This window comes from Nonomuraea sp. NPDC050202 (genome assembly GCF_040656115.1).
Lineage (GTDB): Bacteria > Actinomycetota > Actinomycetes > Streptosporangiales > Streptosporangiaceae > Nonomuraea.
On record NZ_JBFALF010000010.1, the window covers coordinates 1 to 55,292 of the forward strand.

Here is a 55,292-nt window from a genome sequence, read left to right on the forward strand (position 1 = left end):
GCAAATCCATCAAGAAACAATTCTTGACGAGGTGTTGCATGAAAATCATGCACTGGCTTTTAACACACTGTTGAGTTCTCAAGAAACGGACGCGTTCATCCGCACCCAGATCCTTCTGGACCCCGGTGCGCGAGGCGTACACTTCATTTCCTTTAGATTACCAGATCCGGACGATCCTTGTCAAACCGCCCGATCCGGGATCTTCCGGACTCGCCTCTCTTCGAGGCAACCCTGCTAACTTACTCCAACTTTCGGCTCTTGTCCAACCGCGCAGCTGGAGCCACCCGAAAGTCGGGGTTCGTTCACTGGGATGTCAGGGCCGATTGGCCCCGCGTTGAAAACTGTAGCAGCCTCAGAGCCGTGGAAGGTCCATCTTCGGTAACGAATGGACCTTCCCCTCGTGCGTATGGTTCAAACACCCAGGGCGGCGAGCTGGGCTTCCAGCCGCTCGATGTCGGCCGACGCCTGCTCGGCCCTGCTCCTGACCTTGGCCACCACGTCCTCCGGCGCCTTGGCCATGAACTGCTCGTTGCCCAGCTTGGCCGCCACCTGGGCGGCCTCCTTGCGCGCGGCGGCCAGGTCCTTCTCCAGCCGCTTGCGTTCGGCGGCGACGTCGATGGCGCCCGCGGTGTCGATCTCCACGGTCACCGCCCCCACCGTGAACCGCGCCGTGGCGCTGAACGACTCCGACGGATCCGTCAGCCGCAGCAGCGACCGGATCGCCGTCTCCTGGCCGGCCAGCGGCGTGCCGCTCAATCCGAGCCGCGCCGCCACCTTCTGGCCGGGCTTGAGCCCCTGGTCCGAGCGGAACCTGCGGACCTCCGTCACCAGCTCCTGAAGCCCCTCGATCTCCGCCTCCGCCGCCGGGTCGACGTAGCGCTCGTCACGCGCCGGCCACGGGGCCACCACGATCGACTCGCCGCCGGTGACGGCCCGCCACAGCTCCTCGGTCACGAACGGCACCAGCGGGTGCAGCAACCTCAGCAGCGCGTCGAGCACGTGCCCGAGCACCAGCCTGGTGTGCTCCAGGCCCTCGCCGAGCTGGATCTTGGCCAGCTCCAGGTACCAGTCGCAGACCTCGTCCCACGCGAAGTGGTAGAGCAGGTCGGACGCCTTGGCGAACTCGAACTCCTCCAGGGCGGCGTCGGCCGCCGCGATCACCGACTGCAGGCGTGAAAGGATCCACCGATCGGCGGCTGTCAGGTCGGCGCCGTCGAGCGAGCCCACGGCGGCGCCGTTCATCAGGGCGAACCGGGTGGCGTTCCAGATCTTGTTGCAGAAGTTGCGCGAGCCGGCCGCCCACTCCTCGCTCACCGCGACGTCGGCGCCGGGGTTGGCGCCGCGCAGCAGGGTGAAGCGGGTGGCGTCGGCGCCGAAGCGGTCGATCCAGTCGAGCGGGTCGACCACGTTGCCGAACGACTTCGACATCTTCTTGCCGTACTGGTCGCGGACCATGCCGTGCAGCGCGACCGTGCGGAACGGAGGCTCGCCGTCCATGGCGTACAGGCCGAACATCATCATCCGGGCGACCCAGAAGAACAGGATGTCGTAACCGGTGACCAGGACGGAGGTCGGGTAGAAGCGCTCCAGCTCGGCCGTCCGGTCGGGCCAGCCCATGGTCGAGAACGGCCACAGCCCGGAGGAGAACCACGTGTCGAGGACGTCGGAGTCCTGCGTGTAGCCGGCCGGTGGCTCCTCGTCGGGGCCCACGCACACGACCTCGCCGGCCGGGCCGTACCAGACCGGGATGCGGTGGCCCCACCAGAGCTGGCGGGAGATGCACCAGTCGTGCATGTCGTCGACCCAGTCGAAGTAGCGCTTGGCCAGCTCCGGCGGGTGGATGCGGGTGCGCCCGTCGCGGACGGCGTCGCCGGCGGCCTTGGCCAGCGGCGCGACGTTGACGAACCACTGCAGTGACAGCCTCGGCTCGACCACCGTCTTGCAGCGTGAGCAGTGACCGACGGAGTGCACGTACGGGCGCTTCTCCGCGACGATCCTGCCTTCGGCGCGCAGCGCGGCGACCACGGCGGGGCGCGCCTCGAAGCGGTCGAGCCCCTGGAACGGCCCGTGCGCCGTGATGACGCCGCGCTCGTCCATGACGGTCAGCGACGGCAGCGAATGACGCCGCCCGATCTCGAAGTCGTTGGGGTCGTGGGCGGGGGTCACCTTGACCGCGCCGGTGCCGAACGCCGGATCGACGTGCTCGTCGGCGACGACCGGGATCATGCGTCCGGTGAGCGGCACCTCCACCATCGTGCCGATCAGATGCGCGTAGCGCTCGTCGGAGGGGTGCACGGCCACTGCGGTGTCGCCGAGCATGGTCTCGGCGCGCGTGGTGGCCACCACGATGTCGTCGGAGTAGCGGATCGAGACGAGCTCGCCCTCGTCCTCGCTGTGCTCGACCTCGATGTCGGACAGTGCGGTCAGGCAGCGCGGGCACCAGTTGATGATGCGCTCGGCGCGGTAGATCAGCCCGTCGTCGAACAGCTTCTTGAAGATGGTCTGGACGGCACGCGAGAGCCCGGGGTCCATCGTGAACCGCTCGCGCGACCAGTCGACGCCGTCGCCGAGCTTGCGCATCTGGCCGAGGATCCGGCCGCCGGACTCCTCCTTCCACTCCCAGACCCGCTCGACGAACGCCTCGCGCCCCAGGTCGTGACGCGACTTGCCCTGCTTGGCCAGCTCACGCTCGACGACGTTCTGGGTGGCGATGCCGGCGTGGTCCATGCCGGGCAGCCAGAGCGTCTCGCGGCCCTGCATGCGGGCGCGGCGCGTGAGCGCGTCCTGGATGGAGTGGTCGAGCGCGTGCCCGATGTGCAGGACACCCGTCACGTTGGGCGGCGGGAGGACGATGCTGTACGGCTCGCGCGAGCTGCCCGGGTCGGCGCGGAAGTAGCCTTCGGACACCCAGCGCTCGTAGCTGCGGGTCTCGACGTCGGCCGGTGTGTATTGAGTAGGCAGCTCTGGCGTTGTCACAGCAACCAATTCTAGGGAGCCGGGCAAGCGAAACGCCCCATGGTTTCCACCACGGGGCGTTCGGGTGCTGCCAAGGCGCTGCTCAGGCGGACTTCTCCTGCGGCGTGTGCTGCTGCTTGGCGGCGAGCTGGTCGCGCGGGACGAGCGTCGGGATCGCGTGCTCCAGCACCGACTCGCGGGTGATGACCACGCGGGCGACATCCTGCCTGGAGGGCACCTCGTACATGACGGACTGCAGCACCTCCTCCAGGATGGCGCGCAGCCCGCGGGCGCCGGTGCCGCGCAGGATGGCCTGGTCGGCGATGGCCTCCAGGGCGCCGTCGGTGAACTCCAGCTCCACGCCGTCGAGCTCGAGCAGCTTGCGGTACTGCTTGACCAGCGCGTTGCGCGGCTCGGTGAGGATCTGGATGAGCGCCTCGCGGTCGAGGTTGTGCACCGAGGTGATGACCGGCAGGCGGCCCACGAACTCGGGGATCATGCCGAACTTCAGCAGGTCTTCCGGCATCACGTCCGAGAAGATGTCGGCCGTGTCGATCTCTTCCTTCGACCGGATGATGGCGTTGAAGCCGATGCCCTTCTTGCCGATGCGCGACTCGATGATCTTCTCCAGGCCGGCGAACGCACCACCGCAGATGAACAGCACGTTGGTCGTGTCGATCTGGATGAACTCCTGGTGCGGGTGCTTGCGGCCGCCCTGCGGAGGAACCGACGCGGTGGTGCCCTCCAGGATCTTCAGCAGCGCCTGCTGCACGCCCTCACCGGAGACGTCGCGCGTGATCGACGGGTTCTCGCTCTTGCGGGCGATCTTGTCGACCTCGTCGATGTAGATGATGCCGGTCTCGGCCTTCTTGACGTCGTAGTCGGCGGCCTGAATGAGCTTGAGCAGGATGTTCTCCACATCCTCGCCGACGTATCCCGCTTCGGTCAGTGCCGTGGCGTCGGCGATGGCGAAGGGCACGTTCAGCATCTTCGCCAGGGTCTGCGCCAGCAGTGTCTTACCCGAGCCGGTGGGCCCGAGCAGCAAGATGTTGCTCTTGGCCAGTTCCAGAACGTCGTCTCTGCCCCGGTCGCCCGACTGCACCCGCTTGTAGTGGTTGTACACCGCCACCGAGAGGGCCTTCTTCGCCTTGTCCTGACCGATGACGTAGGCGTCGAGGAACTCGTAGATCTCTCTTGGCTTGGGCAGGTTGTCCCACTTGAGCTCGGAGGACTCGGTGAGCTCCTCCTCGATGATCTCGTTGCAGAGATCGATGCACTCATCGCAGATGTAGACGCCTGGACCGGCAATGAGCTTCTTGACTTGCTTCTGACTCTTCCCGCAGAAAGAGCACTTCAGCAGGTCTCCCCCGTCGCCGATGCGTGCCACCCCAGATACTCCTTTGCGTGGGACCGCCCTGCTCCCGCGAGCAGTGTCTCCGGACATCCTCCGGACTAGGCCGAACCGCTCAGGTTTCGACGTTACCGTCTTCTGGGCCCTCAGTGAGCCCCCTAGCGGCGAGTCGCACCGGAACGTGCCCTATTGGGCAGCGCTCCGGTGCGTCACGTCTCGTCTAGGAAGCTACGGCCTGAGCTCGTTTCTTCCTGGACGGGATGATGTCATCGATCAGACCATACGCCTTTGCCTCGTCCGCGTTGAGAATTTTGTCGCGTTCGATGTCCTTGCGGACGTCGGCGGATGACTTGCCGGTGTGCCGGGCCACGATCTCCTCCAGCAGCGTGCGCATGCGCAGGATCTCGCGGGCCTGGATCTCGATGTCGCTGCCCTGGCCGCCGCCCTCGGTGGACGGCTGGTGGATCAGCACCCGGGCGTTCGGCAGCGCGAAGCGCTTGCCCGGGGTGCCGCCGGCCAGCAGCACGGCCGCGGCGGACGCGGCCTGGCCGAGGCAGACGGTCTGGATCTCCGGCCGGACGAACTGCATCGTGTCGTAGATCGCCGTCATGGCGGTGAAGGAGCCACCCGGCGAGTTGATGTAGATGCTGATGTCACGGTCGGGATCGAGCGACTCCAGCGTCAGCAGCTGGGCCATCACGTCGTTGGCCGACGCGTCGTCGATCTGCACTCCGAGGAAGATGATGCGGTCCTCGAAGAGCTTGTTGTACGGGTTCATCTCCTTCACGCCGTAGGACGTGCGCTCGACGAAGGAGGGGAGAACGTAACGGCTCTGGATGTTCATGTCAGCTCCCCCTAGGAAACCGGGCCCGCGGAGGGCACCTGACGCGCGCTGCGCACCACGTGATCGATGAAGCCGTAGTCCTTGGCCTCCTCGGCCGTGAACCAGCGGTCACGGTCGGAGTCCGACTCGATCTGGTCCAGCGGCTGCCCCGTGTGGAAGGCGATCCGCTCGGCCAGCGTCTTCTTCACGTAGAGCATCTGCTCAGCCTGGATGGCGATGTCGGCGGCGGTGCCGCCGATGCCGCCCGACGGCTGGTGCATCATCACCCGGGCGTGCGGCAGAGCGTAACGCTTGCCCCGCGCCCCCGCGGTGAGCAGGAACTGCCCCATCGAGGCAGCCATACCCATCACCACGGTGGAGACGTCGTTAGGCACGTATTCCATCATGTCGTAAATCGCCATGCCCGCACTCACCGAGCCCCCGGGCGAGTTGATGTAGAGCGTGATGTCGCGCTCGGGGTCATCGGCAGCGAGCAGGAGCAGCTCGGCGCAGATGCGGTTGGCGATCTCGTCGTTGACCTCCTGCCCGAGCACGATGATGCGCTCGCGGAGCAGGCGCTGGTAAAGCTGGTCCTCAAGCCGGAAGGCGGAGCCGTTCTCACGGCCTCGAGACTCAGGCTGATAGAAGGTCGGCGGGCTGGTCACAGCGTCACCTTCCGATGCGTCGTAATCGATTGGCTTTGCTTGTGACCTTAACGCGCGCCGCCCACAGGTCATGCCCGGTCCCCCGGACTGTTCGCTGACGGCGCAGGTTCGGATGGATCGGCTCCCGTTACCCTTCGCGGCTTCGTGCGGCTTTCGTCCCGGTTGCCGGTGGCGGCCCGTCCCTCAGGCCGCTCGCCGCACTCCCTCAGGGAGCCCTCAGACGGCGCTCGGGATGTCGCGTTCGGGCACGGTCGCGGAAGAGGGCGCCCCGTGGCTGCGCTCCCGGCAGCGTCCATCTGAGCGCCACGGGGCCACGGCCCTGGCGGGAAACGTCGCGGGCAGGCCACACCTCACTGGCGAAAACGGCACACTTCCCTGGACGGCGCGGCCCTGGCATACGAAGAGCCCCCGGACCGCGAGTCCGGGGGCTCCTGTTACGCCTGTAGCGTCAGGCCTCGGCCTTGTCCTCGGCGGGCTTGTCGCCGGCCTCGGCCTCGTCGGCCTCCTCCTCGGCGACCGGCTCACCGTTGATCTCGGTGTAGATGGCCTTGAGGTCGACCTCGTTGCCGTCGGTGTCGACGACCTTGGCGGCGTCGCCGAGCACGGCCTTGGCCTTGTCGCGCACGATCTCGACCATCGCCAGCGTGAGCTGGTCGTTGTCGGCGAGGTGCTTGGCCAGCTCGTTGGGCTGCACGCCCATCTCCATGGCGCGGCGGACCACGAAGTTGGTCAGCTCCTGCTCGGAGACGCCCAGCTCCTCGGCCTTGACGATCTTGTCGAGCACGAAGCCGACCTTGATGGCGCGGGCGGAGTTCTTCTCGAACTCCTCGAAGCGCTCCTCCTCCGACGTCTGGTAGAGGCGGAAGAAGGCGTCACGGCTGAGGCCGCTCTCGGCCACCTGGTGGTCGAGGTTGTGCTTGCGGGCGTCGACCTCGGCCTTGAGCGCGCTGTCCGGCAGCGGGATCTCGATCTTGTCGAGCAGCGCGTCGAGCGCCTTCTCGCGGGCCTGGACGACCTGGTCGATGAGCTTGTTGCGGCGGGCCTGCTCGCGGATGCTGTTCTTCAGCTCGTCGAGCGTGTCGAACTCGCTGGCGAGCTGGGCGAACTCGTCGTCCAGCTCGGGCAGGACCTTCTCCTTGACCGACTTGACGTTGATGATGACGTCGGCTTCCTCGCCGGCGTTCTCGCCGCCGACCAGCTCGGTCTTGAAGCTCTTCTCCTCGCCCGCGGACATGCCCTCGAGTGCGGTGTCGAGGCCCTGCAGCACGGAGCCGGCGCCGACCTCGTAGGAGACCTCGCTGGCCTGCTGCTCCTCGATGTTCTGGCCGTCGATCTCGGCGCGCAGGTCCATCACGACGAAGTCGCCGCTCGCGGCGGGGCGCTCCACGCCGGTCAGCGTGGCGAAGCGCTGGCGCAGCGCGTCGAGCTGCGCGTTCACGTCCTCGTCGGAGACCTCGGCGGAGTCGACCGTGACCTCGATGCCCTGGTAGTCGGGGACCTCGAAGTTGGGCCGGATGTCGACCTCGGCGGTGAACTCGATCTGCTCACCGTCGTCGATCTTCGTGACCTCGATGTCAGGCTGGCTGACGGGGAACACGTCGGCCTCGTCGACGGCCTGGCCGTACAGCTTGGGCACCGCGTCGTTGAGGGTCTCCTCCAGCACTACCGCCCGGCCGAAGCGCTGTTCGATGATGCGGGCCGGAACCTTGCCAGGCCGGAACCCGGGGACGCGCACCTGCTGCGCGACCTTCTTGTACGCCGCATCCATGCTCGGGCGCAGCTCGTCGAACGGCACCTCGACAGTGAGCTTGACCCGGGTCGGGCTGAGCTCCTCGACAGCGGTCTTCACGGAATGGTCTCCTTGATCAAGCTACGAGTGATCGCGGGCGCGTCCAATCGGTACGGCTCGCGCGCCGCGCCCACATGAGCGGTGTTGGGCATGCTCCGCAACGGCGGCATCCAACGCCGATGGCCAGTCTAGGGCAGATGCACACCCAACCACGACGCCACCGCGGTCAGAACTCCTCCGCGATCGTCCTCAAGAGCTCGATCGTCTCATCCGGGGTGGTGCTCACGGCGCACAGCCGCTCCATCACCTCGGTGTATCGGTCCACGTCCTCACGCTTGTCCAGGTAGAGCGCGCTGGCGAGCTGCTCCACGTACACCACGTCGGGCAGGTCGCTGTCGGGGAAGCGCAGGATGCTGAACGCCCCGCCCTCCGCGCTGTGCCCGCCGAAGCTGAAGGGCATGACCTGGATCGTGATGTTCGGCTGGCGCATCAGGTCGATGAGGTGCTCGATCTGCGCCCTCATCACCTCGGCCCCGCCGATGGGCCGCCTCAGCGCGGCCTCGTCGATCACGGCCCAGAAGACCGGCCCGTCGGGCCTGTCCAACATCCGCTGGCGCTCCAGCCGGAGATCCACCCTGCGGGCGATCTCCTCCGCCCCGATGCCCGCCGCACCGGCGGTCACCACGGCCCTTGCGTACTCCTTGGTCTGCAACAGTCCTGGCACGAACTGGACCTCGTAGGTCCTGATCCTGGCGGCGGCCTCTTCAAGGCCGACGTACGCCTGGAACCACGTGGGCAGGACATCGTTGAACCGGTGCCACCAGCCAGGCTCGTTGGCGGTGGCGACCAGATCGAGGACGGCGGCGCGTGCCTGCTGATCCACGACCCCGTACAGGGTCAGCAGGTCCGCCACGTCACGTTCTTTGAACCCCACCCGGCCGAGTTCCATTCGGCTGATCTTGGATTCCGACCCCCTGATGAGGTGGCCGGCCTCCTCTCGGGTGACGTTCTTTGCTTCCCTGAGCTTGCGCAGCTGGGAGCCCAGGAGGATGCGCAGCGCCGTCGGCCCGGAACCCGGCTGGTTCTGCGTCACTTTGCCTCCTATCAAGGTCCGCACACACAGTGACACCACATTGCCGGGTATGACAAGGTCTCAACCTCGTGTCCGGATTCGGAGATTTATCCCGAAAACGTCGCTTGCTCCTGCACATTGCAACTGCACGTGCATTTGGGTCTTGCAGGTGCCGCGTTCGTGACCCATGATGGCTTAGTGCATATTGGGCCAAACATGCACTAACCAAGGCTGAACGGGGAGGTATCGGCGGCATGGTGGAGGACCCTCTGGCCACTGCCGATTGCCTGCAGATCACCCGGGAGGTGGGCTTCGACCGCCTCCTCACGGGTGGCAAGCCGTACACGACCTCGTGCCCGTTGCCCTTTCAGGCCGACTCGGTGAAGACCGCCCGGGACGTCACGCGCAGGACACTGCGCGGCTGGGGGCTGCACGATCTCAGCGACGACGCCGCGCTCGTGGTCTCCGAGCTGGTGACGAACGCGGTCAGGTACGCGATGTACGCGGCGGGGCGCAGGGAGATCGAGCTGCTGCTGATGCGGGTGGCGCCCCACGTGCTGCTCGCCGTGGCCGACCCCAGCGACGAGGTGCCCACGCCCAAGGAGCCCGACTTCGTCTCCGAGAACGGGCGGGGCCTCTACATCGTCGAGACCTACAGCCAGTGCTGGGGCTGGGACCCGCTGGCCCGCGGCGGCAAGGCTGTCTGGGCGCTGTTCCGCGCCGACGACTGACAACCTTCCTGTTCCGACAGCCTTCCTGTTCCGACAGCCTTCCTACTCGCCGGTGACGCCGTCGACGCGCTCGCGCAGCAGATCCGCGTGGCCGTTGTGGCGGGCGTACTCCTCGATCATGTGCACGAGGATCCAGCGGTGCGTGCAGTCCTGCCCGTTACGGTCGCCCACCGCGTCCAGCGGCTTGGCGGCGGAGATCGCGCGGGCGAACCGGATCTCCTCCTGCCACGTGTCGAACGCCTCCTTCGCCGACGCGGTGTCCACCTCGTTGAAGTCGGCGTCGTTGTCGCGGTCCTTGTCCCACAGCTTGGGCAGGTCCTCGCCGTTGAGCACGCGGCGGAACCACGAGCGCTCGACGTGCGCCATGTGCCTGACCAGGCCCAGCAGGGACAGCGTCGAGGGCGGCGCGGAGCGCTCGCGCAGCTGCTCCTCCGACAGGCCGGCGCACTTGACGGCCAGGGTGCCGCGGTGCCATTCGAGCCAGTTGTTCAGCACGGTCCGCTCGTCGCCGGCGAAGGGTGGGGGGATTCGGTTGTCTGTCACGAGCCCCGACCCTATCCCCCGCCGACCAGGCGTCTCACCCGGCTTTCCCGCTGCAGCAACAGGTACGCCGCCTCGCGTACGGTGTCGTCCCTGACGCCGGCCACGAACTCCTGCGGTGTGTCCCCGCACAGGTGACGTAAGGCCGCGGAGCCGTCCAGGAGGGACTGGATGAGCGCCGGCTGAGAGGTCAGGCGCCGGGGCCGGCCGTCCCCGCGGGCGGCGACGCAACCGTGCCTGCCCTCGTACACGAAGGGCGGCGGGAGCCTCGTGCCGTCCTCCAGCGTGACCGGGCCGGCGAGCGGGCGCCTGCGGTAGTTGGGCTCGGTGAGGTCGAGGGCGGCGAGCTGGTGCTCGTCGAGCCAGAGCACGAACAGCCTGGACGTCTCGCCGGGCGTCGCGATGGGCGCGGCCGGCACGTACCCCCACCTGCTCACGTGCGCGGACACGCCGGGCGCGATCCCCGGCACCTCGGCGACCGTCATCGGGACGACCGGGCGTACCCCGTGGTCGCGGAACTTCCTGCGCAGCTGGCTCGGCGCGGCGTTGGAGCCGACGGCGACGACGCGGTGGCGGGACTCCAGCGGCGCCTGCCCCAGGGACGCCAGCAGCGCGGCGATCGCCGCGCCGCCCTCCCGCCACTCGTGCGGCACGTACGCGTCGTCCGCCAGGACGCCGGAGCCGGGCGGGATCCGGCCTGGGTAGGTGAGCGGAAAGGCCATCGGGTCGTCCGCGAAGAGATCCACGCCCTCAGGATGCCCGCCCGGCGACCGCCGACCACAGGCGTGCCGTGCTCTCCCGGCGCCCCCACGCGATCAGAAGGCAGAGCACGAGCAGGGCCAGCGGCAGCACGACCCATCCCCCGGACACGAACGCCTCGGTCAGCACCGCGCCCGCCATGAGCCCGGCCAGCGCCAGCCCGGCCGCCCCGGCCAGCCGCGGCACCAGCAGCGCCACCGCCCCCGCCACCTCCAGCACCCCGACCACGACCCGGAACCAGTCACCGAGCCCGATCGCCTCGAACGTGGAGGCGGACGGCTCGGCCCCGGCGAACTTGCCCAGGGCCGCCATCACGAAGAAGCCGGCCACGACGATCTGCAGGATCCACATGACGATGCGCACGAGCGTTCCCCTCCCTGAAGTCGACACCTCCGACGCTAGGGACCGCGAGCGGCCGGCGGGATCGCTCTACCTGCCCGATCGGGGTGCACCTACCTGCACCCCGCCCGCCTCCCGGCCCGCACCCGGTCGCGTGGACAGCGGACCGGTTCCCAGGGCAGGCTGTACGGCATGGCCACCCAAGCCGACCAGCGCCTACGCGAGCTCGTCCTGCTGCGCCGCGTGCGCGACAGGATCGACCGCGACTACGCGCAGCCGCTGGACGTGGAGGCGCTGGCGCGTGGCGTGCACCTCTCGGCCGGGCACCTGAGCCGGCTCTTCCGCGCCGCCTACGGAGAGTCGCCCTACAGCTACCTCATGACCCGGCGCATCGAGCGCGCCATGACCCTGCTGCGGCGCGGCGACATGTCGGTCACCGAGGTCTGCTTCGCGGTCGGCTGCTCCTCACTCGGCACCTTCAGCACCCGCTTCTCCGAGCTGGTCGGCATGTCGCCGAGCACCTACCGCCGTCTGGCGGCCGGTGACGCCGCCGGCCTGCCCAGCTGTGTCGCCAAGCAGGTCATGCGGCCGATCAGGAACCAGGAGACACCGCCCGCGGGCGCCCGCCTTCCGTGAGCGCCGCCCCGGCATGCCGGCCGAGCAGATAGACAAGCAGAAGGCCCCACCCGGATCGGGTGGGGCCCTTGACCTGGTCGGGGCGACAGGATTTGAACCTGCGACTTCTTGCTCCCAAACGAGGACGAGTGCATGTCGTACCTCTGAGAGCACCAGCTTGCAGAGCGGAGCGAGGTCCAGGAGCGTGCGTACGGGTTCGTAGTGGAGGGTAGGCACAGTCACTCACTTTGACACTCAGACTTGCTCAGTGGCCCTTCAGGCGGCCACGCAGGCGACCTTCCTCTGAAGCGCCGGTTCTGTGGTCATCTCCTCGTCGGGCAGGCGTAGCCATACCGGGCCGGACGTGCCAGGGCAAGCCGTCGTTCGCGTGTACATGTGTCCCGGTGAGCTTCCTCATGAGCTGGTTGCCCCGCCCGCACACGATGGCTTGCCCTGGCACGGCTGGTCTGGTGTCCCTTGGGGTGCTCGATGAGGAGATGACCGCTCAGGACCTCAGCCACTCCATGCGGTTGGAGCGGCCTCACTCATCTCCGAGGAGGGCCGGGGTTTGGGGCGGAGCCCCAAGGTCCTCAAAGTCTTCCAGGCACGAGAACCCCCCGAAGCACCTTCTGCAGCCTCTTGCCGCCATCTCCCCTTCGGGCGTCCGGGCTGCGGCTCCGTAGCTGTCCCTCGTCGTGCTCGTGCTGTTGGCGGGGAGTTGATGGCGTTGGAACTGCTGAGCGTTGAGCGTCTCTTGCCGTCTCTACCGGAGGTGCCGCTTGTCGGCACGCGCGCCGCCGCGGCGGGACCGGCCGGAGAGCCGCAGCCCGCCGCGAGCGGGCGCGCAAGGGCCAGGATTGTGATGCTGGTGTCGCGGCGGTGCGCTGCCCGGCTCCTGAGGTGAACGTCTTGGACGGTTGAGCGAGGCTCCCCCGAGTCGTCACTCCCGCAGCTGCTGAGCCGTTGTGGGGCTGCTGTGGCGCTGCTGACTTCGCCTCTGACGCCTACTCTCCTGGTTTCATCTCCGGCGGTGGTTTCCCGCCGCCCGCGGCGGGCTTGAAGACGTAAGCGAAGTTGTAACAGAGGCACGCGAGGGTGTAGCGCCTACAGATCACTCAGTCGGGAATTGGGAAGGTGTAAGACCAGACAAACCGTGATGCTGCATGAATGCCGCGAGCGTACTCGATCACTCGGCCGCTAGCTGTCCGTGTGATGCGGTGGAGTTCAACAACAGGTTCGCCCGAAGGCAGATCCAGGAGTAGAGCCTCCTCAGCTGTAGGCATTCGCGCACGTAGATCCTCGGTGATCTCCTCGGGAGGAAGCCCGCGTTCAGTCAAGATGCCGAAGCCGCCGCTGTTGCCGGCAATGCCTGGTCGGGGGTCCACCAGTGGAGTTCCCTCGACGTCTTCGACCCTGTAGTAAGAGGTCATCGTGTGTGTCGGTGATCCATCACGTGTCATGACGCGAGCACGCTCGTAAACCTCGGTGCCGACCTCAACCCCTAGAGCCTCGGCCGTGCGCTCATCGGCAGGCACTCGGGCGACTTCTTGGGTCTGGTGTCCCTGTTGCTGAGCAGCAGCACTTGTGGGCTGCTCGTCTGCGTAAGCCTCCACCGTGGTGATCTGCCAGCGATGCCGGGCGTATCGGTCGGGTCCGAGACGGCGGATGGGGTGTTCCTCACGAACGTACGCGCCTGACCCGTATCGAGTCGTGATCAAGCCTTCGGCTCGTAGGTTGGCGATTGCTTTGGCTGCTGTGTTGCGACTCACGCCGTAACGCTCGGCAAGATCGCGAATGGCTGGCAGCTTGATTCCGGGCCCAAGACGTCCAGCACTGATGTCTCCGCGGAGGTCGTCGGCAATGCGGCGGGCGGGGCCAGTGTCCTTCTCAGGTGACATGCTTCCATCCTAATCCAAGTGTCGTACGCCAATCATCATGGGATGCCTTGACACCCTTCCACCATCCTACGACAATCATCGTACGACACTTAACAGTGATGGAGATCACCAGGAAAAGAAGGAGCCCCAGCGGGGGGCAACCCGCTGAGGCCGGAGCATCGGAGAGTTTGGAGCCTCAAGCGATGCATGTTCAGATTACGCCGAATGCTGGTACGTCGGAGCCCGTGGCCCCGTCTGGCCCTAGGTACATGGAGGGATCGGGTTCGCTCGACTGGGACCCGGAGTGGGCCGAGTTCGTGGTGTGGCGCGAACAGAAGAGGGCGCAAGCGGCTAACGAGGCAGCGGCGTGAAGGCGGCGGCCAAAGCAGAGCAGCTGCGGGAGGAAGGGACGGTCTACGTCGCTCGCGAGTTGACGACGTGGGATGTCGAGTGGGCACGTCTCGCGCTGGCTGATGAGTGCATCGGGGAACGGACCTGCGAGCACTGCGGCGCACAGCCGGGTCAACCCTGTGTCCCGGACGCCAAATTGCATGGGCGCGGTGCCGCATGACTGTTGTCACGCTAGAGCGCCCTGCCTCGGCTGCTGGGCACCAGAAGGTCCTGGCACAGCCTGGTGGCGGGCTGACGCGGCCGTGCGCGGAGCGTCGGCGGAGGATCCGGGCAGCCCTGATCAATCGTGACGGGGCGTTCTGCTTCTACTGCGGCGTCGCGTTCGGAGAGCGGACGCGGGCGACGATCGATCACCTGGTGCCGCAGTCGCAGATTCCAGGCTGGAAACTGGCCAACCTGGTGCTGGCCTGCTACCCGTGTAACCAGGCCAAGGCCGACCAGCTTCCGCAAGTCTTCCTGCTACGCCAAGGCTGGCGACGGCCGAAGCCATGGCGGGAACGTGGAGCGCGGTTGCTGCGGGCGCTCCTACGAAGCCTGGGATTGGCGCCGGTTCGGGAGTGCCGATGAACGGCGAGAAGACGCGAATGGCGGTCCCGGCAGCGGCTGACCCGGCCGCGGGGCCGCTGGGCGATGGGCTGGTGCTCCCCGGCGGAGTCCGGGGCCGGTTCCGGGCGCTGGCTCGGCTGGGCGGCTGCTGCCAGCCTGTTCGCGTCCGTGGCGATGTTCGGCACGTGCTGGCGGATGGGCGGGTCCGCTTGGTGTACTCCACGCGGCAGGAGCTGGGCTCGGTGCTGCTGGTCCCGTGCGGGAACCGTCGTGCCTCACGCTGCCCGTCGTGCGCCGAGATCTACCGGGCTGACACCTTCCATCTGATCCGGGCGGGCTTGGTAGGAGGAGACAAGGGCGTGCCATCGTCGGTGCGGGAGCATCCGCGGGTGCTGGCCACGCTGACCGCGCCGAGTTTCGGGCCGGTGCATGCCCATCGTAAGCGGGCGGCCGGGCGTGGTAGCGGCGTGATGCCGTGCCGTCCGCGTCGTGACGCGCCAGTGTGCCCGCATGGCCGGACGCTGGCGTGCACCGATCGGCATGAGGCCGACGATCCCCTGGTGGGGCAGCCATTGTGCCCGGACTGCTACGACTATGCCGGTCACGTGCTGTGGAACGCCTGCGCGGGTGAGCTGTGGCGGCGCTTCACCATCTACCTGCGGCGCGAGCTGGCCCGAGTGGCGGGCATGACCGCATCGGCGTTCAACGAGCAAGTGCGGGTGTCGTTCGCCAAGGTCGCGGAGTATCAGGCGCGCGGCATCGTGCACTATCACGCGGTGGTGCGACTCGACGGCCGTGACTCCGATGGGGCGGTGCTGCCTCCTCCGGCGTGGGCGAGCGTGCAGCTGCTGGAGTTGGCCATCCGGGCGGCGGCGGCCGGCGCTTTCATCGCCTCGCCCGAGTGTGAGCACGAGAGCGGGCAACGGCGGCTCGTCTTCGGCAGGCAGGTGGACGTGGCGCCGATCGTCGCCCAGGAGCTGACCGATACGGAGCTTACCGAGGAGAAGGTGGCGGGCTACATCGCCAAGTACGCCACCAAGGGCGCCACGACCGAGGGCACGGTGGATCGTCGCATCAAGGAACGCGCCGACGTCGACGGCTTGGCGCTGACCGGGCATCAACGGCGGCTGATCGATATGTGCTGGCAACTCGGCGACGGTGAAGCGCATCCGGAGCTGATGGGCTTGCGGTTGCGCCAGTGGGCGCACATGCTCGGCTACCGGGGCCACTTCTCGACCAAGTCTCGTGCGTACTCGACCACGATGAGGGCGCTGCGCGAGGTGAGGTGTTCCTTTCGCCGCGAGCAAGCCCGCAAGAACGGAGGTGACCGGTGGGAAGCCGTGGACGCCTCCACTCTGGTGATCACCTCGTGGACCTTCGCCGGTCAGGGTTACCCACATCCGGCTGACGCCTACATCGCGGGACTCGTACGCGAAGAACGCGAACAACAGAGACAGCGCCGACGGATCCTGCGCGATGCGGCCAAGGGCAAGTCACTCAGTAAGTCACTCAGAGGGCCACTCCCCATGTGGGTGAGTGGCCCTGAGCTGGTCGGGGCGACAGGATTTGAACCTGCGACTTCTTGCTCCCAAAGCAAGCGCGCTGCCAAGCTGCGCCACGCCCCGTCTCGCCGAGTGCGCATGCGCTCCGGGACTCCGGTACGCTTACGCCCTGACGACCGGATGAAGTCTAGACCAGAGTTCGACCGGTTCGCGCGGACGTAGCTCAATGGTAGAGCCCTAGTCTTCCAAACTAGCTACGCGGGTTCGATTCCCGTCGTCCGCTCCAGCACGGCGAAGGGCCAGGTCAAGAGCCTGGCCCTAGCCTTTTCCAGGCCTCCTCGGTCGCCTCGGCCAGGGCGCGCATGCGCTCCCCGTACGCCGCGTGCCCGTCGAGGACGAAGCCGCCGTCGCCGTACGGCAGCTCGCAGAAGCTCGTGCGGAAGCGCGCGGGCGGCCCGCCCGCGGGGAGCGGCGCGTACGGCTCCAGCGGCGCCATGTCGTAGCCCGCCCTCGATCGGTGGTTGTTGCGCGCCACCTGGTGCTCCCGCAGCCGGAGCACCGCGTCGATGCCCCGGTCGAGGTAGAACTGCAGCCACCGGAACTGGCCGTCGAGGTGCCTCTCGTGCCCGCGCGACGGGTGCTGCAGGAGGTAGACGCAGACGACGACCGCGTGCCACCTGTACATCTCGGGGTCGAGCTGCTCCTCCGCCAGGATCGTGTTGTAGTAGTCGGCGCACACGCCGAGCGGTCCCGCCGTCGCGCCGCAGTCGCACTGAGCCATGGCGGGCACCCTAGCGAGGCGGCCCCGGGCCCGTCGACGGCATTTCGGGCGCTCGTAAGCTGTGATCGATGCGTGTGCGACCGATCTCCCGTGAGGCTCTCGTCGAGGAGCTGGCCGAGCTGATCTCCGCCCGGCCCCAGGGCGCGTGGGTGCGGGTGGCCGTGGACGGGGCGCCGCCCGCCCGGCCGGGGGCGCTGGCCGACGAGCTGGTGGCGCCGCTGCGGCTGCGCGGCCGGCCCGTGCTGCGCGTGTCGGCGGGCGACTTCCTGCGGCCCGCGTCGCTGCGGCTGGAGTACGGCAGGACCGACCCCGACGCCTTCTACGACGACTGGCTCGACGCCAAGGCGCTGCGCAGGGAGGTGCTGGAGCCGCTGGAACCGGGAGGGCCGGGGCAGGTGCTGCCGGCGTTGTGGGACAGCGGGATCGATCGGGCCTACCGGCTGCCGTACACCGCGCTGCCGCCGGGCGGGGTGGTGCTGGTGGACGGGGCGCTGCTGCTGGGGCGAGGGCTGGCGTTCGACGTGAGCGTGCACGTGTGGCTCTCGCCCGGCGCGCTGGAGCGGCGGACGCCGGAGGGCGAGCGCTGGACGCTGCCCGCCTACGAGCGGTACGAGCGGGAGGCGCGGCCCCAGGAGGCGGCCGACGTCGTGGTACGCGCCGATCATCCGGACCGGCCGGCGGTGCTGGTCCGGTGAACTGCGGCGGCGCAGACTGAGGCCATGATGCCCAGCGACTGGTACAACATCGTTCCCGATCTGCCCGCCCCGCCGCCTCCGCCGCTGCATCCCGCCACGCGGCGGCCCGTCGGCCCCGACGACCTGGCGCCCCTGTTCCCCATGGAGCTGATCGGGCAGGAGGTCAGCGGCGAGCGGTACGTCCCGATCCCCCAGGAGGTGCTGGACGTCTACCGGCTCTGGCGGCCGACGCCGCTGATCCGGGCGCACCGGCTGGAGCGGGCGCTGGGCACGCCGGCCAGGATCTACTACAAGTACGAGGGCGGCTCCCCCGCCGGGTCGCACAAGCCGAACACGGCGGTGCCGCAGGCGTACTACAACGCGCGCGAGGGCGTCCGGCTGCTCACCACCGAGACCGGCGCGGGTCAGTGGGGGTCGGCGCTGGCGTTCGCCTGCGCCCAGTTCGGCCTGGAGTGCCGGATCTGGATGGTGCGGGCCTCCTACGACCAGAAGCCCTACCGCCGCTCCCTCATGCAGGTGTACGGCGCCACCGTGCACGCCAGCCCCTCCGCCGTGACGGGGGTGGGCAGCAAGATCCTGGCGGACGATCCTGGCTCCCCTGGCAGCCTGGGGATCGCGATCAGCGAGGCGGTCGAGGTGGCGGGCGCGTCACCCGACGCCAGGTACGCCCTCGGCTCCGTGCTCAACCACGTCCTGCTGCACCAGACGGTGATCGGCGAGGAGGCGCTCGCCCAGCTCCCTGAGATGCCGGACCTGGTGATCGGCTGCACCGGCGGCGGCTCGAACTTCGCCGGCCTGGCCTTCCCCTTCCTGCGGGAGAAGCTGGCGGGCCGGATCCGGACGGTGTTCCGGGCCGTGGAGCCGGCGGCCTGCCCGTCGTTCACGCGCGGCGCGTACGCCTACGACTTCGGCGACACGGCCGGCTTCACGCCGCTGCTCAAGATGCACACGCTGGGGCACTCGTTCGTGCCGGACCCGATCCACGCCGGCGGGCTGCGCTATCACGGCATGTCGCCGCTGTTGTCGCACATGTACGAGCTGGGCCTGTTCGAGGCGGTGACCCGCGCCCAGAACGAGTGCTTCGAGGCCGGCGTCCGCTTCGCCAGGACCGAGGGGATCGTGCCCGCGCCCGAGCCCACGCACGCGCTGGCCGAGACGATCGCCGAGGCGCTGCGCTGCAAGGAGAGCGGCGAGGAGAAGGTGATCCTGACGGCGCTGTGCGGTCACGGTCACTTCGATCTGGGGGCCTATGACCGGTACCTGGCGGGCGAGCTGGAGGACTACACGCTGCCGCAGGACCGCATCGACCAGGCGCTGACCGAGCTGCCGTCGTGAGCCGCCCTGGCGGGTGAGCCGCGGGTGGCCGCCGGAAGCGGGCGGCCACCCGCCGGTCATCGCGCCGTGGGGCGCTTGCCGTGGTTCGCCTTCTTCTTCTTGCGTGCCCTGCCCTTGCGTGCTCGCCTGGCCATAAGCTCGCCTCCGATGATCGGTGAGCCCTCACCGTCTCCTGCCGCGCTGACCAGCGCAAGCGTTCCCGCGTTAACTAACATTCCCCAACAATCCCGTGTCATAATTTGGTGGAATCTGTTGGAAGGAGCGGGCGTGCTCGCACAGCAGCGACAGCAGGCGATTCTCGAACGCGTGCGCAGCAACGGCGGCGTCCGGGTGGCCGACCTCGTACGCGAGCTCGGCGTCTCCGACATGACCATCCGCCGCGACCTCGAGGTGCTGGCCGAACGCGGGCTGCTGGAGAAGGTACACGGCGGCGCGACCGCGCTCGGCCCCGGCTCGACCGAGGAGCCCGGCTTCACCGCCAAGTCCGCGCGCCAGCAGCAGGAGAAGGAGGCCATCGCGCGCCACGCCGCCACGCTCGTCCGCCCCGGCACGGCCGTGGCGCTGTCGGCGGGCACCACCACGTGGGCGCTGGCCCGCCACCTGATCGGCGTGCCCGAGCTGACCGTGATCACCAACTCGATCCCGGTCGCCGACGTCTTCCACCGCAACCCGCGCGCCGATCGCACGGTCGTGCTGACCGGAGGCGTACGCACGCCGTCCGACGCCCTGGTGGGCCCCGTGGCCGTGGCCGCGATCCGCCGCCTGCACGTGGACACGCTCTTCCTGGGCGTGCACGGGATGAGCGTGCGTGCCGGGTTCACCACGCCCAACCTGCTGGAGTCCGAGACCGACAGGGAGCTGGTGACGGCCGCGACCCGGCTGGTCGTCCCCGCCGACCACACGAAGTGGAACACCGTCGGCATCAGCACCATCGCCGAGCTGAGCGAGGCCGACGTGGTCATCAGCGACGCGGGGCTGCCGGAGGACGCACGCACCGAGCTGGCCGAACGGGCCGGAGAACTGATCATCGCGGAGGCCTCGTCTTGAAGCGCACCATCACCCATCTGGCCGACGGCCGGGAGCTGATCTACTTCGACCGGCGTGACGACGCCGACAGGAGCGCGATCGACCGCCGGACCCTGGAGCCCCGCCCGGTGGCCTCCGAGCTGCGGTACGACCCGCTGACGGAGGAGTGGATCGCGATCGCCGGGCACCGGCAGACGCGCACGTTCCTGCCGACCGGTGGCACGGCCGAGTGCCCGCTGTGCCCGTCGTCGGACACGCGGTCGTCGGAGATCCCGTCCTACGACTACGACGTGGTCGTGTTCGAGAACCGATTCCCCTCTTTCTCCACAAATATCGGGACTTATGGGGAGCCGGGTGGACTGAGCGAGGTCCGTCCGGCCGTGGGGCGGTGCGAGGTGGTGTGCTTCACCTCCGACCACTCCTCCTCCTTCTCCAGGCTCTCCGACTCCCAGGTGGAGCTGGTCATGGAGGCGTGGGCCGACCGTACGGCCGAGCTGTCCCAGATCGAGGGCGTGGAGCAGGTGTTCTGCTTCGAGAACCGGGGCGAGGAGATCGGCATCACGCTGGCCCACCCGCACGGCCAGATCTACGCCTACCCGTACGTGACGCCCAGGACCAAGCTGCAGCTCGCCACCGCCGGGCGTTACACCAAGGGCAACCTGTTCGCCGACGTGCTGGCCGCCGAGCGGGAGGCGGGGACCCGGGTGGTGGCCGCCAACGAGCTGTGGACGGCCTTCGTGCCGGCCGCCGCGCGCTGGCCGTTCGAGGTGCACCTCTACCCGCACCGGCAGGTGCCCGACCTGGCGGCGCTCACCGAGGAGGAGCGGGCGGCGTTCGCGCCGCTGTACACCTCGGTGCTGCGGGCGTTCGACGGGCTGTTCGACATGACGATGCCGTACATCGCGGCCTGGCACCAGGCGCCGGTGCGGGAGGGCAGGGAGCTGGCGTACCTGCATCTGGAGCTGTTCAGCATCAGGCGGGCACCGAACAAGCTCAAGTTCCTGGCAGGATCGGAGTCCGCGATGGGCGCCTTCGTGAACGACGTGCTGCCGGAAGAGGCGGCACGCATGATTCGATCACAGATAGATCACTAATGGATTTCTAGTTAAGGTCGCATTACTCGTGATCTACCACTAATATCCCCATATGCACCGGCCGTAACGGCCGCAGCATGCCTAATCCCGGGCGCCTCGCCCGGGAGCCGGGGACCCAAACCGCACCTGGGGTGAATCCGCTACGGCGGTAGGGAATCGCACCTCCCATGCCCGAACCCGTCAGCTAACCCGGCCGGCAGAGGGAGAGGAAACATCCACGTGGCGGCTTCGTCCCCCGCGATCCTTGCCATCGGCCTCATCACCGCCACCGCCGTCGCCCTGTCGGCGGCCCCCGCCTCAGCGGCGCCCAAACCGACGGAAGCCGAGCTCCGTACCCAGCTCAAGCAGCTCAACAGCAAGGTCGACAAGCTCATCGAGCAGTACAACCTCAAGCGCGTCGAGCTGGCCAAGGCCCAGGAGGCCGCCAAGACGGCCGCCGCCAAGCTGGCCGCCGCCGAGCAGACGCTGGCCGGCGCCGAGCAGCGGGTCGCCGACATCGCCCGCCTGCGCTACCAGAACGGCGACCCCTCCTCGCTGCCGGGCTTCATGCTCCCGACGGACGCCGACAGCGCCGCCCTGCTCGAACAGCTCACGGCCGAGCAGCAGGCGCTCGTCGCGATCGTGGCCAAGGCCCGCGACGACAAGAAGAAGGCCAGCGAGGAGGCCGCCGCGCTGACGGCCAGGATCAAGTCGGACGCGGCCGAGGTGGACGAGCAGCGCGACGAGGCCGAGGACGTCATCGAGGACATCAAGGACAAGCTCGAAGACCTCATCCCGTACGGCACGGGCCGCAACGCCAACGGCACCTGGGCGCCCGAGCTGCCCACGGGCACCGACAACATCACCTCCCGTACGCGGCTGATGAAGGCCCAGGTGGAGAAGAACTTCTCGCTGCCGTACGCGGTGGGCTGCTTCCGCTCGGGCTCCAGCGGCGAGCACCCGCTCGGCCGGGCCTGCGACTTCATGATGAGCGCGGGCGGCGCGATGCCCACGGCCGTGAACAGCGCGCTCGGCGACCGGATCGCAGCCTGGGCGATCAAGAACCAGGGCAGGCTGGGCATCAAGTACGTGATCTGGAAGCAGCGGATCAACCAGGGGTCCGGCTGGCGCGCCATGTCCGACCGCGGCAGCGTCACCGAGAACCACTTCGACCACGTGCACATCTCGATGAACTAGCGAGCCGAAGGGTCAGGGCCGCTCGGGCGCTCGCGGGACGAGCAGCCCCCGGTTGAACGCCTCGGTGACGGCGGCGGCGCGGTCGCCCACGCCGAGCTTGGCGTAGATGTTCAGCAGGTGGCTCTTGACCGTGGCCTCGGTGATGAACAGCCGGGCGGCCGCCTCACGGTTGGTGTTCCCCGCCGCCACGAGTTCGAGCACCTCCAGCTCACGCTGGCTGAGCAGTTGCGGCGCGGGTGTCCTGACCCGGTTCATCAGCCGTGCCGCCACCGAAGGGGACAGCACGCTGTCGCCCTTGGCGGCGGCCCGCGCGCCTCGCAGCAGGTCCTCCCGGGGAGAGTCCTTGAGCAGGTAGCCGGTGGCGCCCGCCTCGATCGCCGGAAGGACGTGGCTGTCGCTGTCGTAGGTGGTCAGCACCAGCACGCGCGCGGTGACGCCGAGCCTGGTCAGCTCCTTGATCGCGGTGAGCCCGTCCATGCCGGGCATGCGCAGGTCCATCAGGATCACGTCGGGCCCGGCCTCCTGGGCGAGCCGTACGGCCGCGGCGCCGTCCGCGGCCTCGCCCACCACCTCGAACCCGGGCGCGGAGGCGAACATGCTGCTCAGCCCGTCCCTGACAACGGGGTGGTCGTCCGCGATCAGCAGTCGGATCGGGGTCTCGGCCGTGTGGTCGATCATGCGTGGCTCCCGGTCGGCGGAGTGGGGACGCGGGCGGAGATCCCGGTACCCAGGCCCGGCTCGGACTCGATCTGCAAGGTACCGGACAGTCCTTCGACGCGCTGGCGCATGATGGTCAGGCCGAAGCCGCCGCCGGACGGCTGCCGTGACATGGCCGTGCCGGCTTCGAGGCCCGCTGGATCGAAGCCCCTGCCGTCGTCACGTACGTCCAGTGCGACCTCGTGCTCCAGGTAGGACAGGGTCACCCCGACCCTGGTCGCGTGCGCGTGCTTGGCCACGTTGGCCAGTGCCTCCTGTGCCGTGCGCAGCAGCGCGAACTCGGCCTCCGGTGTCATCGGCCGTACCGTGCCGGTCGTCGTGACGTGCGCGGGCAGCCCGTGCAGCTTCGACCACCGGCCGGCGACGTCGGCGAGCGCGTCGCTCAGGCGCGCGGTCCGCAGCGGCTCGGGCCGCAGCGCGTCGACCGAGCGCCGCGCCTCGGCCAGGCTCTCCCTCGCCAGGTTCTTGACGGCGTCGAAGGGCCGGCGCCACGGCGCCGGGACCTCGTGCATCTGCTCGGCCGCCTGGAGCTGCGCGATGATGCCGGTCAGGCCCTGCGCCAGGGTGTCATGGATCTCGCGGGCCATCCGCTGGCGCTCGTCGAGCACGCCCGCCTCCCTGGCCTGGGCGAGCAGCTGGGCGTGCAGGCCGGCGTTCTCGGCGAGCGACGCCTCCAGCAGCCGGTTCGTCCGGCTCAGCTCCTCGAGGGTCTGCTCGCGCCGCTCCTCCTCCCTCTCGGCGACCCGCAGGACCCAGGCGCAGGCGCACATCATGACGATGTTGAAGGCGACGATGGTCACCAGCATCGCCACGCCGAACGCGTCCGTCCTGGGGATGCCGGACGCCTGCGCCGTACCGGCCAGGACCGCTGCGCCGGACACGCCCAGCAGCCGCCACGGCCAGCGCAGGACCGTGAAGGAGTAGATGTAGGCGGCAGGGGTGAAGAGCCCGAAGGCGGGTTGGCGGGCCACGAGGACCGCGGTGAGCACGAGCAGCCCCGCGACGAACATCCCCATGATCCGTGGCCGGCCCCACCAGCCGGGACGCAGGGTGAACATGCCGAGCATCCACGCGGCCGCCAGCCCGCACAGGCCGAGGTCGACGAGCAAGGAGCCGTCCACCCCGTCCGCCATGATCACCAGGATCGCGACGAGGAGCACCAGCAGCGCGTACGGAACCACGTTGACCAGAAGGAACGGCGGCTGTTGCGGAATCTTCCTGCTCACGGCTCCCTCTCCCGGCAGGATTCTATTCCCAGCGGAACCAGCGGATCGCGGCGAACGCGCACACCACCGCGTACGCCGCCAAGGTCTGAGCCCTCGATGCACTCCACGGTCCTGCGTTGCGAACCTCGATCACTGGCGGCATGCGTGCGTCCTTCCGGGCTCGGCCCCCTCGGGGTTGACGCGTTCAGCCCGCTATGACCAAGGCGTGCGCCGGCACCGGCCAGGAGGCGGGACCTGGCCGGCGGACGTTCCCGTGGGATCACCCGCACGCCGAAGGGCAGAACCTCACCTCGGGGTAGCGCGATGACGGCTTGTCCAGGAGCGGCCGCCGCTGCCCCTTCAGGTGCTGGTCGAGGAAGGCCGCCACGTACGTGCGGGTGAGCTCGGCGGAGCGCTGCGCGGGCAGGGCGCCGTAGGCGGGCGTGATGCCGAGGGAGCCCTGCAGCAGCGGGCCGTCGGTGAAGGACTGGTGATCCGCGCCCGTCACCACGATCCAGCGTTTCCACCCGGTCAGCAGCTTCCAGTCACGCTCCCACGAGGGGTCCCGGCCGCCGGGGACGTGCTCCGGCGCGCCCACGAACAGGAACGGCCGGGAGAACCCGCTCTTCGGGATCCGGGCGTACGTGGTGCCGTCCAGGTTGATCCCCGCGCGGATCCGGGGGTCACGCACCATGGCCGCCAGGGCGCTGGCCCCGCCGATCGACTGCCCCGCCATCGCGATCCTGGAGCGGTCGAGCACCGCGGAGCCGTCCCACTTCGACGGGAGCTGGTCGAGCACGAACGAGACGTCCGCCGCCCGGCCCCCCACCACGCCCGTGCCGAAGCCCGTGTCCGCGTCGCTGTCGCACGCCAGGCAGCCCGCGACCGTCCCGTCGGCCAGGGTCGTGGCGTAGCTCTCGTAGGGGTGGTCGATGCCGGCCACCACGTACCCGCGGCTGGCCAGGTCCTCGGCCAGGGACGTGAGCGTGCTGACCGGCTTGGTGAAGCCGGGCGAGAGCACCACCAGCGGCAGCTCCCGCCCGGCGGGCTCGGCACCGGCGACGGCGTTCGTCCGCGTCCTGCTGAGCGTGTCCAACGGGACGGCCGCGCTCCTGACCCCCTTCAGCAGGAGCTGCGACTCCTCGGCCGACATGTACGGCGCCCGCTGCCCGTCCCGCCGCTTCGCCGGGTACCACAGCGTGACCTTCAGCTCCCTGGCGTCGGCGTCCAGGTTCCAGGGGTCGGGCCGGGAGGTGTCCTTCAGGTGCAGCACGGTGGTGCCGACCGGGTGATCGCCCGTGGGCGCGGGCAGGGTGGCGGGGCCGGACGGCGGGGGTGACACGGCGGCTGGTCTGGGCGGGGTGGGCGCGGTGCAGGCGGATGCCGCGAGGACGGCCAGCCCGGCGAGCGCCACCGCTATCGGTCTCATGTTCCCTCACTCGTGCAGCAGGGTCAGGGCGTGGGCCAGGGCGGGGTCGCGCCCCGCCGCCGCGTCACGCGGGGTCGGGGACACGTGGTGGTCGGGCGGCACGCCAATCCGGTCCACCACCTCGCGGTTCGGGCCGAGGTGGTGCTTGGCGGGGAAGCTCAGCACGGTGTTGTTGGCCAGCAGGTACGGCTGCGCGGGCCCGGAGATGACGCCGGCCGTCCTGGTGCCGACCAGGTGGCCGATCCGCAGGTCCTTCACCGCGGAGCTGACGTGCTCGCACGCCGAGGCGCAACTGCGGTCGATCAGCACGGTCAGCGGCAGCCCCAGCAGCTCGACGGTGTCGTCGGTGCGGAAGGCCTCGCACGTGCCGTCCACGGCGCACTGGTACCCGGTGACCTTGCCGTGGACGAACGCGCTCACCAGCCGCACCGCCTCCGCGGGGATGCCGCCGCCGTTGCCGCGCAGGTCCAGCACGACGCCGGTGAGCGTCCTGCCCTCGCGCATCCGGGCGATCGCGTTGAGCGCCCGCTTCGCGGAGTCGGGGGCGAACCCGGACAGCCGTACGTAGGCGGTGTCGTCGTCCAGCAGCTTCGACCGCACCACCTGCAGGGCGGCGAGGTCCCGCTGGTAGAGGCCCGGTTTGAGCGTCACGGTCCACCGGCGGCCGGTGCTCTCCCGCAGCAGCCCGAGCCGGACCGGGCGCGCTTCCGGGTAACGGGGGTAGAGGGCGGCGATCGCGGGCGTGGGCTCGCCGTCGATGAAGGGCGCCGAGCCGTTGATCGACTCGATGACGTCGCCCGGGCGCACCCCTGCGGCCTGCGCCGCGCCGCCCTGCACGGCGGTGACGAACAGCGGCGGGACAGCGGCGCCCGGGTTGACGTCCACCTGGGGGCCGTTGACGTTCGCCTCGAGGCCCAGGCCGTAGCCGTCGCCGTCGTAGTAGTCGGGGTGCCGCCTCGCGCCGTGCGCCCAGCGGGCGTGGTTGTCGCCGAGACTGGCCACGACGGCTTCGAGGGTGACGACCGCCAGCCTGTCGCGCAGGTCGGGGACCTGGTCGGCGATCTTCCTGTAGACGGCCTCGAAGGCGGCCCAGTCGGCCTTCCTGTCGCCGGTCAGCGCCGGCATGGTGGCCTCGGGCACGTCGCGGCCGTTGCGGTTGAGCTCCTGGGTCAGGGCGGCGAATCCCGAGGTGAGCAGCGTGCGGGCGTCGAGCGTGGCGCCGCTGTAGTAGTGGGTGAGCAGGCAGAGGTAGGCCTGCTCGATGACGTCGATCGTGGTGGCCGTCTCCGCCCCGGGAGCCCCCTGGGGGCTCGCGCAGACCGTGCCGGCGGCGGTGCTCGCCTGGGGGCGTGGCGGCGACGGGGCCGTGCAGGCCGCCGCCAGGAGGAGGGCGAGCCCGGCTGTCACCGTCCTGATGACGGTCATGACAGGCGCCTCCTGATCCACCAGAAGGACGACCAGGTGAGGCCGAGGGTGAGCAGGGCGTAGATGCCGGTCTCGATCCACTGCAGCGGCCAGAAGCGTTCGAGGGGCTGGTAGGTCGCCTGCTGGCGGTAGCCGAGCCCGTTGATCTCGACCATGCACGCGTTGCCGCCCTGCGGTCCGGCTCCCGACAGCGCGCAGGGCCCCGACGTGGTCGAGACCGGGACGACGCCCATCTCACCGCTGGCGGCGATCTTGCGCCCTGACGGGTCGACGAGATCGCTGGACAGGACCCAGGAGCCCGTACGCCCGGGGATCGCCGCTGTGAGGTTCACCGAGAAGACGCCCTCGCGGCTGATGCCCAGCCCGTCGATGTTCTCCCTGCCGAGCTCGAAGGTGGCCGTGACCGGCGGGATCAGATGGGGCCTGGCCAGGAGGGGCATGGTGATCTGGACGGCGGCGAAGACGACCAGGGTCAGGGCCATCGCGGGCAGGGTGCGGCGCACCAGCATGCCCACGGTCACGCCGAGGGCGAAGGCGAAGGCCGCGTACCCGAGGGGGGCGATCCCGCGCGCGCTGAACACCAGGGGGTCCATGAGCGCGAACCCCTCGGGGGCGGACTGGTCCAGCGGCCCTGCCCACCAGGTCACCGCCAGGCCGCTGACGCCGGCGGCGGCCGTGGCGACCAGGCCGGTGAACCCGAGCTTGATCATCAGCCATCGGGTCCTGGTGATGCTCTGGTTCCACACCAGCAGGTGCGTGCCCGCCTCCAGCTCGCGGGTGATCAGCGGCGCTCCCCAGAAGAGCCCGACCAGGGCGGGCAGGATCAGCACGACGAGGGTGCTCGCCAGGAACGGCATCTCGTAGTCGTCGAAGAACCGGTCGTAGAAGTTCTCGCAGTCGTCACCCGGTGTGCAGGAGGCGAGCCCGGCGGTGTAGTCGGCGGCCAGCCCCGAGCCGGTCACGAGCAGGACGGCGGCGAGCAGCACGAGCAGGACGGCCGTCATCGTGGCCGCGCCGCGGAACTGCCGCCAGGTCAGCCAGATCATCGCAGGGCCTCCAGGTCGGCGGCGGTGGAGTGGTCCATGTAGGCCAGGACGAGGTCCTCCATGCCGAGCCGGCTGACCGTCCAGGCCGGGTCGGCGACCGGGGCGTCGCCGTGCACGACGAAGGTGCTCTGCCGGTCGGTGTGCCGGGCGGAGACGACGTGCCCGCCGGCGGGCGGGTTGCCGTCGGCGCGGCGCGGGCCGGTGAGCCGGTGGTGGGCGGCCAGCAGGTCCTCGGCCCTCCCGGCGACCCGGACGCGCGAGTCGACGAGCACGATCAGGTAGTCGCAGGTGCGTTCCAGGTCGGAGACCAGGTGGGAGGAGAGCACCACGCTGAACCGGTGCTCGGCGGTGGCCTCCATCAGGCCCTGCAGGAAGTCGCGGCGGGCCAGCGGGTCGAGCGAGGCGACCGGCTCGTCCAGGATCAGCAGGTCCGGCCGCTTGGCCAGGCCGAGGGTGAGGGCGAGCTGGGCGCGCTGGCCGCCGGACAGCTTGCCCGCGCGGTGCGCGGGGTCGAGGCCGAGCCGCGCTATCCGCTCCCGCGCCAGCGCGGCGTCCCAGCCGGGGTTGAGCCTGGCGCCCAGCCGCAGGTGCTCGGCCACGGTCAGGGCGGCGTAGACGGGGGTGTCCTGGGCCACGAAGCCGACCCTGGCCAGTTGCGCGGGACCGGCGGCGGGGCGGCCGCCCAGCACGCCGATGCCGCCCGCGGTGGGCTCCAGAACGCCGGTGGCCAGCTTCAGCAGCGTGGTCTTGCCGGCGCCGTTGGGGCCCACCAGGCCGACGACGTGGCCCTGGGGGATGTCGATGGTGCAGTCGCGCAGCGCCCAGCGCCTGCCGTACCTCTTGCCCAGCCCCTGCGCCTCTAAGACAGAAGTCACGCCATGTCCTCCTGAGCAGCGTTTATCGCTTTATCTAGTGTCCTAGTACTTTAGGAAGGCGGATGTATGGGGCCGGTAAAGAGGCACGTGCGAGGCCGCTAGAACGGCAGCGGCGGGGCGGACGGCGCCTGCGGCAGGGCGGGCAGCCAGGAGCGGGCGGGCAGCAGCGACTCGCACGCCCGCAACGCCGCCCCGTACGTGCCGGACAGGACGTCCACACGCTCGCCCTTGATCTCGAGGTTGATCAGCCCTTCGGGCGAGAACGTGACCTCGGGGAAGCCGGGCAGTCCGTGCGAGCGCATGCAGGCCGTGAACGCCCTGCCGTCCTCGGTGGGCGCCGCCTCGGTGGGCGCCGCCTCGGTGGGCGCCGCCTCGGCGGCGGGGAGCCCGCTCAGCCCGGCGACGAGAACGACTCCCGCCAGGACCATCTTTCTGATCATCATGCCTCCGTTCGTCTCGGGTGACCCCAGGTAAGCCGGGCGGCGGTTACAGGGCGGTGACGCCGATGGTTACCCCGCTGTAACCCCCGTTGCGGGCATCCTGGGGATCATGAGGGTGTTGGTGGTCGAGGACCACGAGGAGCTGGCCCTGACGGTCGCCGCGGGGCTGCGCCGCGAGGGCATGGCCGTGGACGTGGTGCTCGACGGGCCGGACGCGCTCGAACGCGCCGGCGTCCACCACTACGACGTGGTCGTCCTCGACCGGGACCTGCCGGGCCTGCACGGTGACGAGGTGTGCCGGTCGCTGGCCGCCTCGGGGAACCCGGCGCGGATGCTGATGCTGACCGCCGCGGGGTCGATCGACGACAGGGTGAGCGGGCTCGGCATCGGCGCCGACGACTACCTGCCCAAGCCGTTCGCCTTCGCCGAGCTGGTCGCGCGGATCCGGGCGCTGGCCAGGCGGTCGCAGCAGGCCCTGCCCGCCGTGCTCGTCCACGGTGACCTGCGGCTGGACCCGGCCACCCGGATCGCCACCCGCGACGGGCGCCGGCTGCCGCTGAGCCCCAAGGAGTTCGCCGTCCTGGAGCTGCTGCTGGCCGCCCAGGGCGCGGTGGTCTCCGCCGAGCAGCTGCTGGAGCGCGGCTGGGACGAGTTCGCCGACCCGTTCACGCACACCGTGAAGGTGACGATCAGCCGCTTACGCCGCAAGCTCGGCGACCCGCCGCTGATCGAGACGGTCCCGCAGGCCGGATACCGGATATGAGGCGGACCGTACGCCTGCGCCTGACCGCGCTCTACGGCGGCCTGTTCCTGATGGCCGGAGTGGTGCTGGTCGCGCTCATCTACCTCCTGGTCAGGTACTCCCCCTTCCCCGCGCCACCGGCCGCCCCCGCGCCGTTCGGCGGGCTCGCCGTGCCCGTCCCCGCACCGCGCGCGGCCCAGGCCGACACCTTGAGCAGGCTGCTGGTCAACTCCCTGATCGCGCTGGCCGTCATGGCGTGCGCGGCGATGGTGCTGGGCTGGTTCATGGCCGGGCGCGTGCTGCGGCCGCTGGGTGAGATGACGGCGACCGTACGGCGCATCACCGCCGACCGGCTGGACCGGCGGCTGGCCGCGTCGGGGCCCGACGACGAGCTGAAGGGGCTGGCGGACACGTTCGACGAACTGCTGGACCGGCTGGAGGCGGCCTTCACCGCGCAGCGGCGGTTCGTCGCCAACGCCTCGCACGAGATGCGTACACCCCTGACGCTGCAGCGCGCCATGGCCGAGGTCGCGCTCGCCGATCCGGAGGCCGACGCGGCGGCGCTGCGCGGCGTGCTGGAGCGCGTCGTGGCCGCCGGCAAGCACCAGGAGCGCCTCATCGAGGCCCTGCTCGTGCTGGCCCGCAGCCAGCAGGGCCTGGCCCGGCGCGAACCCCTCGACCTGGCCGTGATCGCCGGGCAGGCCCTCGACGAGCATCCGGGGATCAGCCTCGGATCCGACCTCGGCCCGGCGCCCGCGTCCGGCGACCCCGCCCTGATCGAGCGCCTGGTCACGAACCTGCTGGACAACGCCGTGCGCTACAACGTGCCCGGCGGCCGGGTCGAGGTGGCGACGGCCACGCGCGCCGGCCGTTCCGTTCTCAGGATCGCCAACAGCGGCCCGGTGATCCCGCCCGACCAGGTGCACCTGCTCCTGCAGCCGTTCCAGCGCCTGGACAGCGGCAAGCGGGCGAGCGGCGACGGGCTGGGGCTCGGCCTGTCGATCGTGGCCGCCATCGTCGAGGCCCACCACGGCACGATGGACGCCCGGCCCCTCCCGGGCGGCGGGCTCGACGTCACCGTCACCCTGGAGCAGGGGTGAGGCGCCTGTCGCAGGAGCACGGCGCCCGCGCGGGCGCGGGCGCGGTGCTCAGTTCGTGAGCGTGAGCGGGTTGACGAGGTCGGCGTAGACGAGCAGGCCCGCCATGATCATCATCACGATCGCGATCGCGTACGTCAGCGGCAGCACCTTGGCGATGTCCACGTACTTCGGCTCCGGCCGCCGCATCACCCTGGCGTAGGCCCGCTTGACGCCCTCCCACAGGCCGCCGGCGATGTGCCCGCCGTCGAGCGGCAGCAGCGGGATGAGGTTGAACATGCCGATCGCCAGGTTGAAGCCGGCCAGCAGGTTCACGAAGATGGCGATCTTCTTCTCGGTGGACAGGTCGGAGGCCAGGATCTCGCCGCCCATGCGGCCCGCGCCGACCACGCCGACCGGGCCCTCGGGATCGCGCTCCTCGCCCGAGAAGGCGGCGTGCCAGACGCCGACCATCTTCTCCGGCAGGTTGAGCAGCGAGCTCGCCACCCTGCCCGTCAGCTCGCCCATGTAGCCGATGACCTGGCCGATGCTCTGCTGCTGCATGACCTCGGTGGGCAGCACGCCGAGGAAGCCGACGTTCTTGTCGATCTTCTCGGGGTTCTCGAGGTTGGGCCGGTCCTGGGCGATGAGCGTGACGGCGAGCGTCATCGGCTTTCCGTCGCGGACGATGCCGAGCTGTACCGGGCCCGCGCCGTGGGAGCGGATCAGCCGGGTGGCGTCCTCCCAGGAGCCGATCTGCTTGCCGTTGAAGCTGACCATGTGGTCGCCGGGCTTCATGCCCGCCTGCGCGGCCGGGGTGGGCTTGTCGGTCGCCTGGCACTGGGTGCGCTGCTCCGAGATCGGGATCACGCACGTGTTGGTGTCGGGCGAGACGATCGGCGCCCAGGTCGGCAGGCCGATGCCGACCAGCAGGATGGTGAAGAAGATGAAGGCGAGCACGAAGTTCATCGCCGGGCCGCCGGACATGATGATGACCTTCTGCCACCACTTCTTGCGGTAGAAGACGCGGTCCTCGTCGCCCGGCCGCACCTCTTCCTGGGCGGCGTCGCGGGCCGACTCGATCAGGCCCTGCCACGGGCCGGTCGCCGTGCTCCTGAGCCGGCCCGGCTCGTCGCCGGGGCGCGGCGGCAGCATGCCGATCATGCGGATGTAGCCGCCGAACGGGATCCACTTGATGCCGTACTCGGTCTCGCCCTTGCGCCGCGACCACGCCGTCGAGCCGAAGCCCACCATGTACTGGGTCACCCTGACGCCGAAGAGCTTGGCCGGCACCAGATGGCCGAGCTCGTGCAGCGCGATGGAGACCATCAGGCCGAGGAGGAAGAGGATGATCCCCACGACGTAGAGCCAGTTCATCTAGGCGCGCTCCCCGGCAGACGACAAGGACAGACGAAAGGACCGACAGCCCCAGAGTAGTCGAACTCCCCACGCGTCATGGCGTACCGCATTCCCTTGGCATTGACAGTCTGCGATCGCGCGATCACCCTGGGAGACGACGGAGGGGGACGTCTTGATCCGCATACTGATCGCCGAGCATCTGCCGTTGGTGCGCCGTGGCCTGCACGCCACCCTTGGAGCCGAGCCCGACCTGCGGGTGGTGGCCGAGGCCGTACGCGCGGAGGAGGTGGTGCGCGCGGCGCTGTCGTCCGAGGCCGACGTGGCCGTGGTCGATCTCGACCTGCCGGGGCCTGCCGTGACCGGCGACCTGGCCGAGCACGTGCCCCGGTGCGGGGTGCTGATCCTCTCGGCCGCGCCCAACCCGGGGCAGGTGCGCGAGGCGCTGGCCGGGCCCGCGCTGGGGTTCATGAGCCTGTGCGTGCCGCCGGAGCGGCTGGCCGAGGGGGTGCGCCAGGTCGCGGCGGGGCGGCAGGCCATCGAGGCGGAGCTGGCCGTGGCCGCGCTGCAGTGCGCGTCCAACCCGCTGACCAGGCGGGAGCTGGACGTGCTGCGGATCGCGGCGGGCGGGGCGCGTTCGACGGAGATCGCCGACGAGCTGTTCCTGTCGGTGGGCACGGTGCGTAACCATCTGTCGCGCATCATGTGCAAGACGGGCGCGCGCAACCGGCTGGACGCCGTACGCATCGCCAGCGACTGCGGGTGGTTGTGAGGAGGATCCGGCACTGGTGACGGGCCCGGTGGAGCCGCGCCGCTCCGCCGGGGCCCGAACACCTAGAGGATCTCAGCCGGGCCGGGCCGCTGCCAGTGACCGCCGTCACGACCGGCCCGTGTAAAACGTCACGGGTTCACGGGCGCCAGATGAGCACCAGCGCGCAGTCGTCGTTGTGGCCGGAGGACATGGCGTTGACCAGCGCCCTTGCGCCGTCGCGGAAGCCGGAGGGCAGCAGCCGCTCCGCCTCGCCGAGCAGCCGGTCGAGGCCGGCGTCGATGTCGCGCCCCGGCTGCTCGATCAGCCCGTCGGTGAACAGCAGCAGCGCGTCGCCCTTGCGCAGGGTGCCGCTGTCGGGCTCGCAGTGCAGGTCGGGCACCACGCCGAGCACCACGCCCTTGGCCGAGGCGACCTGCCAGTTGCCGGTGCCCGCGTCGAACTTGACCACCGGCGGATGCCCGGCCGAGGTGATCGTGTAGTCGCCCGTCGCCAGGTCGAGCCGTACGTGCACCGCGGTCACGAACCCCTCGTCGCCCCGCTGCCTGTGCAGGTAGGCGTTGCACGCGGGCAGGAAGTCGTCGACCGAGCCCAGCAGCCCGCCGAACGTGCCCGACAGCAGCAGCGCCCTGGTGCCCGCGTCGACGCCCTTGCCGGACACGTCGACCAGGGCGATCTCGACGGAGTCGCCGTCGCGCATGGACACCAGGAAGTCGCCGCCGAACGACGACCCGCCCGCCTGTTTGAGCACCACCTTGCCGCCCCAGTCCTTGGGCAGCGGGGGCAGCTCGCCCTGGCTCCTGAGCCGGTCGCGCAGCTCCAGCAGCATGGCGTCGCCGCGCAGGCCCTGCACGCCCAGCTTGCCCCTGGTACGGGCCATGAGCACGGCCAGCACGGCGGTGAACGCGATGGTCACGGTCAGCCCCAGCCCGACCCGGCCCGCGCCGAGGTTGGCGGCGACGTAGGCGAGCGCGACCCCGACCCCCACGAGCAGCTTGACCAGGCTGGCCAGCCTGAGCTGGAGCCCGCCGACGAGGGTGACCAGGATGAGCAGGGAGGGCGAGAACCACTCGTTGGAGACCTCGGCCGCGAGGAATCCGATGACGAGTGCCACCACGACCAGCGTGCTGAGCAGGTTGCGATCGCGGGCCAGCGCACGCCGGACGAACCGCACGACAGGCACCAGCCCAGGCACCCGCACCAGGGCCGCGCGGACCCGTGGCGGGATCAGCGGCGCCGGACGGGAACTCATGATGCGCCTGACTGTATCGGTCTGACCCGTGTTTGGGCAGCCCACTTGACCAACGCCTTGATCATTTAGGCCGTATATTGGGTGGCCGTCCCCCTTTGCCCGCTCATACCGTGGACGGATGACCTACCCCATCCGCCCGATTGACGAGTCCGAGTGGCCGGCCTTCGCCAGGGTGAACGAAGAGGCGTTCGGCTGGACACCCCATCCCAAGCAGGCCGAGCGGTACAAGGCGCAGACCGAGTTCGACCGGACCCTCGCCGCCTTCGACGGCGAGCAGATCGTGGGAGTCACCGGCGTCTTCAGCCTCACGATGACGGTGCCCGGCAGGCAGCTCCCCGTCGCGGGCGTGACCGCCGTCAGCGTGCTGGCCTCCCACCGCCGCCGCGGCGTGCTGTCGTCGCTGATGCGCAGGCAGCTCACCGACATCCGCGAGCGCGGCGAGTCCGTGGCCGCCCTCTACGCCTCCGAGTCGCTCATCTACGGCCGGTACGGCTACGGCCGAGCCGCCGGGGAGCTGGCCTTCAAGGTCGACACCCACCGCTCCGCGTTCGTCCCCGGCGCGCCGCAGGATCCCTCGCTCCGGCTCAGGGTCGCCAAGCCCGCGGACGTACGCCCGGAGCTGGAGAAGCTGTTCGCCTCCGTCGTCACGCGCCGGCCCGGCCGGTACGAGCGCAAGCCCGAGTTCTGGACCGCGGTGCTGGCCGACGAGGAGTACGACCAGCACGGCGCCGGGTCGCTGCGCTCGATCCTGGCCGAGGACGACGGCGGCGTGCGCGGCTACGCCCTGTTCCGCATCAAGCCGTCCTGGGACGAGGCGGGCATCCCCGACGGGACGCTGAAGCTGCAGGAGCTGGAGGCCGCCGACCCCGCGGCCTACGCCCTGCTCTGGCGCAGCGTGCTGGACCGCGACCTGGTCTCCACGGTCGAGGGCGGCAGGCCGGTGGACGACCCGCTGATCGCGCTGCTGGCCGACCAGCGCCGGCTGCGCGCGCGGTGGTCCGACGAGCTGTGGGTGCGCCTGGTCGAGGTCGACAGGGCGCTGGCCGAGCGGGCGTACGCGGCGCCGGTGGACGTGGTGATCGAGGTCGAGGACGACGTGTGCCCGTGGAACGCCCGCCGCTGGCGGCTCACCGCCGACCTGACGGGCGCCGAGTGCAAGCCGGTGGATGAGGAGCCGGACGTGACGCTGCCGGTGGCCGCGCTCGGGTCCGCGTACCTGGGTGACGGCACGCTGGGCGAGCAGCTCGACGCGGGCCTGCTGCGCGAGCACTCATCCGGCGCGGTGCGCAGGCTGGCCACCGCCATGTCGTGGGGCCCGAAGCCGTGGGCCGGGCTGACGTTCTGACGTAGGCTCGACGGTATGGCGCTGCAGAGTTTGCAGATCACGGCGGTCGTCGCCATGCGCGCCCGCGACGTGTCGAGACCGTCGAAGGATCAGCAGGAGGCCGCGGACCGGCGGCCCCTGCGCGACGAGATGCCCAGGCGCGACTCCAAGCGCAAGGGCTGAGAGCCGGAGGGGCCCCACCGCACGGGCGGCGGCCCCTCCGGGCGCTCAGGGTGCTCTAGGGAAGCGAGGGCAGCTGGCCGATCGTCTCGTACGTGGTCAGCTGCGCGATGCGCCTGCTGTGACGCTCGCTGCCGGAGAACGACGTGCCCAGGAAGACCTCCACGAACCGGGTGGCCTCCTCGAGGGAGTGCATGCGGGCACCGACGCTGATGACGTTGGCGTTGTTGTGCTCGCGGGCCAGGCTCGCCGTCTCCTCGCTCCACGCCAGGGCCGAGCGGATGCCGCGCACCTTGTTGGCGGCGATCTGCTCGCCGTTGCCCGACCCTCCGATGACCACCCCGAGGCTGCCGGGGTCGCCGGCGACGCCCTCCGCCGCCCGCAGGACGAACGCCGGATAGTCGTCCTCGGCGTCGTAGACGAAGGGACCGCAGTCGGTCACCTCGTGCCCGTGGTCCTTCAGCCAGGACACCAGGTGGTTCTTGAGCTCATAGCCGGCATGGTCGGCACCGATGTAGACACGCACCCGTCCAGTCTTCCACAGCCCCGCCGATCGGGCTCGCCCGCTAGAGTAAGGGCCTCCATCGCAGTCCAGTCCTTACATCGCGAAAGCAGAGAGCCATGCGAGAGATCCGCGTCATCGGCGATCCCGTCCTGCGCACGCCCGCCGAGCCCGTGACGGACTTCGACCGGGAGCTGCGCCGGCTGATCGACGAGATGTTCCAGGCCATGTACGCGGTCAACGGCGTCGGCCTGGCGGGCCCGCAGATCGGCGTGTCGCGGCGGCTGTTCGTCTACGACATCGCCGGGCGCAAGGGTCACGTGATCAACCCGCTGCTGACCGTGGACGACCCCGAGGACGTGCTCGACGAGGAGGGCTGCCTGTCCGTGCCCGACCGCCGGACCCGCCAACCGATCTACGCCACGGTCGCCCGCGCCGCCGGCGTGACCGTCGAGGGCCTGGACCGGCTGCAGCGTCCCGTACGCGTCAAGGCCCGCGGCTCGCTGGCCCGGTGCTTCCAGCACGAGACCGAGCACCTCGACGGCAAGCTGTACGTCGATCGCCTGCCGCGGAACGAAGCGCGGGAGATCATGCTCAAGGCATAGCTTGGCCCCATGAGCGTACTTTCTGGAAAGGGCGCAGTGGTCACCGGAGGCTCCCGGGGCATCGGCAAGGCCATCGTGGAGCGACTGACCAGCGACGGCGCGGAAGTCGTCTTCTGTTACCAGAGCTCCGCCGAGGCCGCCGAGCGGGTGGCCAAGGAGACGGGCGCGCACGCCGTGCGGGCCGACCTCGGCAGCAAGCAGGACCTGGAGCGGCTGTTCGCCGAGGCGGAGGCGCGGCTGCCCGGGCTGGACATCCTGGTCAACAACGCCGCCACCAACGAGTTCAAGAAGCTCATCACCGACCTCACCGACGAGGAGTACGAGCGGGTGTTCGCGGTGAACACCAAGGCCGTCTTCCTGGCCCTCCAGTGGGCCGGCCGGGTGATGCGCGACGGCGGGCGCATCGTCAACATCTCCTCGCTGAACACGCAGGTGCCCGCGCCGGCCCTGGCGCTCTACTGCGGCTCCAAGGGCGCGATGGAGCAGTTCGCGAAGGTGGCGGCGCGGGAACTGGGCCCGCGCGGGATCACCGTCAACACCGTCTCGTCGGGGGCCACCGACACCGACATGCTGCGGGAGGCCAACCCGCCCGAGGTGCTGGAGCAGACGCCTGCCATGACCGCGCTGCAGCGGCTGGGCAGGCCCGACGACCTCGCCGCGGTGGTCGCGTTCCTCGCCGGGCCCGACGGGCGGTGGGTCACCGGGCAGAACGTGCTGGCGACCGGCGGCCTGTTCCTATAGCTAGCCGTTGCTTCGGGGGGCCGCCCGCTCCCCGAAGGACCGGCTACAGCTGCAGCGACTTGACCTCGAGGTACTCCTCCAGCCCGTGCTCGCCCAACTCGCGGCCCACGCCCGACTGCTTGTAGCCGCCGAACGGCGCCAGCGGGTTGAACCGGCCGCCGTTGATCGACACCTGGCCGGTGCGCAGCCGGCGGGCGACCCCGACCGCGTGCTCCTCGGTGCCCGCCCACACGGCGCCCGCCAGGCCGTACTTGGTGTCGTTGGCGATCTCGACGGCGTTGTCCTCGGTCGTGTACGGGATCAGCGACAGCACCGGGCCGAAGATCTCCTCCTGCTCGATCGTCATCCCTGGCTCCACCGCCGCGAACACCGTGGGCTCGACGTAGTAGCCGCGCTCGTGCGGCCGCTCGGTGCCGCCCGCCACGAGCCGGGCGCCCTCCTCCTGCCCGCGGTTGACGTAGCGGACCACGCGGTCGCGCTGCGCCGCGGAGACCAGGGGGCCGATCTTGGTGGACTCGTCGAACGGGTCGCCGACCCGGTAGCCGCGCGCGGCCTCGACGGCCAGGTGCACGGCCTCGTCGTACTGGTCGCGCTGGACGATCATACGGCTCCACGCCGAGCAGGTCTGGCCGGCGTTGACGAAGCAGTTGGCCACGCCGACCTTGACGGCCAGCGGCAGGTCGGCATCGGGCAGGATGATGTTGGCGGACTTGCCGCCCAGCTCCAGCGCGACCCGCTTGACGGACTCGGCGGCCAGCGCGGCCACCCTGCGGCCCGCGGCGGTGGAGCCGGTGAAGGAGACCATGTCCACCTCGGGGTGGGTGGCCATGGCCTCGCCCACGACCGGGCCTCGCCCGCTGACCAGGTTGAACACGCCCGGCGGCAGGCCCACCTCGGCGAAGATCTCGGCCAGCGCGTACGCGGCCAGCGGCGCCACCTCGCTCGGCTTGAGCACCACGGTGCACCCGGCGGCGAGCGCGGGGGCGACCTTGCACACGATCTGGTGCAGCGGGTAGTTCCACGGCGTGATCGCGGCGACCACGCCGATGGGCTCCTTGACCACCAGGGAGTTGCCCACGCGGGACTCGCGCGGATGGCTCTCGGCGAGCTGGGCGAAGGAGGCCAGGACGGTCGCCGGCATGAGCGTCTGCACCTTGAGTGCGAAGCCGAGCGGCGCCCCCATGTCGGTGGCGATCGTCTTGGCGATCTCGTCGGAGCGCTGTTTCAGCAGGTCGGCCGCGTGGGCGAGGAGCTTGCCGCGCTCACCGGCGGCCGCCCGCGACCATTCGGGGAAGGCCCTTCTCGCGGCGGCCGCGGCCGCCTCCACGTCGTCGGGAGAGCCCGCGGGCACCCGGTCGATGATCTCTTCGATTGCCGGGTTGACGACCTCGATGGACTCGTCCGATGCCGAAGCGGTCCAGGAGCCGCCGATGTACAGCTGACGCATAGGGCCATCCTGACAGTGACTCACGCCACATGCGAGGGCTCATCCTGACTCCGGGATAAGCCCTTTGCACCGCCACCGGCTTTCTTACTCCCGCGTATCAGTCGAACTGCGGGCGCTTGGTACGGGTGCGCTTCAGCTCGAAGAAGTCGTCGTACTGGGTGACCATGAGCACGCCGTCCCAGAGCCTGCCCGCGTCCTCGCCCCGGAGGATCTTGGTGATCACGGGACCGAAGAAGGCGTTCTCGCCGACGCGGATGATCGGGGTGCCGACCTCCTGGCCGACGAGGCCGATGCCCTCGTCGTGGGAGGCGCGGATGACGCCGTCGTACTCGTCGGAGTGCATGGCCTCGGCCAGGCCGCGCTCGAGGCCGGCGTCGTCCAGGGCGCCCTCGATGACCTCGCGCAGGCGCTCGGGGTCCTTGATGCCCTGGTTGTGCAGGCGGGTGCCGAGCCCGGTGTAGAGGGGGCCGATGACCTGCTCGCCGTGCTTGGCGGCGGCCGCGGCGACCGTCCTGATGGACCCCATGGCCCTGGCGGCCCGTTCGAGGTAGTCGGCGGGGACGTCCTTCTCCTCGTTGAGGAAGTAGAGCGACATCATGCGCCAGCGAGGCTCGATGGGGCGGACCTTCTCCACCTCCAGCAGCCAGCGGGAGGTCACCCACGCGAACGGACAGGAGGGGTCGAACCACAGGTCCACGGGAATCTTCTCAGTCATGTCTGCCCGTAACCTGAGGTGGTTCGGGTCCTATTCCCGGCATGGCAGGATACGGACAACCCCGACGAAGTGGTGAAAAGGAGCGCAACTTGGCAGGCAACCTGACCCGGGAAGAGGCTCGTGAGCGCGCCCGGCTGTTGAAGGTCGAGTCGTACGACGTCGCACTCGACCTGACGGAGGGAGAGGAGCGCTTCGAGAGCGTCACCACGGTCCGTTTCACCAGTACCACTCCGGGGGCGTCCACCTTCATCGACCTCCACGGCGCGAACCTCCGCAAGGTCACGCTCAACGGCGCCGACCTCGACGTGTCGGCCTACGACGCCGACAAGGGCCGATTCCCGCTCCCGTCGCTCGCCGCGTCCAACGAGCTGGTCGTGGACGCCGACTGCACGTACATGCGGACCGGCGAGGGGCTGCACCGCTTCGTCGACCCCGTGGACCAGAAGGTCTACCTGCACAGCCAGTTCGAGACGGCCGACGCGCACCGCATGTACGCGTGCTTCGACCAGCCCGACCTCAAGGCCACCTTCCAGCTCACGGTGCTCGCGCCGGCCGACTGGGAGGTCATCTCCAACTCCGCCGCCACCGGCGTCGAGGAGCTCCCTGAGCAGGCGGGCAAGCACGGCACGATCCAGGCGGCCCGGCGGTGGGAGTTCGCCCCGACGCCGGTCATCTCCACCTACATCACCGCGCTGGTAGCAGGTCATTACCACAAGGTGACCTCCGAGCACGACGGCATCCCGCTGGGCATCTACTGCCGCTCCTCGCTGGCCGAGCACCTCGACGCCGACAACATCCTCGAGGTCACCCGCCAGGGCTTCGACTTCTTCCACCGCGTGTTCGGGGTGCGCTACCCGTTCGGCAAGTACGACCAGCTCTTCGTGCCCGAGTTCAACGCCGGCGCGATGGAGAACGCGGGCTGCGTGACGTTCCTGGAGGACTACGTCTTCCGCTCCCGCGTCACCGACGCCGTCGTCGAGCGCCGCGCGGAGACGATCCTGCACGAGATGGCGCACATGTGGTTCGGCGACCTCGTCACCATGCGCTGGTGGGACGACCTGTGGCTGAACGAGTCGTTCGCCACCTACATGTCCGTGCTCGCCCAGGCCGAGGCCACCCGGTGGAACCGGGCGTGGACCACGTTCGCGAACGTGGAGAAGTCCTGGGCCTACCGCCAGGACCAGCTTCCCTCCACCCACCCCATCGCCGCCGACATCCCCGACATGCAGGCGGTCGAGGTCAACTTCGACGGCATCACGTACGCCAAGGGCGCCTCGGTGCTCAAGCAGCTCGTGGCCTACGTCGGCCTCGACAACTTCCTGGCCGGCGTGCGCGACTACTTCGCCGAGCACGCCTGGGGCAACACCGAGCTGGAAGACCTGCTCAACGCCCTGGAGCGGACGTCGGGCCGCGACCTGTCCTCCTGGTCGAAGGAGTGGCTGGAGACCTCCTGGGTCAACACGCTGCGTCCCGAGTTCGAGGTGTCCGGGGGCCGCTTCACCAGCTTCGACGTGCTGCAGGAGGCGCCGGCCGAGCACCCGACGCTGCGCTCCCACCGGATCGCGATCGGCCTCTACTCGCTGGCCGGCGGCAAGCTGACCCGGACCAAGCGGGTGGAGCTGGACGTGGTCGGCGCCCGTACGAGCGTGAGCCAGCTCATCGGCGAGGAGCAGCCCGACCTGGTGCTGCTCAACGACGACGACCTCACCTACGCCAAGATCCGTCTCGACGAGGACTCGCTGCGGACGCTGGTGAACGGCGGCATCGCCGCGTTCACCGAGTCCCTGCCGCGCGCCCTGTGCTGGACGGCGGCCTGGGACATGACCCGCGACGGCGAGATGTCCACCCGCGACTACGTCAAGCTGGTGGTCTCCGGCGTGGCCACGATCAGCGACATCACGGTCCTGCAGACCGTGCTGCGGCAGGCGCGCCTGGCCGTGCAGCAGTACGCCGACCCCGCCTGGCGGGCCGAGGGCATGTCCGTGCTGGCCACCGAGCTGCGCGCGCTGCTCGGCTCGGCGGAGCCCGGCTCCGACCAGCAGCTCTCGTTCCTGCAGGCGTTCGCCGCCGTGGCCACCTCCGAGGAGGAGCTGGACCTGCTGCAGGCCGTCCTCGACGGCACCTCGGTGCCCGAAGGGGTGACCGTGGACGCCGACCTGCGCTGGACGCTCGTCCAGGCGCTCGTCTCCGGCGGCCGCCTGGCCGAGGACGGCATCCAGGCCGAGCTGGAGCGGGACCCTACGGCGAAGGGTGAGCGCTCGGCCGCGCAGTGCCGGGCCACGATCCCGACCGCCGAGGCCAAGCAGGCGGCGTGGGCGCAGATCGTCGGCGGCAAGCTGGCCAACGCCGTCGCCCGCGCCATGATCGGCGGCTTCCAGGACCCGCACCACCCCGAGCTGCTGGCGCCGTACCGGGAGAAGTACTTCGCCGAGGTCGGGCGGATCTACCAGGAGTGGACGTTCGACCAGGCCTCGACGTTCGCCGTCGGGTGCTTCCCGTCGCTGCTCATCGAGCCCACCACGGTGCGGTCGGCGCACGACTTCCTGTCCACCGCGCAGCCGCCGCAGGCGCTGCGCCGGCTCATCCTGGAGGGCGCCGACGGCGTCCGCCGCGCGCTGCGCAACAGGGAGACGGACGCCGCCTCGGCGTGACGGCCTGACCCGGCCGGCCCACGCCACGACGGCGGGGCCGGCTGCGCCGACTTGACGATGGCATCCAGGGCGCGGTGTTAGCCTCGAAACGTGCTAGGCCCGGGGTCCTCCCTCAACGACCGCTACGTGCTCGGCGCCCGCATCGGTGGCGGGGGCATGGGCGAGGTGTGGCGTGCCGACGACACGGTCCTCGGGCGCACGGTGGCGGTCAAGGTGCTGATGCCCGCGCTCAGCGAGGACCCCACGTTCGCCCAGCGCTTCCAGAACGAGGCCAGGGCCATGGCCACGCTCACCCATCCCGGCGTGGTCGACGTCTACGACTACGGCATCTGCGACGTCGCGGGCCGGCGGGTGAGCTTCCTGGTCATGGAGCACATCCAGGGCGAGTCGCTCGACCGCGTGCTGCGGCGCGGGCCGCTCGGGGTGGCGGCCACCATGCGGCTGGTCGCGGAGGTCGCCGACGCGCTGGCCGCCGCGCACGCGCAGGGCATCGTGCACCGCGACGTCAAACCGGCCAACCTCATGGTCAAGCCCGGCGGCAGCGTCGTGCTCACCGACTTCGGCATCGCCCACTCGGCCTCCGCCGGCCAGCTCACGGCCACGGGGACGATGCTCTGCTCGGCCGGCTACTGCGCGCCCGAGATGGCCACCTCCAACGAGGTGACGCCCGCGGTCGACGTGTACGCGCTGGGGGTGGTGGCCTACGAGTGCCTGACCGGCCGGCTGCCGTTCCAGGGCGACACCCCCATTCAGATCATCTTCAAGCACCTCAACGCGACGGCTCCCCGGCTGCCCGATGAGGTGCCTGCCGGGGTGCGGCAGGTGGTGGAGCGGGCGCTGGAGAAGGCGCCCGACGGGCGGTGGCGGACGGCGCCGGAGATGGCCGAGGCGGCGCGCGCGGCCCTGGCCGCGCCCGGGTCCGCCTTCGACGGGATCGGCTCGTCCACCGCGGCCGTTGCGTACGGGCCGGCCGCGGGCGGGCAGGGCGCCGCCGCTGCGCCGGGCTCCTCACCCATGGCCGGCACGCACCGGATCGCCGGTGCGGCGGGGGCTTCTCCCGGAAGCGGGACGCCCGGGAGCGGAGTGTCCGGCCCCGGCGGGACGCCTGACCCTGATGCCGGTGGCATGCCTGGCGGCGGCGGGATGCCGGACACGCTGACCGCGCCCCGCAGGACGCCGTCGTTGCGGCGGCGGCGGACGCTGCAGGTGGTGGTCACCATGTCGGCCGCCGTGCTCGTGTCGGCGGCCGTGGCCGGGTTCGTGTGGTTCCGGCCCGTCGAGCAGGCGGTCCGCGACCGGGTGCCCCCTCCCCCGGTCAGCGTCAGCAGCCCGGTGGACCTGCCGCCCACCACGCCGTCGACCGGCGGCGGCAGGAAGCACACGACAGAGCCGACCAAGCGCGGGCCCACGCCCCGCGCGACGCGGCCGACGCAGCTGCCCTCCCCCAGCCCGACGGTCACCACGTCCAGCCCGGCGACCGAGAGCCCTTCGGCCACGCCCACCACGTCCGAGCCCGAAGAGCCGACGCCGGAGCCGACGACGCCGGGCCCCGAGGAGCCGACGTCCGAGCCCACGATCACCGGCCAGCCCGGCGAGATCCAGTGCATCCGCGCCCCTTGCCCGTGACCGCCCGCCCGCCGATGCCCGGCTCTGCCGGGTGGCGACACCCATGGGCCTCATGTCCGTAATCGCTCGCTGATCGTGAGAAAGTCATCGCGTGGACTCGACTCGTGACCTGTTCGTCGCCCTTGCCCGCCGTTATGCCTTCGCCGATCTCGGCGCGCTCGCGCCCGCCGCGGAGATCGCGGAGGTGTGCGAGTTCGGGCAGCGGCTGCTCTCGCTCGACGCCGAGGACTTCGCGGCCGAGGCGCGAGTGGTGCCCGCCGACCTGCGGCGGCGCGCCAGGGCCTGCCACATGCCGCAGACCCCGCGCGAGCAGCCTCGGGGGGCGCTGGAGTCGCTGCGACCGGCGTACGGGCTGCTGCTGGAGGTCATCGCCGTACGGTGGCACCGGCGCGAGCTGAGCCCCATGATCGCCGCGGTGCACATCGCCAGCGAGTACCTGCCGCTGCTGGCCTTCGAGCCGCAGCTCGGCCATGCCGGCGATCCGGCGAGGTGGCCGGTGGGGCTGAGCGCGGCGGGGAGCAGGTTCGGCGTGATCGGCGACCGGGAGTGCGACCACACCAAGTCCGAGCAGTCCGCCACGAACCGGACGCTGCGCGTCTCGGCCGAGCCGTCCGAGGGCTGGCGGGCGTACTTCGACCGCCAGCACAGCCAGGTGGCCGGGGCGCTGGGCGTGTGCGTGGCCACCTGCCGCAACCCCTGCACGGCGATGGACTGGATCGAGCCGGAGCCGCGCGCCGACCTGCAGTCGCGCGCCCGCACGGCGCTGGCCTTCGCCGAGACCCCGCTCGTCCGGCTGCGCCATGCGGCGCCGGTGGGGCACGGGTTCGGGGTGCCGTCGCCCGAGGAGGTGCTCGACGCCTGGGAACGCAGCCGCGCGGTCCTCGACAAGAACCCGATCGGCACCTCGGCGCTGAAGGAGGACGGCTTCCCGCTGCCCGGCCTGCCCTCGCTCTTCTCGGCCATCGCCGACGCGCCCATCGAGCCGGCGACCCTCCTGAACGGCGTCAGCGAGCACGTCGTCACCCTGCTCGAACGCCGGCCCTGACTCCTGTCACCCGCTCTCGAACGGCACCGCGGTGGGCGAGCCGTCTCACCCCGGGCGCGGTCGGCGGGCGGTGGTCAGCGGCGGGCGGTGGCTTGCTCGCCGAGCGCGCCGATCCCGTACAGCAGGCCGCCGATCAGGTCGCCCACGCTGAACGCCGTGGCCATCGACATGGCCGTCAGCCGGCACGCGCTGTCGCTCAGCCGCCTGCGCGCGTTCTCGCCCGTCACGATCTCGATCGCCCGCCCGTTCGGGTCCACGAACACCACCACGGCGTCGTCGGCCTCCTCGCCCAGGGCGGCGTGCAGCCGCTCGGCGAAGTGCCGGCGCCCGCCCACCGGGTCACCGAGGAACACGCCGAACCGCAGCCCGCTGCGCCGCTCCGCGGTGTGCAGGGCCTTGCGTACGTCGTCGCCCTGGGCGGCGGTCAGTCCCTTCATGGTCACCTCACCATCCCGCCCCTCATGGTCGTCTCACCATCCCGCCGAGGCGCCGCCGACGTGCCTGCCGGGCTCGGCCGTCTCGGCGGCGCTCACCCAGTCGTGCTCGGGCACCTCGGCCCAGTGCGCCACCCTGTCGGCCAGCACGAGGCCCGACGTGCTCACCCCGCGCTCGCTCCTGGAAGGCCCGCCCAGCCACACGGGGCCCGCTTCGATCCGGCGCTGCGCGCCGCGCCCCGGCACCATGACGAGCAGGGTGATCAGCACGAACAGCCCCATGGACACGCCGATGAGAAAGAGCAGGATCTCCGCTGCGCTGTTCACACCAAGACCGTAAACCTCGTCGGCGAGCTCGGCCAGACCCGTCGCGGGTGTCGTGTTCTCTCCACGTTAAGATCTTTTACGAAGCGGGGCATCTCTAGAGAAGAACAGTAGACATACCCCGAAAACATGAGTGGAACACGATGAGCTGGGCCATAAAACTATGGACACGGCAACACTAGGAATCGATCGAATCCCCGGGCTACGGTGAGTTACGTGGACTCCGACAACCAGCGAGAAGACGGTCACAACGCGTCACCGATCTGGGTGAGCGATCGACCAGAAAGCGAGCAGACCGCCGCCGCGAAGCCTTCGGCGCCCACCTCCACGTACGCGCCGGTCGAGCGCGCGTCCGTGCGCAGCCTGCTGCAACAGCCGCGTTTCCGCCGCCTGCGCAACCGCGCGATCCTGGCGGTGGTCGTCGGCCTGGCGGTGGGCTTCCTCGTGCACGAATGGCGGGTCGGGGTGACCGCGGGCGTGATCGCGGCCATCCTCGAGGCGGTCTACCGCGCTCGCTCGAGCTCGTCCGTGCCGGCGTGGCGGCGGACGTCCGTGGCAGAGCGCCGCACGGAGGCGCAACTGCGCAGGCTTGAGCGCAGCGGCTACCGTACGCTGCACGCCAGGGCGATCCCGGGCAGCGAGGCCCAGATCGACCACCTCGTGGTGGGCCCGACAGGCGTGTACGCGGTCGACTCCGAGAAGTGGGACCGCCGGCTGCCCGTCCGCGTGCAGATGGGCAAGAAGCTGTTCCACGGCCCCTTCGACATGAAGCCCCGCCTCACCGAGGCCAAGTGGGAGGCGACGCAGGCCAGCGAGCTGATCAGCAAGTCGTTCGGCCGCGAGATCTCCGTCGTGCCCTCCCTGGCGATCTACGGCCCGCCGGTGCCATGGAAGATCATGAACATCCGCGGCGTGGACGTCTACCAGGGCGATCGGGCCCGCAAGTGGATCACCAAGCGGGAGCGGGCGCTGACGACCGCCGAGATCGACCGGATCTACGACATCGCCACGCAGGTGCTGCCCGCCCGCTACGGCGAGGGCTGATCCCCGTCCCCTGACGGCGGTGGCCGCCTCCTTCCGCTGCGCTGCCACCGCCGCTACGCGGAGGGGTGCTCCCCTCCGCCGCGGGCCGCCAGCCTCGTACCGAAGTCGTCGAGGCAGGCGGCCAGCTCCGTGCTCGGCGGCAGCCCGCGCGGCAGCCGCGAGTACATCGCCGCCCCGAACCCGGCCTGCCGGACGACGTGGTCGAGCAGCGCCTCCCTGTCACGCGGCCACGGGAACGCCGGCTGCGCGATGAGCAGGGAGACGTAGCCGTGCACGGCCGACCAGAGGCCGAGCGCGAGCTCCTCGGGGTCGCCTTCGAGCACCCTGGTCCGCACGCAGGCCGACACGGCGTCCACCATGTGGCGGAAGGCCTCGGCCGCGGCCGGCGGCACGCCCGGGGCCGCTGACGGCCGCATCATGAGCACCCTGTACTGCACGGGGTGGTCGAGCGCGAAGCGGGCGTAGGCGCGGGCGCACTTGCCCAGGGCGAGGAACGGGTCGCCGCCCAGGTTTTCGGTGAACAGGCGGCCCAGCTCGCCCCACACCCGCATGCAGACCGCCTCGACGAGCGCCTCCTTGTCGGCGAAGTGCAGGTAGACCGAGGGCGTGGACACGCCTGCCCGCAGCGCGACCGCGCGCACCGTCAGCGCGTCCTCGGTGCCCGACTCGGCCAGCAGCTCCTCGGCCGCGCGCAGGATCTCCTCGCGCAGCAGCGCGCCCTCTCCGCGCCTGGCGCGTACGCGTCTGGTGGTCATCCCCTCAGGTTGACGTCGTCAAGTTAACGATGTCAAGCTGACCTTCTTGGGGAAGGGATTGCGAAAAATGGGGACTTTTCGGGAAGCAACGGCGTTGACCGCGTACGGCGAGGGCGAGTTCGGCGCCACGCTGGACCCCCAGTGGAGCGTCGGCACCCGGCTGCACGGCGGGTACCTCCTGGCGGTCCTGGCCAGGGCCGCCTGCGAGAGCCCCGCGGGCGCCGGGCACCCGCACGTGACGGCCGTCAGCGGCACCTTCGTCGAGCCGCCCGAGCCGGGCGAGGCGCTCGCGCGCGTCGAGACGCTGCGGGTGGGCCGGAGCGTGGCGCAGGTCAGGGCCGCGCTGGTACAGGAGGGCCGCACGCGCGTCGAGGCACACGTCACGCTCGGCCTCCTGGACGACTCCGACCCGTGGTGGTCGGCCCACGAGCCGGTCAGCCTCCCGCCCGAGCAGGACTGCTTCCTGGCGCCTGTCGACCCGCCCGGCGCGGACATGCGCGTGCCGCTGATGGCGGTGATCGAGGAACGCATCGACCCCGAGCACCTGGCCTTCGCCTTCGGTGCCCCCTCCAGGCGCGGCACCATCGCGTCCTGGCAGCGGCTGGCCGACGGCTCCGACTGGGACCCGCTGAGCCTACTGGTGGCGCTCGACCCGGTGCCGCCGGTCTCGTTCGACCTGGGGCTGTCGGGGTGGGTGCCGACGATCCAGCTCTCGGCGTACATCCGCCGGCTGCCCGCCCCCGGGCCGATCCGGGTACGGCTGTCGGCGACGGACGTCGGCGGCGACCGGATGGACGAGGTGGCCCACATCTGGGACGACAAGGGACGGCTGGTGGGACAGGCGACCCAGCTCGCCGCCGTCCGGGTGCCACCCTCGCCCCCTGGCAGGTCTGCGGCATGAAGCGGTCTATCGTATGAATGAAGGTGCCGGCCCTTGTGGGGTCGGCCGGCATGGCCGCCCCATGGCTCATGGGATCTCCGCAACGCGGGTCCGGGTGCCATCGGCTTCGAATCCGGCACGATCCGGTAACCAACCGTCCGATGTGTGGACAGGCGTCTCATTTACCGGGCGGTGGCCGTAACATGTGAAGACTCGCTAGCGATGGGAGATGCGCAATGCCCGCCCTCAGGTCACGTACAGTCACCCACGGCAGGAACATGGCCGGTGCCCGGGCCCTGCTCCGGGCGACCGGCGTAGCCGGGAGCGACTTCGGCAAGCCCATCATCGCGGTGGCCAACAGCTTCACCCAGTTCGTGCCGGGTCACGTGCACCTGCGGGAAGTCGGCGACGTGGTCTCCGCGGCGATCAGGGAGGCCGGGGCCATCCCCCGCGAGTTCAACACGATCGCCGTGGACGACGGCATCGCGATGGGCCACGGCGGCATGCTCTACTCGCTGCCGTCGCGCGAGCTGATCGCCGACGCCGTCGAGTACATGGTCAACGCCCACTGCGCGGACGCGCTGATCTGCGTGTCCAACTGCGACAAGATCACGCCCGGCATGCTGCTGGCCGCGTTCCGGCTGAACATCCCGACGATCTTCGTCTCCGGCGGCCCCATGGAGGCCGGCAAGACGCCGGGCAAGAAGCTCGACCTGATCGACCCGATGATCGCCTCCGCCGACGACTCCGTCTCCGACGCCGAGCTGCTGGAGATGGAGGAGAACGCCTGCCCGACCTGCGGCTCGTGCTCGGGCATGTTCACCGCCAACTCGATGAACTGCCTGGCCGAGGCCATCGGCCTGGCGCTGCCGGGCAACGGCACGATCCTGGCCACGCACAAGGCGCGCAAGCAGCTCTTCGAGGACGCCGGCCGCCAGCTCGTCGAGATCACCCGCCGCTACTACGAGGACGGCGACGAGTCGGTGCTGCCGCGCTCGATCGCCACCCGCGAGGCGTTCGAGAACGCGATGACGCTCGACGTGGCGATGGGCGGCTCGACCAACACGATCCTGCACATCCTGGCCGCCGCCCGCGAGGCCCAGGTGGACTTCGGCCTCAAGGAGATCAACGAGATCTCGCTGCGGGTGCCCTGCCTGTGCAAGGTCGCCCCGGCCACGGCCAAGTACCACATCGAGGACGTGCACCGCGCCGGCGGCATCCCGGCCATCCTGGGCGAGCTCGACCGCGCCGGGCTGCTGCACCGCGACGTGCCCACCGTGAACGGCGGCACGCTGGCCGACCTGCTGGCCCAGTGGGACGCCATGTCCCCGACGGTCAAGCCGGAGGCCGTGGAGCTGTGGCACGCGGCGCCCGGCAACGTGCGCACGGTCAAGGCGTACTCGCAGGACAACCGCTGGGACGACCTCGACCTCGACCGCGAGAACGGCTGCATCCGCGACCGCGAGCACGCCTACACCGCCGACGGCGGCCTGGCCGTGCTCTACGGCAACATCTCACGCGACGGCGCGGTCGTGAAGACGGCCGGCGTGGACGAGTCGATCTGGAAGTTCAGCGGGCCCGCCGTGGTGTTCGAGTCGCAGGAGCAGGCGGTCGAAGGCATCCTCGGCGGCCGGGTCAAGGCCGGCGACGTGGTGGTCATCCGCTACGAGGGCCCCAAGGGCGGCCCCGGCATGCAGGAGATGCTGTACCCGACGTCCTTCCTGAAGGGCAAGGGTCTGGGCAAGGTGTGCGCGCTGGTCACCGACGGGCGCTTCTCCGGCGGCACCTCCGGGCTGTCGATCGGCCACGCCTCCCCCGAGGCGGCCGAGGGCGGCACGATCGCGCTGGTCGAGGACGGCGACATCATCGACATCGACATCCCTGGCCGGTCGATGGAGCTGCGGGTGCCCGAGGCCGAGCTGGCCGCGCGGCGCGAGCGGCTGCTGGCCGACCTGGGCGGCTACCGGCCGCGTGACCGCGAGCGGCAGGTGAGCGTGGCGCTGCAGGCGTACGCGGCCATGACGACGTCGGCCTCGACGGGTGCCTCGCGCGACCTGTCGCAGCTCTCGCGGTAGTTTCACCGTTCGCTGTGCGGCGGGCGACCGGGTTCTCGCCTGCCGCACAGGCACCTGTCTTCCCGGACAGACTTTCGAAAATTGTCGGTCGTCATCCGTATTGTTGGGGTATGACGACAGTCGTGAAGCACGATACTCGCCCGCTGACGACCGCCGAGATCGCCGCCCTCGCCCTCTCCCTCGCTCACCTCGGAGCGGGCCCCCAGGCCGTCACCGCCAGGCGTGGCCTGCAGCACGCATTCGAGCACCTCGACCTCGACGACGACGTCATCGCCACCACGCTCACGACCCTCACCGAGCCGCTGCCCGTCGACGTCGCCTCCCGCGCCCGGCTGATGGCCGACGCCATCACCAGCCGGCTCATGATCCGGCTGCACTACCGCGACGCCTCGGGCATCGTCACCTCTCGCGACGTCGAGCCGGTGACCTGCCTGGTGCACCGCGAATACTGGTATCTGGTCGGCGTGTGCAAGATGCGCCGGGCGATCAGGGCGTTCAGGTTCGACCGGATCATCGCGGTCGAGCCCACGCTCACGCCGTCCCGGCCGCACCTGGCCGACCGGTTCCTGCCGTTCCAGCGCCGCAAGCGCAGGGCCGTCACGGCGGCCGAGACCGGTCAGCGCAGGCTGACCGCCTAGCCACGCCGAAACTGACCGCTCTTTGACCATCGGCCCCCCGGCCGTTGGCGTGGCGGATGGCAGGCTCCCGCACATGCGCGTACGGGAGTTCTCGGTCTTCGCCGTCCTGCTGCTCGCCTCGGCCGGCTGCGCGGCGCCTTCGGGCGGCGCGCAGCGTCCGGCTCCGCCCGCCAGGCGGATGCCGGCGGCCGTCGTCGAGAGCGTGCTGCCGGCAGCCGAGCGGCGGGCCCTCGACCGGGCGCTGGAGCGTTACCTGCGCGAGCGTCCCGGCCGGGCGGCGCTGGCCGTCCACGACCGCACCACCGGCGCCAGGTACGCCTTCCGCGAGCACACCCCGTTCATGCTGGCCAGCGTGGCGAAGGTGGACATCCTGCTGGCGTTCCTGCTCGGCGAGCACGGCCGGCGGCTCAGCGCGTACGAGCGCAGGCTGGCCTCGCGCATGATCCGCTACAGCGACAACGACTGCGCGCACGAGCTGTACCTGACGATCGGCGGCCGGGACGGCCTGGACCGGGCGCTGCGGCGGCTGGGCGTGCACCACACGCGGCCGGGCTCCGGGCTGTCCTGGGGCGCCACCCACAGCAGGCCCTCCGACCAGGTGAAGGTGCTGGAGCGGCTCACCGACCCCGAGGGGCCGCTGCCCGCCCGGAGCCGGCGCTACGCGCTCGGCCTCATGTCGTCGGTGGTGCCGTCGCAGGCGTGGGGCGTCAGCGCGGCCGCCTCAGGGGGTGAGGTCGCGCTCAAGAACGGCTGGCTGCCCGCCGAGGTGCACGACGGGCTGTGGACGGTCAACAGCGTGGGGCGGCTCGTCGTACGCGGGCACGAGCTGCTGATCGCCGTGCTGTCGGAGCGCAACCCCGCCATGGAGGACGGCGTGGCCACCGTGGAGCGGATGGCCAGGCTGGCGGTCAGGACGCTGACCCGCCACAGCGCCGCCGTCGGGATCTAGGAGGAGCAGCACCCGCCGCCGCAGCACCCGCCACCACCGGCGGCCCTGGGCGCGGCGGCGCCGCCCGTCATGGCGACCGTGGACAGCAGCCTCACCGTGTCGCCGTGACCTTCGGGGCAGGTCGCCGGGTCGTCGGAGGCCGACATGGAGCGGGACACCTCGAAGGTGGAGCCGCAGGCGCGGCACCGGAAGTCGTAACGCGGCATGCGGCAATCTTACGAGACGGGGCCGGAAGGCACAGCCCGCCGGCCGTAGGTGATGTGCGCGTAGTCGGCCACCGGCTCGTAGCCGATCGACTGGTAGATGGCGTTGCTGGTCGGGTTGGCCAGGTCGGTGAAGAGCACGACCTGCTCGCAGCGCTCCGCCAGGCCGACCTGGCTGGCGTGCGCGGTGACGGCGGCGCCGTAGCCGCGCCTGCGGCGGGACGGCGGCGTGTAGACCGGACCGATGCGGCACACCCCGCCGGCCGCCGGGGAGAGCGCGGCCAGCGAGACCGGCGCGTCCTCCGCCTCCCACACGAACAGCTCCCGCCCCTCCAGTCGCCGCACGACCCGGTCGACGACGTCGCCCTCGCCCATGCCGGTCTCGTCGCCGAAGGCCTGGTACCAGCTCACCAGCAGCGGCAGGTCGCCGGGCACCGCGAGCCTGCCCCTGCCGGGCACGTCGGGGACGTCGAGCGTGCCGAGCCGGAAGAGCCGCTCGGAGACGACCCGCGCCGGGGTGCCGAGCAGCCGCGTGGCCTCACCGGTCACCTCCAGCGGGCCCACGAACATGGGCAGCCTGCCGTCGAGCGCCTTCACCAGCGGCGCGACGGCCTCCACGGGGACGGCGAACAGCCCGGCGGGATACGGCGGCGTCCGGAAGACCGCTCCGCGAACCTCGCCGTCCACCGTCCACCAGCCGAACACGGGGTCCTGCACGGGCATGCCCGCCCTCAGGTTGGCCAGGACGGTCAGTGGCACGGTGTTGCGCACCGGGTCGCCGAGCAGGAACGGCTCGGCGACCGCGGCGTACTCCTCAACGGATGAGGTGAAGGTCCACATGCCTGCTCATGGTGTCAGGCACGCGGCCTCCCCTCAACGCGGTTTCAGGCCACCGCTCATGCCGCTGCCTCCAGGTATGGCGCCCATTGCGGGTCGCCGACGAGGGAGGCGCCGATGAGCCGCCAGTGGGCGCCCCGTGGCACCGCGGGGCTGACGCGAAGCGTCCACCCCAGCTCCTCCAGGTACTTGTCGGCCTTCCTGTGGTTGCACGTGGTGCAGGAGGCGACGCAGTTCTCCCAGGTGTGCGTGCCGCCCCTGGACCGGGGGATGACGTGGTCGATGGTCTCGGCCTTCTGCCCGCAGTAGGCGCAGCGGTAGTCGTCGCGCCGCATGAGGGCGGCCCTGGTCAGGGGGATGCGGGACCGGTAGGGGATACGGACATATCTGCGAAGCCTGATCACCGAGGGCACGTCGAGCGTGCGGCTGGCGGACCGCAGCACCGCGCCCCGGCCGTCGCGGTGGACGACGTCGGCCTTCTCCCGCAGCACGAGCACGACGGCGCGGTGCAGCGAGAGGGTGGTCAGTGGCTCATAAGTGGCATTCAGCAGCAGGACTTGGCGCATCATCGGGCCTCTCCCCGCTGCGCGCGTATCAAAGGGGACATGCCGTGGCATGTCCCTCCTGTCGGCCCCTCCTGGGGCACTCGTGCTTCCGTCACGTGGACCTCCGCCGGACGGTCCAGCGGATGGTCACCACGGCACCGTCCTGTCACCAAGTCTGGCGTTTGCACCGTGGTCCCCGCCACCCCAAAAACCTCCTGCCGGAATGACCAGAGGGACGCACGGTACGTTTTATGCCCGCTCTACCAGCGCTTTACGCATGCCCTTTGGCAGTAGGGTTCCTGGCATGACGCGAGAGCCGTACCCGACAGCACGTCGCGAAGACATCGTCGACATCCTGCACGAAACACCCGTCCCGGACCCCTACCGGTGGCTGGAGGACCCCGACAGCCCCGAGACCAAGGGATGGCTGCTCGCGCAGGCCGAGTTGTTCGGCAAGGAGCGGGGCGAGCAGCGGTTCAAGGACCGCATCGCCGAGCTGCTCAGGTCCGGCTCGGTGGGCGTCCCGGCCTGGCGCGGCGAGCGGTACTTCTTCTCCCGGCGCACCCCCGACCAGGAACACGCCGTCTACTACGTGGTCGAGCCCGACGGCGCCGAGCGGGCCCTGGTCGACCCGATGGCGATCGACCCGTCGGGGCTGACCACGCTCGACGCGGTGCAGCCCGACAAGGAGGGGCGCCTGCTGGCGTACCAGATCTCCGTGGGCGGCGACGAGGAGTCGATCCTCTACATCATCGACGTGGCCACGGGCGAGCGGATCGAGGGGCCGATCGACCGCTGCCGCTACTCGCCGGTGGCGTGGCTGCCCGGCGGCGAGGCGTTCTACTACGTGCGCAGGCTGCCGAGCACCGAGGTGCCGGAGAACGAGAGGCAGTTCCACCGCCGCGTCTACCTGCACCGCGTCGGCACCTCCACCGAGGACGACGTGATGATCTTCGGCGAGGGCCTGAAGATGACCAACTACTACGGCGTCTCGGTCTCGCGCGACGGCCGCTGGCTGCAGGTGTCGGCCCACGAGGGCACCGCGCCGCGCAACGACGTCTGGGTGGCCGACCTGACCGCCTCGCCGATCGACCGGCCGGCGCTGAAGGTCGTCCAGGAGGGCGTGGACGCGCAGGTCGGGCTGTCCTTCGGACGCGACGGCAGGCTCTACGTGCACACCGACCGCGACGCGCCGAGGGGCCGGGTGTGCGTCACCGACCCGGCGGAGCCGGGCTACGACACCTGGCGCGAGCTGATCCCCGAGGACGCCGAGGCGGTGCTGAGCGACTTCGCGATCCTCGACGACCTGGAGCGCCCGGTCATGCTGGTGGGCTGGACCCGCCACGCGATCAGCGAGA

At 70.4% G+C, this 55,292-nt stretch carries 52 protein-coding genes, 2 tRNA genes, 2 pseudogenes and 1 riboswitch (1 of these 57 running past the window's edge); of the genes and pseudogenes, 26 read left to right on the forward strand and 30 right to left on the reverse strand.

Annotated features, from left to right (window positions below):
* Positions 1-411 precede the first annotated feature (411 nt).
* The 6 genes from AB0I79_RS26155 to AB0I79_RS26180 form a co-directional block, all read right to left on the reverse strand.
* Complete coding sequence (locus tag AB0I79_RS26155) at positions 412-2,976, reverse strand: valine--tRNA ligase (protein WP_357877468.1); 2,565 nt, start codon at positions 2,974-2,976, stop codon at positions 412-414.
* 82 nt (positions 2,977-3,058) lie between these two features.
* Positions 3,059-4,342, reverse strand: a complete 1,284-nt coding sequence (gene clpX, locus AB0I79_RS26160) for an ATP-dependent Clp protease ATP-binding subunit ClpX (RefSeq protein WP_357877471.1) — start codon at positions 4,340-4,342, stop codon at positions 3,059-3,061.
* A gap of 184 nt (positions 4,343-4,526) precedes the next feature.
* Positions 4,527-5,150: an ATP-dependent Clp protease proteolytic subunit gene (locus AB0I79_RS26165; RefSeq protein WP_357877474.1), complete on the reverse strand. Its 624-nt coding sequence runs from the start codon at positions 5,148-5,150 to the stop codon at positions 4,527-4,529.
* Between the two features lie 11 nt (positions 5,151-5,161).
* Positions 5,162-5,794 carry an ATP-dependent Clp protease proteolytic subunit gene (locus AB0I79_RS26170; RefSeq protein WP_225268272.1) on the reverse strand — a complete coding sequence of 211 codons (633 nt, stop codon included), beginning with the start codon at positions 5,792-5,794 and terminating at the stop codon, positions 5,162-5,164.
* Positions 5,795-6,242: 448 nt separating this feature from the next.
* Complete coding sequence (gene tig / locus AB0I79_RS26175) at positions 6,243-7,643, reverse strand: trigger factor (RefSeq protein WP_357877477.1); 1,401 nt, start codon at positions 7,641-7,643, stop codon at positions 6,243-6,245.
* A 166-nt stretch (positions 7,644-7,809) separates the two neighbouring features.
* Positions 7,810-8,676 (reverse strand): helix-turn-helix transcriptional regulator, encoded by an 867-nt coding sequence (locus tag AB0I79_RS26180; RefSeq protein ID WP_357877480.1) that lies wholly within the window; start codon positions 8,674-8,676, stop codon positions 7,810-7,812.
* A 233-nt stretch (positions 8,677-8,909) separates the two neighbouring features.
* Between AB0I79_RS26180 and AB0I79_RS26185 the strand changes: the two genes are divergently transcribed.
* The gene (locus AB0I79_RS26185; RefSeq protein ID WP_253759209.1) at positions 8,910-9,386 is read left to right on the forward strand and encodes an ATP-binding protein; all 477 of its coding nucleotides are present in this window, start codon (positions 8,910-8,912) and stop codon (positions 9,384-9,386) included.
* Positions 9,387-9,428: 42 nt separating this feature from the next.
* On the opposite strand, the gene AB0I79_RS26190 is transcribed toward AB0I79_RS26185, so the two are convergent.
* The 3 genes from AB0I79_RS26190 to AB0I79_RS26200 are packed head-to-tail and all read right to left on the reverse strand — an operon-like array spanning position 9,429 to position 11,048.
* A complete protein-coding gene (locus tag AB0I79_RS26190) occupies positions 9,429-9,929 on the reverse strand; it encodes a DinB family protein (protein WP_357877485.1) in 501 nt (166 codons plus the stop codon).
* A gap of 11 nt (positions 9,930-9,940) precedes the next feature.
* Positions 9,941-10,672 carry a hypothetical protein gene (locus tag AB0I79_RS26195; protein ID WP_357877488.1) on the reverse strand — a complete coding sequence of 244 codons (732 nt, stop codon included), beginning with the start codon at positions 10,670-10,672 and terminating at the stop codon, positions 9,941-9,943.
* Between the two features lie 4 nt (positions 10,673-10,676).
* Entirely contained in the window at positions 10,677-11,048 is a 372-nt protein-coding gene (locus tag AB0I79_RS26200) for a DoxX family protein (protein WP_357877491.1), read from the reverse strand.
* Positions 11,049-11,216: 168 nt separating this feature from the next.
* Here AB0I79_RS26200 and AB0I79_RS26205 point away from each other — a divergent pair, with 168 nt between their 5' ends.
* Positions 11,217-11,660 (forward strand): helix-turn-helix transcriptional regulator, encoded by a 444-nt coding sequence (locus tag AB0I79_RS26205; RefSeq protein ID WP_357877494.1) that lies wholly within the window; start codon positions 11,217-11,219, stop codon positions 11,658-11,660.
* 1,094 nt (positions 11,661-12,754) lie between these two features.
* Here the strand turns inward: AB0I79_RS26205 and AB0I79_RS26210 are convergent.
* The gene (locus AB0I79_RS26210; RefSeq protein WP_357877497.1) at positions 12,755-13,537 is read right to left on the reverse strand and encodes a GntR family transcriptional regulator; all 783 of its coding nucleotides are present in this window, start codon (positions 13,535-13,537) and stop codon (positions 12,755-12,757) included.
* 546 nt (positions 13,538-14,083) lie between these two features.
* Between AB0I79_RS26210 and AB0I79_RS26215 the strand changes: the two genes are divergently transcribed.
* Positions 14,084-14,494, forward strand: coding sequence for an HNH endonuclease signature motif containing protein (locus AB0I79_RS26215; RefSeq protein ID WP_357877500.1), 411 nt, complete (start codon positions 14,084-14,086; stop codon positions 14,492-14,494).
* Positions 14,495-14,511: 17 nt separating this feature from the next.
* Positions 14,512-15,891 (forward strand): annotated as a pseudogene (locus tag AB0I79_RS26220) (replication initiator); the annotation flags it as partial.
* A 130-nt stretch (positions 15,892-16,021) separates the two neighbouring features.
* On the opposite strand, the gene AB0I79_RS26225 reads toward AB0I79_RS26220, so the two are convergent.
* A tRNA-Pro gene (locus AB0I79_RS26225) sits at positions 16,022-16,098 on the reverse strand.
* An 89-nt stretch (positions 16,099-16,187) separates the two neighbouring features.
* On the opposite strand from AB0I79_RS26225, the gene AB0I79_RS26230 reads away from it, so the two are divergent.
* Positions 16,188-16,261: transfer RNA gene (locus AB0I79_RS26230), tRNA-Gly, on the forward strand.
* Between the two features lie 18 nt (positions 16,262-16,279).
* Here AB0I79_RS26230 and AB0I79_RS26235 read toward each other — a convergent pair.
* Positions 16,280-16,756 (reverse strand): DUF5946 family protein, encoded by a 477-nt coding sequence (locus AB0I79_RS26235; protein ID WP_357877503.1) that lies wholly within the window; start codon positions 16,754-16,756, stop codon positions 16,280-16,282.
* Positions 16,757-16,824: 68 nt separating this feature from the next.
* Here AB0I79_RS26235 and AB0I79_RS26240 point away from each other — a divergent pair, with 68 nt between their 5' ends.
* From AB0I79_RS26240 to AB0I79_RS26260, 5 genes and pseudogenes are all read left to right on the forward strand, one after another.
* Positions 16,825-17,451, forward strand: coding sequence for a uridine kinase (locus AB0I79_RS26240; RefSeq protein WP_357877506.1), 627 nt, complete (start codon positions 16,825-16,827; stop codon positions 17,449-17,451).
* An 18-nt stretch (positions 17,452-17,469) separates the two neighbouring features.
* A pseudogene (locus tag AB0I79_RS26245) lies at positions 17,470-18,786 on the forward strand (TrpB-like pyridoxal phosphate-dependent enzyme); the annotation flags it as partial.
* A gap of 267 nt (positions 18,787-19,053) precedes the next feature.
* A complete protein-coding gene (locus AB0I79_RS26250; RefSeq protein WP_357877509.1) occupies positions 19,054-19,833 on the forward strand; it encodes a DeoR/GlpR family DNA-binding transcription regulator in 780 nt (259 codons plus the stop codon).
* The gene (gene galT, locus AB0I79_RS26255) at positions 19,830-20,906 is read left to right on the forward strand and encodes a galactose-1-phosphate uridylyltransferase (RefSeq protein ID WP_357877512.1); all 1,077 of its coding nucleotides are present in this window, start codon (positions 19,830-19,832) and stop codon (positions 20,904-20,906) included. Before AB0I79_RS26250 ends, galT begins: the two co-directional genes overlap by 4 nt.
* 68 nt (positions 20,907-20,974) lie before the next feature.
* Positions 20,975-21,119: riboswitch (cyclic di-AMP (ydaO/yuaA leader) on the forward strand.
* A 6-nt stretch (positions 21,120-21,125) separates the two neighbouring features.
* Positions 21,126-22,082 carry a hypothetical protein gene (locus tag AB0I79_RS26260; RefSeq protein WP_357877515.1) on the forward strand — a complete coding sequence of 319 codons (957 nt, stop codon included), beginning with the start codon at positions 21,126-21,128 and terminating at the stop codon, positions 22,080-22,082.
* Positions 22,083-22,094: 12 nt separating this feature from the next.
* On the opposite strand, the gene AB0I79_RS26265 is transcribed toward AB0I79_RS26260, so the two are convergent.
* From AB0I79_RS26265 to AB0I79_RS26295, 7 genes are all read right to left on the reverse strand, one after another.
* Positions 22,095-22,760 carry a response regulator transcription factor gene (locus tag AB0I79_RS26265; protein ID WP_357877518.1) on the reverse strand — a complete coding sequence of 222 codons (666 nt, stop codon included), beginning with the start codon at positions 22,758-22,760 and terminating at the stop codon, positions 22,095-22,097.
* A complete protein-coding gene (locus AB0I79_RS26270) occupies positions 22,757-24,025 on the reverse strand; it encodes a sensor histidine kinase (RefSeq protein WP_357877521.1) in 1,269 nt (422 codons plus the stop codon). Before AB0I79_RS26270 ends, AB0I79_RS26265 begins: the two co-directional genes overlap by 4 nt.
* Positions 24,026-24,284: 259 nt before the next feature.
* The gene (locus AB0I79_RS26275) at positions 24,285-25,433 is read right to left on the reverse strand and encodes an alpha/beta hydrolase (protein ID WP_357877524.1); all 1,149 of its coding nucleotides are present in this window, start codon (positions 25,431-25,433) and stop codon (positions 24,285-24,287) included.
* A 6-nt stretch (positions 25,434-25,439) separates the two neighbouring features.
* The gene (locus tag AB0I79_RS26280; RefSeq protein ID WP_357877527.1) at positions 25,440-26,858 is read right to left on the reverse strand and encodes a S41 family peptidase; all 1,419 of its coding nucleotides are present in this window, start codon (positions 26,856-26,858) and stop codon (positions 25,440-25,442) included.
* Positions 26,855-27,904, reverse strand: coding sequence for an ABC transporter permease (locus AB0I79_RS26285; protein ID WP_357877530.1), 1,050 nt, complete (start codon positions 27,902-27,904; stop codon positions 26,855-26,857). The genes AB0I79_RS26280 and AB0I79_RS26285 overlap by 4 nt, the downstream gene beginning before the upstream one ends.
* Positions 27,901-28,779, reverse strand: a complete 879-nt coding sequence (locus AB0I79_RS26290; RefSeq protein ID WP_357877533.1) for an ABC transporter ATP-binding protein — start codon at positions 28,777-28,779, stop codon at positions 27,901-27,903. The genes AB0I79_RS26285 and AB0I79_RS26290 overlap by 4 nt, the downstream gene beginning before the upstream one ends.
* Positions 28,780-28,877: 98 nt before the next feature.
* On the reverse strand, positions 28,878-29,222 hold the full coding sequence (locus tag AB0I79_RS26295; protein ID WP_357877536.1) for a hypothetical protein: 345 nt from the start codon (positions 29,220-29,222) through the stop codon (positions 28,878-28,880).
* A 106-nt stretch (positions 29,223-29,328) separates the two neighbouring features.
* Between AB0I79_RS26295 and AB0I79_RS26300 the strand changes: the two genes are divergently transcribed.
* Positions 29,329-29,982 (forward strand): response regulator transcription factor, encoded by a 654-nt coding sequence (locus AB0I79_RS26300; protein WP_357877539.1) that lies wholly within the window; start codon positions 29,329-29,331, stop codon positions 29,980-29,982.
* Positions 29,979-31,061, forward strand: a complete 1,083-nt coding sequence (locus tag AB0I79_RS26305; protein WP_357877542.1) for an ATP-binding protein — start codon at positions 29,979-29,981, stop codon at positions 31,059-31,061. The genes AB0I79_RS26300 and AB0I79_RS26305 overlap by 4 nt, the downstream gene beginning before the upstream one ends.
* Positions 31,062-31,109: 48 nt before the next feature.
* On the opposite strand, the gene AB0I79_RS26310 is transcribed toward AB0I79_RS26305, so the two are convergent.
* A complete protein-coding gene (locus AB0I79_RS26310) occupies positions 31,110-32,414 on the reverse strand; it encodes a site-2 protease family protein (RefSeq protein WP_357877545.1) in 1,305 nt (434 codons plus the stop codon).
* A 154-nt stretch (positions 32,415-32,568) separates the two neighbouring features.
* Between AB0I79_RS26310 and AB0I79_RS26315 the strand changes: the two genes are divergently transcribed.
* On the forward strand, positions 32,569-33,165 hold the full coding sequence (locus tag AB0I79_RS26315) for a response regulator transcription factor (RefSeq protein ID WP_357877548.1): 597 nt from the start codon (positions 32,569-32,571) through the stop codon (positions 33,163-33,165).
* A gap of 136 nt (positions 33,166-33,301) precedes the next feature.
* Here the strand turns inward: AB0I79_RS26315 and AB0I79_RS26320 are convergent, their stop codons facing one another.
* On the reverse strand, positions 33,302-34,414 hold the full coding sequence (locus tag AB0I79_RS26320; RefSeq protein WP_357877550.1) for a PP2C family protein-serine/threonine phosphatase: 1,113 nt from the start codon (positions 34,412-34,414) through the stop codon (positions 33,302-33,304).
* A gap of 118 nt (positions 34,415-34,532) precedes the next feature.
* On the opposite strand from AB0I79_RS26320, the gene AB0I79_RS26325 reads away from it, so the two are divergent.
* Both AB0I79_RS26325 and AB0I79_RS26330 read left to right on the forward strand, forming a co-directional pair.
* Complete coding sequence (locus AB0I79_RS26325; protein ID WP_357877553.1) at positions 34,533-35,759, forward strand: GNAT family N-acetyltransferase; 1,227 nt, start codon at positions 34,533-34,535, stop codon at positions 35,757-35,759.
* Positions 35,760-35,774: 15 nt separating this feature from the next.
* Positions 35,775-35,921, forward strand: coding sequence for a hypothetical protein (locus AB0I79_RS26330; protein ID WP_357877556.1), 147 nt, complete (start codon positions 35,775-35,777; stop codon positions 35,919-35,921).
* A gap of 55 nt (positions 35,922-35,976) precedes the next feature.
* Here the strand turns inward: AB0I79_RS26330 and AB0I79_RS26335 are convergent, their stop codons facing one another.
* Positions 35,977-36,444, reverse strand: a complete 468-nt coding sequence (locus AB0I79_RS26335; protein WP_357877558.1) for a ribose-5-phosphate isomerase — start codon at positions 36,442-36,444, stop codon at positions 35,977-35,979.
* A 95-nt stretch (positions 36,445-36,539) separates the two neighbouring features.
* Here AB0I79_RS26335 and def point away from each other — a divergent pair, with 95 nt between their 5' ends.
* Positions 36,540-37,025 (forward strand): peptide deformylase, encoded by a 486-nt coding sequence (def, locus tag AB0I79_RS26340; RefSeq protein WP_357877561.1) that lies wholly within the window; start codon positions 36,540-36,542, stop codon positions 37,023-37,025.
* 9 nt (positions 37,026-37,034) lie between these two features.
* Positions 37,035-37,766 carry an SDR family oxidoreductase gene (locus AB0I79_RS26345; RefSeq protein ID WP_357877564.1) on the forward strand — a complete coding sequence of 244 codons (732 nt, stop codon included), beginning with the start codon at positions 37,035-37,037 and terminating at the stop codon, positions 37,764-37,766.
* Positions 37,767-37,809: 43 nt separating this feature from the next.
* Here the strand turns inward: AB0I79_RS26345 and AB0I79_RS26350 are convergent, their stop codons facing one another.
* Together AB0I79_RS26350 and AB0I79_RS26355 are read right to left on the reverse strand one after the other, a co-directional pair.
* Complete coding sequence (locus tag AB0I79_RS26350; RefSeq protein WP_357877567.1) at positions 37,810-39,213, reverse strand: aldehyde dehydrogenase family protein; 1,404 nt, start codon at positions 39,211-39,213, stop codon at positions 37,810-37,812.
* Between the two features lie 97 nt (positions 39,214-39,310).
* Positions 39,311-39,928: a disulfide bond formation protein DsbA gene (locus AB0I79_RS26355; protein ID WP_357877570.1), complete on the reverse strand. Its 618-nt coding sequence runs from the start codon at positions 39,926-39,928 to the stop codon at positions 39,311-39,313.
* An 89-nt stretch (positions 39,929-40,017) separates the two neighbouring features.
* Between AB0I79_RS26355 and pepN the strand changes: the two genes are divergently transcribed.
* The 3 genes from pepN to AB0I79_RS26370 all read left to right on the forward strand — a co-directional run bounded on the left by pepN (position 40,018) and on the right by AB0I79_RS26370 (position 45,250).
* Positions 40,018-42,579, forward strand: a complete 2,562-nt coding sequence (gene pepN / locus AB0I79_RS26360; protein WP_357877573.1) for an aminopeptidase N — start codon at positions 40,018-40,020, stop codon at positions 42,577-42,579.
* Positions 42,580-42,669: 90 nt separating this feature from the next.
* Positions 42,670-44,205 (forward strand): serine/threonine-protein kinase, encoded by a 1,536-nt coding sequence (locus tag AB0I79_RS26365; protein ID WP_357877576.1) that lies wholly within the window; start codon positions 42,670-42,672, stop codon positions 44,203-44,205.
* Positions 44,206-44,296: 91 nt separating this feature from the next.
* Positions 44,297-45,250, forward strand: coding sequence for a hypothetical protein (locus tag AB0I79_RS26370; protein ID WP_357877579.1), 954 nt, complete (start codon positions 44,297-44,299; stop codon positions 45,248-45,250).
* 74 nt (positions 45,251-45,324) lie between these two features.
* On the opposite strand, the gene AB0I79_RS26375 is transcribed toward AB0I79_RS26370, so the two are convergent.
* The gene (locus tag AB0I79_RS26375; RefSeq protein WP_357877582.1) at positions 45,325-45,687 is read right to left on the reverse strand and encodes a DUF5130 family protein; all 363 of its coding nucleotides are present in this window, start codon (positions 45,685-45,687) and stop codon (positions 45,325-45,327) included.
* 33 nt (positions 45,688-45,720) lie between these two features.
* The gene (locus AB0I79_RS26380; RefSeq protein ID WP_357877585.1) at positions 45,721-46,011 is read right to left on the reverse strand and encodes a hypothetical protein; all 291 of its coding nucleotides are present in this window, start codon (positions 46,009-46,011) and stop codon (positions 45,721-45,723) included.
* Between the two features lie 213 nt (positions 46,012-46,224).
* Here AB0I79_RS26380 and AB0I79_RS26385 point away from each other — a divergent pair, with 213 nt between their 5' ends.
* Entirely contained in the window at positions 46,225-47,052 is an 828-nt protein-coding gene (locus AB0I79_RS26385; RefSeq protein WP_357877588.1) for a nuclease-related domain-containing protein, read from the forward strand.
* 53 nt (positions 47,053-47,105) lie between these two features.
* On the opposite strand, the gene AB0I79_RS26390 is transcribed toward AB0I79_RS26385, so the two are convergent.
* Positions 47,106-47,807, reverse strand: coding sequence for a TetR/AcrR family transcriptional regulator (locus AB0I79_RS26390; protein ID WP_357877591.1), 702 nt, complete (start codon positions 47,805-47,807; stop codon positions 47,106-47,108).
* 67 nt (positions 47,808-47,874) lie between these two features.
* Between AB0I79_RS26390 and AB0I79_RS26395 the strand changes: the two genes are divergently transcribed.
* The 4 genes from AB0I79_RS26395 (at position 47,875) to AB0I79_RS26410 (ending at position 52,349) form a co-directional block, all read left to right on the forward strand.
* Positions 47,875-48,708 (forward strand): thioesterase family protein, encoded by an 834-nt coding sequence (locus AB0I79_RS26395; protein WP_357877594.1) that lies wholly within the window; start codon positions 47,875-47,877, stop codon positions 48,706-48,708.
* A gap of 215 nt (positions 48,709-48,923) precedes the next feature.
* Positions 48,924-50,762 (forward strand): dihydroxy-acid dehydratase, encoded by a 1,839-nt coding sequence (ilvD, locus tag AB0I79_RS26400; protein ID WP_357877597.1) that lies wholly within the window; start codon positions 48,924-48,926, stop codon positions 50,760-50,762.
* Between the two features lie 110 nt (positions 50,763-50,872).
* Positions 50,873-51,400, forward strand: a complete 528-nt coding sequence (locus AB0I79_RS26405) for a WYL domain-containing protein (RefSeq protein WP_357877600.1) — start codon at positions 50,873-50,875, stop codon at positions 51,398-51,400.
* A 73-nt stretch (positions 51,401-51,473) separates the two neighbouring features.
* Positions 51,474-52,349 (forward strand): serine hydrolase, encoded by an 876-nt coding sequence (locus AB0I79_RS26410; protein WP_357877603.1) that lies wholly within the window; start codon positions 51,474-51,476, stop codon positions 52,347-52,349.
* Here AB0I79_RS26410 and AB0I79_RS26415 read toward each other — a convergent pair.
* Genes AB0I79_RS26415 through AB0I79_RS26425 form a run of 3 tightly spaced genes read right to left on the reverse strand, consistent with a single transcriptional unit; the run spans position 52,346 to position 53,955 of the window.
* Positions 52,346-52,555 carry a zinc ribbon domain-containing protein gene (locus AB0I79_RS26415; protein WP_357877606.1) on the reverse strand — a complete coding sequence of 70 codons (210 nt, stop codon included), beginning with the start codon at positions 52,553-52,555 and terminating at the stop codon, positions 52,346-52,348. The two genes, AB0I79_RS26410 and AB0I79_RS26415, sit on opposite strands and share 4 nt — an antisense overlap.
* A gap of 9 nt (positions 52,556-52,564) precedes the next feature.
* The gene (locus AB0I79_RS26420) at positions 52,565-53,392 is read right to left on the reverse strand and encodes a GNAT family N-acetyltransferase (RefSeq protein WP_357877609.1); all 828 of its coding nucleotides are present in this window, start codon (positions 53,390-53,392) and stop codon (positions 52,565-52,567) included.
* A 56-nt stretch (positions 53,393-53,448) separates the two neighbouring features.
* On the reverse strand, positions 53,449-53,955 hold the full coding sequence (locus AB0I79_RS26425) for an HNH endonuclease (RefSeq protein ID WP_043640342.1): 507 nt from the start codon (positions 53,953-53,955) through the stop codon (positions 53,449-53,451).
* Positions 53,956-54,238: 283 nt separating this feature from the next.
* On the opposite strand from AB0I79_RS26425, the gene AB0I79_RS26430 reads away from it, so the two are divergent.
* Positions 54,239-55,292 carry the 5' portion of a prolyl oligopeptidase family serine peptidase gene (locus AB0I79_RS26430; RefSeq protein ID WP_357877612.1) on the forward strand. It continues 1,004 nt past the right edge of the window, so 1,054 of the gene's 2,058 nt are visible here — the first part of the coding sequence; its start codon is at positions 54,239-54,241; its stop codon lies beyond the right edge, outside the window.

Excerpts from the sequence above, each read along its gene's own strand:
- AB0I79_RS26405 (WP_357877600.1), top strand. The coding sequence starts at position 50,873 with ATGACGACAGTCGTGAAGCACGATACTCGCCCGCTGACGACCGCCGAG.
- AB0I79_RS26390 (WP_357877591.1), bottom strand. The coding sequence starts at position 47,807 with ATGACCACCAGACGCGTACGCGCCAGGCGCGGAGAGGGCGCGCTGCTG.
- AB0I79_RS26345 (WP_357877564.1), top strand. The coding sequence starts at position 37,035 with ATGAGCGTACTTTCTGGAAAGGGCGCAGTGGTCACCGGAGGCTCCCGG.
- AB0I79_RS26300 (WP_357877539.1), top strand. The coding sequence starts at position 29,329 with ATGAGGGTGTTGGTGGTCGAGGACCACGAGGAGCTGGCCCTGACGGTC.
- AB0I79_RS26415 (WP_357877606.1), bottom strand. The coding sequence starts at position 52,555 with ATGCCGCGTTACGACTTCCGGTGCCGCGCCTGCGGCTCCACCTTCGAG.
- AB0I79_RS26410 (WP_357877603.1), top strand. The coding sequence starts at position 51,474 with ATGCGCGTACGGGAGTTCTCGGTCTTCGCCGTCCTGCTGCTCGCCTCG.
- AB0I79_RS26330 (WP_357877556.1), top strand. The coding sequence starts at position 35,775 with ATGGCGCTGCAGAGTTTGCAGATCACGGCGGTCGTCGCCATGCGCGCC.
- AB0I79_RS26375 (WP_357877582.1), bottom strand. The coding sequence starts at position 45,687 with ATGAAGGGACTGACCGCCGCCCAGGGCGACGACGTACGCAAGGCCCTG.
- AB0I79_RS26425 (WP_043640342.1), bottom strand. The coding sequence starts at position 53,955 with ATGCGCCAAGTCCTGCTGCTGAATGCCACTTATGAGCCACTGACCACC.
- AB0I79_RS26395 (WP_357877594.1), top strand. The coding sequence starts at position 47,875 with ATGGGGACTTTTCGGGAAGCAACGGCGTTGACCGCGTACGGCGAGGGC.
- AB0I79_RS26165 (WP_357877474.1), bottom strand. The coding sequence starts at position 5,150 with ATGAACATCCAGAGCCGTTACGTTCTCCCCTCCTTCGTCGAGCGCACG.
- AB0I79_RS26210 (WP_357877497.1), bottom strand. The coding sequence starts at position 13,537 with ATGTCACCTGAGAAGGACACTGGCCCCGCCCGCCGCATTGCCGACGAC.
- AB0I79_RS26240 (WP_357877506.1), top strand. The coding sequence starts at position 16,825 with ATGCGTGTGCGACCGATCTCCCGTGAGGCTCTCGTCGAGGAGCTGGCC.
- AB0I79_RS26320 (WP_357877550.1), bottom strand. The coding sequence starts at position 34,414 with ATGAGTTCCCGTCCGGCGCCGCTGATCCCGCCACGGGTCCGCGCGGCC.
- AB0I79_RS26205 (WP_357877494.1), top strand. The coding sequence starts at position 11,217 with ATGGCCACCCAAGCCGACCAGCGCCTACGCGAGCTCGTCCTGCTGCGC.
- AB0I79_RS26325 (WP_357877553.1), top strand. The coding sequence starts at position 34,533 with ATGACCTACCCCATCCGCCCGATTGACGAGTCCGAGTGGCCGGCCTTC.
- AB0I79_RS26185 (WP_253759209.1), top strand. The coding sequence starts at position 8,910 with ATGGTGGAGGACCCTCTGGCCACTGCCGATTGCCTGCAGATCACCCGG.
- ilvD (WP_357877597.1), top strand. The coding sequence starts at position 48,924 with ATGCCCGCCCTCAGGTCACGTACAGTCACCCACGGCAGGAACATGGCC.
- AB0I79_RS26420 (WP_357877609.1), bottom strand. The coding sequence starts at position 53,392 with ATGTGGACCTTCACCTCATCCGTTGAGGAGTACGCCGCGGTCGCCGAG.
- AB0I79_RS26350 (WP_357877567.1), bottom strand. The coding sequence starts at position 39,213 with ATGCGTCAGCTGTACATCGGCGGCTCCTGGACCGCTTCGGCATCGGAC.
- AB0I79_RS26305 (WP_357877542.1), top strand. The coding sequence starts at position 29,979 with ATGAGGCGGACCGTACGCCTGCGCCTGACCGCGCTCTACGGCGGCCTG.
- AB0I79_RS26355 (WP_357877570.1), bottom strand. The coding sequence starts at position 39,928 with ATGACTGAGAAGATTCCCGTGGACCTGTGGTTCGACCCCTCCTGTCCG.
- AB0I79_RS26215 (WP_357877500.1), top strand. The coding sequence starts at position 14,084 with ATGACTGTTGTCACGCTAGAGCGCCCTGCCTCGGCTGCTGGGCACCAG.
- AB0I79_RS26310 (WP_357877545.1), bottom strand. The coding sequence starts at position 32,414 with ATGAACTGGCTCTACGTCGTGGGGATCATCCTCTTCCTCCTCGGCCTG.
- AB0I79_RS26295 (WP_357877536.1), bottom strand. The coding sequence starts at position 29,222 with ATGATGATCAGAAAGATGGTCCTGGCGGGAGTCGTTCTCGTCGCCGGG.
- AB0I79_RS26280 (WP_357877527.1), bottom strand. The coding sequence starts at position 26,858 with ATGACCGTCATCAGGACGGTGACAGCCGGGCTCGCCCTCCTCCTGGCG.
- AB0I79_RS26265 (WP_357877518.1), bottom strand. The coding sequence starts at position 22,760 with ATGATCGACCACACGGCCGAGACCCCGATCCGACTGCTGATCGCGGAC.
- AB0I79_RS26275 (WP_357877524.1), bottom strand. The coding sequence starts at position 25,433 with ATGAGACCGATAGCGGTGGCGCTCGCCGGGCTGGCCGTCCTCGCGGCA.
- AB0I79_RS26235 (WP_357877503.1), bottom strand. The coding sequence starts at position 16,756 with ATGGCTCAGTGCGACTGCGGCGCGACGGCGGGACCGCTCGGCGTGTGC.
- AB0I79_RS26285 (WP_357877530.1), bottom strand. The coding sequence starts at position 27,904 with ATGATCTGGCTGACCTGGCGGCAGTTCCGCGGCGCGGCCACGATGACG.
- def (WP_357877561.1), top strand. The coding sequence starts at position 36,540 with ATGCGAGAGATCCGCGTCATCGGCGATCCCGTCCTGCGCACGCCCGCC.